The sequence below is a fragment of the Stenotrophomonas sp. 2YAF26 genome (assembly GCF_052114625.1).
Lineage (GTDB): Bacteria > Pseudomonadota > Gammaproteobacteria > Xanthomonadales > Xanthomonadaceae > Stenotrophomonas > Stenotrophomonas indicatrix.
The window spans coordinates 1-56,892 of the sequence record NZ_JBFRFC010000020.1; the positions used below are offsets into that span (position 1 = coordinate 1).

Genomic DNA, 56,892 nt, shown 5'->3' on the forward strand with positions numbered 1-56,892 from the left:
CTTCATGAACCTCCGGACGCACCGCCTGGTTGCCGGCCAGCGGCCGGCACTACCAGATCGACCACGCGTAGGGATACTCGCCAATCTCCCTGGCCAGGCCCGCCCGAATGGGATTGCCCAGGATATACAGAGCCTGGCGATGCAACGATTCCTCTGCCCTGACCGCATGATCGAAGTACCCGGGCTGCCAGACCACCCCACGATGACCGGTCAGCCGATTCAAGGCCAACGCGCTGGATGACTTGAACCGACGGGCGATGCCCGCCAGCTCCGACGCACGCAGTTGCAACATCCAATGCACATGATCCGGCATCACCACCCAGGCAAGCGACTGAACAAGGCCTCGTCGCTCGAGGTCCTGAAACTGGCTGGCTACACAGCCTGCGGTGGCATCACATTCAAAGCGTCGGCGGCGCTGGTACGTTGTTGTGGTCAGCACGTAGACCTGACCGATGATGGAACGCCGCCCATGGCGCAGGAGATCGCTGCTCATGGCCCATCGTGGATCAAGCGGCCATCATTGGCTGTCGGGGAACAGCGCGAGATTCCATGAGGATCCTCCTGCCGATTGGCTGAGGTTGCCGGCCAGCGGCCGGCACTACCCGACAGGAAAATCCCGCGCCGCTAACCCTTGGTAGTGCCGGCCGCTGGCCGGCAACTCATGAACCCCGCCCGGCGGTGTCCCAGACCCCGTCACCCGCGCAGCGTAGCGCCACCGTCCACGTACAGGTCACTCATCGCCACGTGCCCGGCCTGCTCGGACAGCAGGAACATCACCGCCTGCGCGATGTCCTCCGGCGTGGCCAGCTTGCGCAAGGGAATGCCCGCTTTGTAGGTCACGGGATTGCCAGCGATCACCCGTGCCGCGCCCTGCTCGTCTTCCCACATGCCGGTCTGCATCGGGGTCAGCGTGGAGCCCGGCGCAACGATATTGCAGCGGATGCCCAGCGGCGCCAGCTCCAGGCCCAGGCAGCGGGTGAACATCGTCGCCGCCGCCTTCGAGGCAGCATAGGCGGCCATGCCATGCCGTGGCACGCCCGCCGCGTTGGAACTGACGGTCACGATGGCACCTTGCCGTCGCGGCGACATCACCCGTGCCAGTGCGCGGCCGACATGGAACACACCATCGGCATTGACCGCGAACACCCTGCGCCAATCCGCGTCACGGGTGTCCACGACATCGCCGACATGCAGCACGCCCGCCACGCTGGCCGCCAACATGATCGGTCCCACCGTGGCTTCCACCTGGTTTACCAGGGCGTCCACGGCCGCACCGTCGGTGACGTCCAGTGCGAAAGCCCGCACGCGCCCATCGTCGGTCGCCAGCGCAGGTCGCTCGCGATCAGTTGCCACGACCCGGCACCCTGCGTCCAGCAGTTGCCCCACCAATGCCGCGCCGATACCGCCGGCTGCGCCGGTCACCAGCGCCACATTCCCTTCAAAACCCGTCAGCTGCATGTTGCGCTCTCCTGTTGCCTGTCCCACTGCTGCAGCCGCGCCGACAACCACGGTGCCAGCTGCGCCACCGCATCACGCCCGGTCAGTTCGGCGTGCAGGAACGGCAGCTCGATGGCATCCACCTGCAGCGCATGTGCCTTCCATAGCGCGGACTGCAACTGCGGCCGTGCCTGATGATCGCGTCCGGCCCGCACATGCGCCAGCGTTCCTACGAAAGGTCGGTGCTGGTGTTCGCGGATCAGTCGATTGGTTCCGGTCACCGCCCGTACCACGCCGTCGAGCACAACCTCGGGCAGGCTGCCCAGCGCGCTGCCGCCGCGCCGCAGGAAGGCGCGGATGCGCTCGCGATCGTCCAGTTCCGGATGCGCGTCCGGGTCATGCCCGGCGATGGCCAACAGCGCCCGCAGCGCCGCGATCGGGTCGGGCTCCGGTTCGGCACGCCAGCATTCGCTGGGATAGGCATCGAGCAGCACCAGTTCGCCGACCTCGCGACCGATGTCGTGCAGGCGCACGGCCATCGCCTGCGCGAGGATGCCCCCCACCGACCAGCCGAGCAGATGGATCGGCCCCTGTGGCTGCAGCGTGATCACCCGCTGCACATAGTCATTGGCCATGGCCTCGATGCTGCCTGGCAGCGGTTGCGTGGCATCGAGCGCGGGCGACTGAAGCCCGTACACCGCGCGCGTTGGCTGCAGCGCCCGGGCCAGTGCGCGATAGTTCCAGGCAATGCCGCCTGCCGGGTGCAGTACGAACAGGGGGGCTGCGGTTGCCTCGTCGGATGCAGACAGCGCAATCACCGGCCCCAGCGCGTGATCCGCGCGTGCGGGCGGCTCGGCAATGCGTGCCGCCAGCGCGGCTACGGTCGGCTGCGCGAACAGCGCGCCCAGCCCCAGCTCGCAACGCCAGCGCTGCTCGATGGACAGCAGCAGGTGCACGGCCGACAGGGAGTCGCCTCCGATGCTGAAGAAATCCACATCAACCGCCACCGGCAGTTCACGCCCCAGCGCCTGTGCGAACAGCCCGGCCAGTTCCTGCTCCAGCGGCGTACGCGGCGCCTGCCCAGCAACGTCCTGCTGCGGCGGTTTCGGCAGCGCAGACCGGTCCAGCTTGCCATTGGCGGTCACCGGCCACTGATCCACGCCCACGAACGCAGACGGCACCATGTAGTCCGGCACCCGCGCCAGCAGATGGCTGCGCAGCGCCGCTGCATCGAGCAGCGCCGTCGGCACATAGGCGACCAGCCGCGCCTCGCCGGGTAGATCATCGCGCAACAGTACTTCCACCCGGTCCATTCCAGGCAGCTCGCGCAATGCTGCTTCAATCTCGCCAAGTTCGATGCGCAGGCCGCGCAGCTTTACCTGATGGTCGCTGCGCCCCAGGTACTCGACAGCACCGTCGCCCCGCCAGCGTGCCACGTCGCCGGTGCGGTAGATGCGCTCACCCGGCAGGAACGGATCCGCCAGGAAGCGCTCGGCAGTCAGGTCGTCGCGGCCGAGATAGCCGCGCGCCAACTGCACACCGCCGAGGTACAGGTCACCGGCTACGCCCACCGGCACGGGCTGCAGCCGTGCGTCCAGCACATACAGGCGGGTGTTCCAGACCGGGAAACCGATCGGCACCGGGCGCGAGCGGTCATCGGCCGAGGCTGGCCACCAGCTCACATCCACTGCCGCTTCGGTCGGCCCATACAGATTGTGCAGTTCGGCATGTACCCGCGCGTGGAAGCGTTCGCGCAGTGCGGCATCCAGCGCCTCGCCACTGGTGAACACGCGCCGCAACAGCAGGTCCTGTGAGGCCGGTGCCGCCAGGAACGCATCCAGCATCGACGGTACGAAATGTGCGGTGGTGACGCCATGCACGCGGATCAACCGCGCCAGCTCGGTCGGATCGCGGTGTGCGTCCGGCCCCGCCAACACCAGCGTCGCGCCGCACAGCAGTGGCAGGAAGAATTCCCAGACCGATACGTCGAACGTTGCCGGGGTCTTCTGCAGAATCCGGTCGTCGGCACCCATGCCATAGTGCTCGCGCATCCACAGCAGGCGATTGACGATGGCGCGGTGTTCGATCACCACGCCCTTGGGCTCGCCGGTCGAACCGGAGGTATAGATCACATAGGCCGCATCGTCGCCCATCGGGCCCGGCCAGGGTGCGGCAAAGCTCACGTCGGTCCACTGCTCCGGCGGCAGCACCGGCACATCTGAAAGACGGGATTGCACGCGGGCCTCTGCCAATACGCAGACCGGCTGCGCCGACGCCAGAATCCGCGCCAGGCGCTCCGCGGGATGGGCAAGGTCCAGTGGCAGGTACGCGCCGCCTGCACGCAGCACCGCCAGCAACGCAATCACCAGTTCCAGCGAACGCGGCAGCGCTACGGCAACGACCGTGCCCGGGCCCACGCCCAGCGAGCGCAGCTGCGCGGCCAGGGCGAAGCTGCGCGCCTCCAGCGCAGCATGGTCCAGCGTCGTATCGCCGAACACCAGCGCCGCTGCCGACGGATCGCGGTCCATGCCCTGCTGCAGCAGTTCGACCAGGGTCGTGTCAGGCAGCGCATGCGTGGTGGCATTGAAACCATGCACGACCTGCTTCGATTCTTCCGGCGTGGCCAGCGGCACCGTCGCGATGTCTTCGGCCAGCAGCGCGGCCGACACGAAATGCAGCAGCCGCCGGGCATGCGCCTTCATGTCATCCAGCCCATAAAGGGCCGGGTTTGCTTCAACCTCCAGATCCAGCAGGGTCTGTCCATCGCCACGGAAGCCCAGTGTCAGGTCGTCAACCGGGCCGGTGCTCAGCACTTCCAGTGAGGCCTGCACACCCGGCAGCGCCAGCGGCTTGTAGAACGGCTGTACGTTGATCAACGGCCCATGCAGACGGTGCTGTGCACCGACCAGGCCGAGGTCACGACGCAGCTGTTCGCCACGGTAGCGCCCATGCTTGCGGCTCTGGCTGAGCTGGCGCCCGATGCGCCGGCAGAATTCCTCGACGCCGCCCTCGCCGCCCGCTACCCGCAGCGGCAGCACGTTCATCACCATCGCCGGCACCCGCGCCGCCGCATTGCCAAGCCGCGCCATGTACGGCACCCCGAGCACGACTTCCTCGGACGCGCTCATGCGACGCACATACTCGGCGGCCAACGCGGCAAGCACATCCGGCCACGGCTGCAGCCACGATGCCGAGACCTGCAGCAGGCGCTCGCGCAAGGCGGGGTCCACCGGCTGCACCCAGCGCAGTGCATCGTCACTGGCCGCGGCGGTGCCGGCCAGGCCGGTGGAGGCCGGGGCGCCCTGCAGCGCCTGCAACCACCACTGCCGGTCGACGTCGCGGCGCGCATCACTGCGGTAGCTGGCATCATCGGCCAGCACGCCCGCCAACCCTGGCAGCGCACTACCGGTGCGGCCCGCATACAGGGCGCAGACGCGGTCAGTGAACAGCGCCATGCCATAGCCATCGGTGGCCAGGTGATGCACGCGCAGGTACCAGGCCCAGCGCTGGCCACCCAGGTCGAACAGCACCTGCTGGCTCAGCCGGTCGCGGGTCGGGTCGACCGCGCTGCAGCGGTCAGCCAGCATCGCCGTACGCGCCGTCTGCTGCGGATCATCGGCCGCGGCGACATCGCGCAGCTGCAGCAATGGCACCCGCGCGGGCTCGTGCCACTGCACGGGCTGGCCGTCCTCGGCCTCGGCGAAACGCAACGCCAGCGCCTCGGCCTCGACGGCGGCCTGGTTGGCGGCAGCGGTGAACGCCGGCACATCCAGCGAACCCTCGATCCACACCGCGTGCGCGGTATTGAATGCAGGATTCTGCGGTGCCAGCCGCTGGGCAAACCACAGCCCTGCCTGCGCCTCGGTCAGCGGCAGCGGCGATCCGCTCATGCCGTCTGCGCGGCCTGCAGCTGCTGCACCACCGCCCACCACTGGCGCAGCGTGGTGTGCTCAGCCAGCTGCGCGAACTCCAGTGGCAGCCCGGTGTTGCCCCAGGCCAGCACCAGCCCCAGCATGCGCATCGAATCCAGATCCAGATCGATCAGGTTGTCATCATCGCCGATGTCCGCCGCGTGGCAGTCCAGCACGCGGGCGACGTCGGCGCGCATGCGCTCCAGGGTCAAGGTTTCGGTCGTCGCGTTCATCACATTGCCTCCAGCAGCTGGTCGGTGGTCATCGGTACGCCGCACGTGCGGGCGATCCAGTGCAGCGCCTGGTCATGGTCGGCACGCGAGAAATCGGCCACGGCATCGGCAGCGATGAACGTCTCGATGTCACGCTGGAACGCCTCCACCGCCGTCGCGGTGCATCCGATGTGCGCGTAGACGCCGGTGATCAGCAACTGGTCGCGGCCGCGCACGCGCATCAGCGTTTCCAGATTGCTGCGCTGGAACGCGCTGTAGCGGTGCTTGACCAGCACATGCTCGCCCGGCTGCGGCGCGAGTGCGTCGATGATCGGCTCGTGGTCGGCACGCCGGCCCATGCCCGGGCCCCACAGGTCTGCCTGCAGGCCGCGGTCGCGGCGGTCCTGGTCGCCGTGCTGGGCGGTGTAGAACACCGGAATGCCGTGCGTACGGCAATGTCCCAGCAGGCGCGCGATGTTGTCCACCGCCGGCTRCAGCGGCGCGTTGCCGGCGTCGAATGCGGCGAGGAAATAGCGCTGCATGTCGTGTACCAGCAAGGCAACACGATCACGCTGGGGGCGCCAGGCGCCTCGCGCCTGCGGCAGTTCCGCAGCGGTCGGCAGGGAATACGGGGTAATGCGGGGCAGCGCCATCAGCGCGTTCCTCCTGTCTGTTGCAGATGACGCGCGCGCAGCTGCGCGCGCAGTTCGCGGCGACTGATCTTGCCAACCGCCGTGGTGTCGAAACTGTCCACGAAAACAATCTGATCGGGCACCTTGAACGCGGCCAGGCCACGCCCGCGCATCCACGCCTTCAGCGCCGGCGCCTTGATCGCCTCGCCCTGCTGGATCACGAAGGCACAGCTGCGCTCGCCCAGGTAGTCGTCAGGAATGGAGACCACGGCGGCGTCGAATACGCCGGGATGGGCCAGCAGATGGTCTTCGATCTCCTCGGCGGAGATCTTCTCGCCCGCCCGGTTGATGTGGTCGCCGGCACGGCCCTGCACCACCAGATAGCCGCCGGGCAGCTGCTGCACGCGGTCGCCGGTGCGGTAGAAGCCGTCGTCGGTGAACGAGCGCGCGTTGGCCGCCGCGTCATTGTGGTAACTGCGGATAGTGTACGGACCGCGCGTGAGCAGATGCCCGACCTCGCCTTCGGCAACGGGCTGGTCGTGGTCGTCGACCACGCGCACTTCATCGTCCTCGCTGATCGGCCTGCCCTGGCAAGCGACAATCAGCTCCTGCGGGTCATCCAGCCGGGTGTAGTTGACCAGGCCTTCGGCCATGCCGAACACCTGCTGCAACGTGCAACCGAGGCCATCGATGACCCGCCGCGCGGCTTCCGGCACCAGCTTCGCTCCCCCGACCTGCAGCACCCGCAGGCTGGACAGATCGTGCCTGCTGGTCGCCGCCGCCTGCGCCCACAGCAGCGCCAGGGGCGGCACCAGACCACAGCAGGTCACCTTCTCGCGTGCGATCAACGGAAATGCCGCATCCGGGCCGGGGCCTGGGCTGAGCACCACGCGGGCGCCGGCGTACAGCGCACCGAAGAAACCCGGCGAGCTCATCGGGAAGTTGTGTGCTGCCGGCAGCGCAACCAGGTACACGCTGTCGCGGTCGATGCCACAGATTTCGTTGCTGGCGCGGAACGAGTAGATGTAATCGTCGTGCGTGCGCGGAATGAGCTTTGACAGCCCGGTGCTGCCGCCGGAGATCTGCAGGAACGCCACCGACTGCGGATCAGGATCGGCCGGCAGCTGGCTGCGATCGCCCTGCAGCGATTCCAGCGCGACGAACTCGGCCGCATCGCCGTCGATCAGTACGTGGCGTACCGCCGGCACTTCCGCCTGCAGCGCGCGCGCCAGGCCACGATGATCGAAGCCTTCATGGACATCGGTACTGATGTAGGCACTGGCCTCGGCCTCGCGCGCAAAGTGGGCCAGCTCGGTGATGCGATGTGCCGGCAGCGCGTACACAGGCACCAGCCCGGCGCGGAACAGGCCACAGACCGTCGCGATGAAACCGGCCGTATTGCCCAGCTGCACCAGCACGCGCTCGCCGGGCTGCAGGCCCAGCGCCAGCAGCCCGGCGCCGATGCGCCCGGCCTCATGCCAGAGCTGCGCATAGCTCAGGCGCACATCGCCAGCCACCACCGCGATGTCATCGGCATGGCGCTCGGCGCGTTCGCGCAGGAAACCCGGGAAGGTTTCGCCACGCCAATGACCTGCGGCCCGATAGCGCGCGACCAGCGCTTCAGGCCATTGCTGTTGCAGCGGCAGGCGCGAATCAACGGTGGACGGCGTCATGCGGATACCTCGATCAGGGACAGCGGGTCCTGCACGCCCAATGCGTTCAGCAGGGCAGCAAACTTGGCGGCGGTTTCGGCCACTTCGGCCTCGGGTTGCGAGTCGGCGACGATGCCGGCGCCGGCATACAGGCGCAGCTGGGTGCCCTGCAGGCGCGCGCAGCGGATCGCCACATACCAGTCGCCGTCCCCCTGTGCATCGAGCCAGCCCACCGCACCTGCATAGAAGCCGCGCGGCACCGGTTCCAGCGCACGGATGCGCTGCAGTGCCTGCAGCCGCGGGGTACCGCAGACGGCCGGGGTGGGATGCAGCTCGGCCAGCAGGGTCGCCGCCGACGTAGCAGCGTCCTTCAGCGTGGCGTGGATGCGCGTACCCAGATGCCACATGCTGGCGGTGGCGTGCAGCACCGGGCGTGGCTGCGCTTCGATGTGACTGCACCAGGGCGAGAGGCCATCGACAATGGCGTCGACCACATGCCGGTGTTCGTCATGATCCTTCGCCGATGCCAGCAACGCCTGCGCGGCGCGCTCGTCCGCAACCGGATCGGCACTGCGCCTGGCCGAACCGGCCAGCGGATGCGACAGCACCTGCGCACCGCGTTTGCGCAGCAGCAGCTCCGGTGTCGCCCCCACCAGCCATGCCGGCGCCTGGCCAACGTCCACCGGCAGCGGCACGGCGTAGGTCGCCACCGAAGGATCGGTGCCGAGGCGGGCCAGCAGCATTTCCGGTGACAGCGCCTGCTGCGTGTGCGCCAACAGGCTGCGCGCCAGTACCACCTTGTGCAGCTCCGGGTCCGGCGCGCGCATCGCGCTGACCGCGTCGGCCACGGCCGCTGCATACGCCTGCGCCGAGGGCTCGGCAGTCAGCGCTCCGGACAGCGCCGGCGCCGCCTGCGACTGTACGGGCAATGCCGGCAGCAGGCGCTCGGGCTGGTACAACGCATCATCGGCGCGCGGCTCGAACGGCACCGCGCCGACCAGCAGACCCGGCCCACCGCGCTGCTGCGCGAAGAACGTCGCCACGCGCTCGGCCAGCGTGGCCAGCGCACCGGTCGGCAAGGGTGCGCGGCAGCCGCGCGCGTGCATCTGCTGATCGGCCTGCCGCAGCAGGAACAGCGACGCTTCGGCGGTGGGCTCGGACAGCATCGACGCAGCCTCCGGCCACGCGTCCTGAATCAGGGAATCGTTCATGGGGTCTCCTTCATCCGATACGCTGCGGCCAGCACGCACAGCACCAGCAGCAGCACGCCGACCAGCAGGTAAGGCAGGCTGGCACCGCCGCGATACAACAGGGTGCCGAGCATCGGCCCGGCCACCATGCCCAACCCCTGTGCCGCCGCGACGGTGCCGGCCGCCGCACCCTGTTCGTGCGCCTGCACCGCATCGGCGGCCAACGCCTGGAACGAGGGGAACACGAAGCCCATGCCGAACGCTGCAAGCGCGTAGGCTGCCGGCAACTGCCAGGTCTGCTGCACCGCCGCCACCGACGCAAAGCCGATGCCTGCGATCAGTGCGCCGAGGATGATCCAGCGCCGGGGATGCACGTCCAGTTTCATCACCAGCCCCTGCGCGAGGATCAGGCCCACGCCGACTGCAGTCAGTGCGATGCCGGCCATGCGCGCACCTTCGGCTGCATCCAGGCCGAAACGATCAATGGCGAAGAAGCCGACCGTGACCTGGGCGATGGTCACCGACACCATCGCCACGAACGCGGCCATCTGAGGCAGGCGCAGCCGCCGGTCGAGGCGCGACAGCGGTACGCGGTTGCGGCTGTGTGCGGCTGCCACCGGCGGCGTGGCCGGCAGGCGCCAGACCAGCAGGCCCAGCGCGAGCAGCGGCAACAGCGCAGCCACGTACAGCGCCAGCGGCAGGTTCTTGTAGGCAAGCCATCCGGCAGCAGCCGGACCCAGCACCATCCCCAGCGCGTTGGCGCTGCCAAGGCGGGCGAGGAATTTCGTACGTTGGCCGGTGGGTGCCTTGTCGGCGATCAGCGCGGCAGCGGTCGGCGGCACAGCCGCGTAGAACAGGCCGATCAGGCCACGCGCACCGACCAGCACCAGCACCGAGACCAGCACCGGCGGTATCGTCTGCAGCGCGACATCAATGAACACCGCCAGCGCGAGGTAGACCACGGTGTAGGCACTCATCGCCAGCATCAACACGCGCTTGCGGCCGATGCGGTCGCTGAGCTGGCCCCACGGGCGAGCGGCCAGCATCCACAACACGCCTGCAGCAGTCACCGATAGACCGGCATGCCATTCGGACAGGCCCAGCAGGCGGACCACCGGGCCGATGACGGCGACGAAGGACATCATCGCCATGGTGCCGATCAGGGCAGCCAACACCAGCGCCGGCAAGCCGGGAACCACGGGACGTGAATGCATGGAACACCAACCGTAACCAGGGAGGGAACGCCGGGCGCATCCGCACCCCGCGCGACGTCGCCCTGTCAGGCGGCGACGCCATCCTTAAATGATAACGGCTCGCATTTGCATTTGATACCCATTCGCTTAACGGTGGCGCACCTGCGGGTGCATCACCGCCCTGCGCGTACTGACAGCAGGCCGCGACGCTTGAACCACCACTCCAGCGGCAGTGTCACCAGCGGCGGAATCGCAGCCAGCAAGGCCAACCCCGTTGCCCACCATGGCCAGCGCAGGCGCAGCGCCGCAAACAGAGTCACCGCCACGTAGACCAGGAACGCCACGCCATGCAGCGGCCCGAACAGCTTCACCAGCGCGACGTTGGCCTGCGGGCCGTACTTGAGCCACATGCCGGCCAGCAGACCGGCCCAGGTGATGGCCTCGATGAAGGCGACGACGGCGAAAAGGCGCCCGGTTGGGTGCAGCGGGTTACGGTGGGTCACGCAGGGCTCCAGCGCTGGATATCAAATGCGAATGATACGCAGATGCGAACATGCCGGATACCTGCCGTGCGTCCACCAAGGTGGACACCTACCGATGCGTATCGGGCAGGACGTGCTCGCCTATCTCGCCCAGTACGTCATCCACCGGCCGGCCGTTGTCCACCAGGTTGAACATCACATGCGCCACGCCCTGCGCGTGTACGCGTTGCAGGTACCCCCGCAGGCCATCGCGGCCCACCTTAAGGCCCAGCGGCAGCGGCTCCGCCGGCGCAGTTGGATCGGCCTGCAGGTCCAGCAGCATCGACTGCACGAATGGCTTGGGCGCGCCGCCGCTCTGGGCCAGCGCCTGCTGCCACAGACCGATGCGCCCTTCCTGCGCGGTCTCTTCGCGATGATAGGTCGCCCAGCCTTCGGCCTCGCGTGCGATCCACTGCAGGCTCTGCCGCGCAGTACCGACCACCAGCATCGGAATGCGCCTTGCCGGCGCGGGAAGTACGTCGTATCCACCGGTTGCCTGCAACACCGGCGCACGCTCGGACGGTTCTGGCGACAGCGCCGCACGCAGCAGCGACCAGCGTTCGCGGAAGGTACCTGCCCTGCCCTGCAGATCCTCGCCGAATGCTGCGAATTCCTCAGGTCGATCGCCCGACCCAAGGCCCAGCACGAAGCGCCCACCGCTGATCCGGTCCAGGCTCAACGCCGACTTCGCCACCTGCAGCGGTTGCCGCAATGGCAGCACGATGGCCGCAGTGCCGATCACGATGCGTTCGGTCGCCGCGGCCAGCATGCCCAACCACAGGAACGGATCATCCAGCGCACTGGCAGTCGCATCCGGCCCCTGCGGCACCATCAACGGCACATCGCGGGTCCACAGCGCGGCGAAACCGAGATCATCGGCCAGCCGCGCAATGCGTCGCGCCTCATGTGGAGCGGCCAGGCCGTGTGCGGCCACCGGCGTCATCAGGCCAAGGCTGAGGCCCTGCGTTGGAAACAGACGTGCATGGGCGGGATTGAAATCAGTCATGCCGCCAGCTTAGCGTGGGGCATTGATGTCGTCCCGCCACAGGAAGTACAGCGCATGACCAGGATCCGCCCCGCCCACCTCGATGACCTGCCCGCGATCAGCGCGGTGTGCATGACGGCGTTCACTGCAGCCGTTGCGCCCATGCTCACCGCCGAGGGCATCGCCACGTTCGGCACGGTGGCCGCAGCGTCTGCGTTCGCCGAACGCCTGCAGGGCGACAACGACATCCTCGTGGCTGAACAGGAAGGCCGGGTGGTCGGCGTGGTGGAACTGAAGGCCGGCCAGCATCTGGCAATGCTGTTCGTCGCGCCGGAACTGCAGGGGCAAGGCATTGGTCGTGCCCTGCTGCAGGCGGTCCTGCCGCAGGTGCGTGGTCCGCAGATGACCGTGCGCGCCTCGCTCAACGCCGTGCCCGCCTACGAACACTATGGATTCGTGCTGGATGGTGACGTCGGCCAGTTCAACGGCCTGATCTACCAGCCGCTGGTGCTGACCGTGCCCGCTCCGGTGGGTGCGGACCCTGGTCCGCACTGATGCCCAGCCCACATGCCGTGCTGCGCGGGCGACATAAGCAAACTGCATCAGCCAGCACCCTGACCGTTCCTACAATGGCCCCATCACCCTGTCCTTCGAGATGCTGCCGATGCGCGTCGCGCTTTCCATGTTGCTGCTGGCCTCGGCCCTGAGCGCCTGCTCCCCCGCTTCCGCTCCGGTGCCGACGGCGCAGGCGGCAGCCACCGCGCCGGCCTCCGCCATCGCCTGGCGCCAGGGCGACGTGGATGATGCCTTCAACGAAGCCGCCGAGAGTGGCAAGCCGGTGCTGCTGTACTGGGGCGCGGTGTGGTGCCCGCCGTGCAATCAGCTCAAGGCGGGGCTGTTCAAGGATCCGGCCTTCATCGCACTGACCGGCAAATTCGTGCCGGTCTACCTGGACGGCGACGAAGAAGGCGCGCAGGCATGGGGCGAACGCTTCGGCGTGCGCGGCTATCCGACCCTGATCGTGCTCGACCCGCAGCGCAACGAAATCACCCGCGTGGCCGGCGGCAACGACGCGGCCGAACTGACCCGGGCCCTGACCGTCGCCGCCAGCCGCCGCAGCGCTGTCGCCGAAACACTTGCGACCGCGCTGGCGACGCCGGCCACGCTTGGCGCCGAAGACTGGCAGGTGCTGGGCGATTACGGCTGGGAGGTGGATGCCAACCGCCTGGCTGGCAAGCGCAGCGCCCAGGACGTGCTGCAGCAGCTGGCCAAGGCCGCACCGGAGCCTGCGCTGCAGCGTCGCTTCGCGCTGCTCGCGTTGGCTACCGCCGAGAAACCGACGGCAGCGCCCACCCAGGTACGCGAACTGTTGCAGGCGGTGCTGGCACAACCGGCGGAGGTACGTCGCAACCGCGAGCTGCTGGGGTATGCCGGCGCCGGGCTGGTCAAGCAGGCCAGCGCCGGTCCGGCCAGCAGCAATGCCCTCGGCCAGCAGTTGCTGGTCGCGCTGGAACGTGCCGATGCCGCGCGTGGTGATCGCGCAGACGATGCCTTGTCACGTGCGTTGACCGAGTTGGCGCTGGCGCGCCAGCAGCAGCCTGAAGGCGCGCTGCCGGCAGCACTGGTGCAGCGGGTAAAGCAGCGCGTGGCCGCCGCCGATGCCGCCGCCACCGACGCACACGCGCGCCAGGCCACCATCAGCAGCGCCGTCTACGCGCTGCGTCAGGTCGATGACGATGCGGGCGCCGAGGCCTTGCTGCTGGCAGAGCTGAAGCGCAGCGAGCAGCCTTACTACTACATGCCGGAGCTGGCCGAACTGGCCGAGCAGCGTGGTGATACCGCCGGCGCCCTGGAATGGCTGAAGCGTGCCTATGAAGGCGCGCAGGGGCCTGCCACGCGCGTGCAGTGGGGCGTGCTGTACGTGGAAGGCCTGCTGCGGCTGGCGCCGGATGATGCACCGCGTATCGAGCAGGCCACCGAGGCGTTGATCGCCGAGCTGGACAAGCAGCCATCCGGCTACCACCAGCGCACGCGTCAGCGCTTCGAGCGGTTGGCGGGGCAGCTGCATGCGTGGAGCGCGAAGCACAAGGGTGCGGACACGCTGGCACGGTTGCAGCAGCGGATGCAGGCGGCCTGTGGTGATCAGGTTGATAGCGGCTGCAAGGAATGGTTGAGCTGACGCCAGACGCAGGATTCGACGGATACAGGTAGTGCCGGCGAGGGTTCTAAAAGCGGGTTCAGTAGTGSCAGCCCATGGCTGGCAGCTCGAAGTACATGAAGCTGCCAGCCATGGGCTGGCACTACTGAAGCTGCGTTGCCCGCTTGACCTCAACCAATGTTGAGGTGCGATAACAGTCTCCCCACGGCCATACCCCTGGCCTTCCCCACGGAGACTGTCTCGATGCCGTACTTGCTTCCCGCCCTCCCCTATGCCTACGACGCCCTCGAGCCGCACTTCGATGCGCGCACGATGGAAATCCATCACAGCAAGCATCACCAGGCCTACGTCAACAACCTCAATGCCGCGCTGGAACAGGCGAGCCTGCCGGCACAACCGGTAGAAACCCTGATCGCCGACCTCGACGCCCTGCCCGAATCGATCCGCGGTGCAGTGCGCAACAACGGCGGCGGCCACGCCAACCACAGCCTGTTCTGGACCGTGCTCAGCGCCAATGGCGGCACCGCCGATGACGAGCTTGCCGCGGCCATCGATCGCGACCTCGGTGGCTACGACGCCTTCAAGGAGGCGTTCAGCAAAGCGGCGCAGACCCGTTTCGGCAGTGGCTGGGCGTGGCTCACCGTCGATCACCAAGGCCGCCTGCAGGTCGAGAGCACCGCCAACCAGGACAGCCCGCTGATGGGCGCATCGGCTGGCGCCTCCGGCAATACCCCGATCCTTGCCCTGGATGTCTGGGAGCACGCGTACTACCTGCATTACCAGAACCGTCGCCCGGACTACATCGGCGCGTTCTTCAACCTCATCAACTGGGCCGAGGTCGGCCGGCGCTACCGCCAGGCCAGGGCCGCATGAACGCGGACTCCGGTGCATACGCCGGGCCGTGGGCGGGGGTGTTCCCCGCTCCGGCACCGGTGCCATCGGTCAGCCTGCCGCCGCGTGCGCTGCGGCGGTTGCTCGGCCATTTCCCTACCGGCGTGGCGATCGTCTGCGCCCGCGACGCACAGGGAAAACCGCAGGGACTGACCATCAACTCGTTCGTGCCGATTTCGCTGCAGCCGCCACTGGTGCTATGGAACCTCGCCCTGCATGCGCAGAGCCTGTCCACGTTCCAGCGCGCCACCCGGTTCGCGATCAGCGTGCTCGGCGCCGGCCAGGAAGCCCTGGCGCGCCGATTCGCTGATCCGCAGGTGCGCCATCGATTCACCGATGTGCCCTTGCTGGACGACGGCGAAGACGCGCCACCGCGTATCGCCGGCGCCGTGGTCCACCTCACCTGCACCCGCCACGCGCAGTGGCCGGTCGGCGATCACCTGTTGCTGGCCGGGCGCATTGTCGATGTGCAGGAAGCAGGCGGCGCACCGCTGCTGTTCCATCGCGGCCGCTTCCAGGCGGGACCGGTGGAAACCCTGCTGGAGGTGCGCTGATGGACATCGAAACGCTGGAGAGGATGCTTGCCGCCGGCAAGGACAGCGCACTGCTGCGCTTCGGCCTGGGCAAGAGCTGGCTGGATGCCGGCGACTCGGTACGCGCAGCCACCCATCTGGGCCGCTGCGTGGTGCTGGACCCGGACTACTCGGCGGCGTGGAAGCTGCTGGGCAAGGCCTGGCTGGCTGGTGGCCAGCCGCAGGCGGCGCGCGAAGCGTGGCAGCGCGGGCTCAGCGTGGCCGGCAGCAAGGGCGACCAGCAGGCCCGCAAGGAAATGCAGGTGTTCCTGCGCAGGCTGGATCGCGATTCGCCTGCGCTGTTGGCGAAGGCCGGCTGAAGACTCAGCCGGCGTTGGCCGACGCCGGAGCCGGCATGATGTCCGGCATCGGCAGGCGGCGCGGCTTGCTCGGGAACGCGTGGCGCAGGATACGCCAGACCACCTGGGTGAACTGCCGCGGCAGCGAGCCGTTGTTGTAGTGCTGGCCATAGCGCCGGCAGATTTCCTTCACTTCCTTGGCGATGGCCGCATAGCGGTTGGCCGGCAGGTCCGGGTAGAAGTGGTGCTCGATCTGGTGGCTGAGGTTGCCCGACAGCACGTTGATCACGAAACCACCGCTGATGTTGGACGAACCGCGCAGCTGGCGCAGGTACCAGTGGCCACGCGATTCATTGCGCAGGCATTCCTTCGGGAAGGTTTCCGATTCGGCGGTGAAGTGGCCGCAGAAGATGATCACGTAGGTCCAGATGTTGCGCAGGCCGTTGGCCACCATGTTGCCCAGCATCACCGGCAGGAAGAACGGACCGGCCAGCAGCGGGAAGAACACGTAGTCCTTCAGCACCTGGCGGATCATCTTGCGTGCCACCGGACGGGTCTGCAGCCACATCGCACGGCTGCTGATGCGGCCCTTGAACCAGCGCCCCAGGCGCAGGTCCTGCGCCGCCACGCCCCACTGGAACAGCAGCGCGAAGATCGGTGCGATGATCGGCTGCAGCAGGTAGAACGGCTTCCAGCGCTGTTCCGGGAAGATGCGCAGCAGGCCATAGCCGATGTCATCGTCCATGCCACGCACGTTGGTGTAGGTGTGGTGGCGGAAATTATGGGTCTTGCGCCAGTTGTCGGCGGTGGCAACGATGTCCCATTCGTAGGTGTTGCCGTTGAGCTTGGGATCGCCGGTCCAGTCGTACTGGCCGTGCATCACGTTGTGGCCCAGCTCCATGTTTTCCAGGATCTTGGCCAGCGCCAGCAGCAGCGTGCCGGCGATGCAGGCCGGCCACAGCAGCGGCGCCCAGAACAACGGAGAGAACGCGCCCAGGAACAGCAGGCTGCGGCCGAGCACGCCGGACCAGCGCACAGCCGCTGCGACGCGGCGGATGTAACGGGTGTCGGAGGCGCCGAGGCTGCCGATCACACGGTCGCGGATCGCATCGAGTTCCTCACCAAACGTCTGCATCTCGGCAGGGCTCAGGGCACGGTCGGTAGCGCGGGTCATGGCAGCGGAGTCCTCAGAGATCCAGGGTCAGGTCGGTGGTCGGCGCGCTCACGCAGATCCGCACCGGCACGGCCGTTTCGGACTGGGTGTCGCCGGTGCGCAGGTGGCGGGTGGTGCCACTGACGCGTTCACAGGTACAGCTGTTGCAGATGCCCATGCGGCAGCCGTGCTTGGGCGCGATGCCCTGCGCCTCCAGGCTTTCCAGCAGCGAGCGGCCACGCGGCACGATCAGCCGCCGGCCGCTGCGGGCCAGGGTCAATGCGACCTCACCCAGGCTGTCGGCATCACTGAGTGCCGCAGGCGGCGTAAAGGCTTCAGCCTGGAAGCCGGCCACCTGCTGCGCCAGCCGCGTGCGCGCAGCGGCAACGAAGCCATCCGGGCCACAGGCCAGCACATGGCGCTGCGCCAGCGGGGTGTCGTCACCGGCAACGGCCAACGTGTGGCTGTCGATGCGCGCGGCCGGCACCTCGCCTTCGCGGGTGGTCAGCAGATGCACGCGCAGGTTCGGGTTCGCTGCGGCCAGCGCCTGCAACTCATCACGGAACTGGAACGCCGCGGCGCTGCGCTCCCAGTAGAACAGGTCGACCGGCGCCGCCAGCGGGCGCTGGCAGGCGTCGCGCAGCAGGCTGCGCATGGGCGTGATGCCGCTGCCGGCCGCCAGCAGAAGTACCGGCGCTGCGGCGGGCATGTGGAAATCACCGAAGGCCGCATCCAGCCGGAACAGGTCGCCTGGCTTGGCATGCGCTACGAGATGCTGGCTGACCTTGCCGCCTTCCACCGCCTTGACGGTAATGGCCAGCTCACGACGGCCCAGGCGGGTCGGGCTGTAGCTGCGGCGCAATACACGCCCCTCAAGCTCGACGCCCAGGGTGACGTGCTGGCCGGCGCGCATCCCGGCCCAGTGCCGGTTGCAGCGCAGGACCAGGGTGGCGGCGCCCTCGCCGGCCGGCTCGCGCCGCACCAGGCGGGCCATCGGCTCACGCAGGGTCCACAACGGATTCAGCTGGCCCGCCCAGAAGTCGAACAGCGACGGCGACAGCCAGCGGTACGGGGAAAACAGGGAAGGACGGACGACAGCGCTCATGGATGCACTATACGGCCGCACACACAGCTGTGTATACATGTGTATATTGCACCGGATTGGGTATGATTCAGCCTTGCCCCTCCGGAAGTACCATGGCCGCCGCCACCGTTCTGTCTCCGCCTGAAGATGCCAGCAGCCCGGCCCGCCGTACGGTGAGCCGCGAAGATCTGCTGGCCGCCGCGTTGAAACTGATCGGCCCGCATCGCAGCCTCTCCACCCTCAGCCTGCGCGAAGTCGCGCGCGAGGCGGGCATCGCACCCAACAGCTTCTACCGCCAGTTCCGCGACATGGACGAACTGGCCGTCGCCTTGATCGACGTGGCTGGGCGCTCGCTGCGCACCATCATCGGTGAAGCCCGCCAGCGCGCTACGTCCAGCGCCACCAGCGTGGTGCGCGTGTCGGTGGAAACCTTCATGGAACAGCTGCGTGCCGACGACAAGCTGCTGCACGTACTGTTACGCGAAGGCGCGGTCGGCTCGGACGATTTCAAGCACGCGGTCGAACGCGAACTGCACTACTTCGAAGAAGAACTGCAGCATGACCTGGTGCGCCTGGCCGCACTGGATGGCGCGGTGCTGTACAAGCCGGAACTGGTGTCGATGGCGATCACCCGGCTGGTGTTTGCGATGGGCGCTTCGGCCATGGACCAACCCCCTGAGAACGATCCGGAACTGGTCGAACAGATCTCCACGATGATCCGCATGATCATCGTCGGCGCGCGCACTCCCGCCGCCTTCCGCCGCGGCTGACCGCTTCCGGTGCATGACCACCGGCACGCTTGCGCGCGCATTGTGTAATGTTATAACACTTGCGTTCGAGTAAAGGCCACGGTTCACGCACGCGTCGAGACCCTGATATAGCAATTGCTATGTTGATGACCATCTGCTTTCATGTGGGCCAGCCAGGTCGCCCTCGCCGCCCTCCCTCCCCAAGGACGACGCCCTCATGCGCATTGCTGCCTCCCTTCTCCGCCGGCTGCCGCTGGCTGCCGGTATTGCCGCCACCCTGCCGGTGACCGCATTCGCCGCACCGCCTTCGCCTACCGAGCTGGACCGCGTGCAGGTGAAAGTCAGCACGGCCACCCGCAGCGAACGCCTGCTGTCGGACGTGCCGATCCGCACCGAGGTACTGCGCAAGGAAGACATCGCTTTGCGCGCGGCCACCGACTTCTCCCGCGCGGCCGAGCTGATCAACGGCCTGCGGGTGGAGAGCAACTGCCAGAACTGCAACACCAGCGAAGTGCAGCTGCTGGGCCTTCCCGGTGCCTACAACCAGCTGCTGTTCGATGGCATTCCACTGTTGTCCACGCTGGGCAGTGTGTATGGACTGGAACAGATTCCCGCCGGCTTCGTCGACCGCATCGAAGTGGTCAAGGGCGGTGGTTCGTCGCTGTACGGGCCGGGCGCTGTAGCCGGTGTCATCAATCTGGTTCCGCCGCTGCCCGCACGCAGCGGCGGCCATGTGCAGGCGGGCGTGGATGTTCTGAAGGGCACGCCGCAGAAGAACGCCGACGTGCGCCTGGATCTGGTCGCCAGCGAAGCCGACGCGGGACTGTCGGTGATCGCCCAGCGCAACTGGAACAGCGGCATCGACTACAACGGCGACGGCTATACCGAGATCACCCGCAAGAACCTCAAGGTCGGTGGCCTGCAGGCCTGGTATGCGCCCACTCCGGGCACGCGCCTGCGGTTGGACCTGCAGGTGACCGATGAGAGCCGTCGCGGTGGCAACCGCCTGGACCAGCCCGAACACCTGGCCAACATCGCCGAATCGCTGGACACGAACTACCGCCGCGGCAGCCTGTCATGGGACCAGGAGGTAAGCGGCGACGTCGACTTCCGCCTGGCCTATGCCTTCGCCGACATCGACCGCGACAGCTTCTATGGCGGACTCGGCGACGTGGTCACCGATCCGTCCGCACCCGGCTACGATCCTTCGCAACTGGACCCGAACGTACCGGGCAGCGCCGCATCACGCTCATGGCGCCAGTACGGGCGCACCCACAACCCGCTGCACTACATCGACAGCCAGTTGAACTGGCGGCTGGGTGCACACACGCTGGCGTTCGGCGTTCAGTACAAGCATGAGGGCCTGCGTGACGACAATCGCGATGGTGCCGGCCAGCGCCTGGCCGTGCTCGAGGATGCAACCTTCCACAACCTCGGCGCGTTCGTGCAGGACGAATGGAGCGTACGCGAGGACGTCGACCTGGTGCTGGGCGCGCGCGTGGACAAGAGTTCGGAACTGGACAGCGCCGTGTTCTCACCGCGTATCGCCCTGGCCTGGCAGGCGACGCCACGGCTGAAATGGCGAGCGGGCATCGCCACCGGCTTCCGTGCGCCGGAAATCTTCGTCGAGGATGTCCACGTCGATACCCTCGGCGGCGAGCAGGTGCGCGTGCGCAACACCCGTGGCCTGAAGGAGGAGCGCGCGCTGACCACCCTGTTCGGGTTCGACTGGCGCTCCGACCCGGCCGACCCGGTATGGAGCTGGGATGCCACCGCGTCCTACGCACGCATCCGCGATACCTTCGCGCTGGGTGAGATCCAGCGCGGCGATGATGGCCAGCTGACGCAGCTGCGCTACAACGCCTCCGGCTCGAACGTGCTGGGCGTGGAAACCAACCTCGGCTGGCAGCCCTCCCCGCAGTGGCGGCTGACTGCCGGCGCATCGTGGTACCGCTCGCAGTTCCGCGAGCCGCAGCGCATCTTCGACGACACCGCCGACGGCGGCGACACCGTCATCGACAGCCGCGACTATCTGAAAACCCCGCGCTGGACCGGCCTGGCCCAACTCAGCTGGATGCCGGCCGAGCCCTGGGAGGCGTTCCTGGCGCTGCGCCACACCGGATCGATGCCGGTGCTCAACAACCGGCTGGGCGAGCTGCATCGCACCCGCGCCTTCCTGGTCACCGACCTCGGCGCGCGCTGGCATCGCCATCTGGGTGCCCAGGCACAGCAGGAAGTGTCGGTGGCGGCGGGGGTCAAGAACGTGTTCGACCAGCGGCAGAAGGATCTGGAAAGCGGCGCGCTGCGCGACAGCGATTACGTGTACGGTCCTCGCTTCGCCCGCTCGTGGTACGTCAACCTGCGCTATGCGTTCTAGCTGGCTGCCCGCGCTGTTGCTGGCACTGGCATGGCCGGCAGTGGCTGCCGACCTGCATGCGCAGGTCTCCGCCTCGCTGATGCGGCCTGAGCCACGTGCCCTGCGCCCGATGCAGTGGTCGCCACCGCCAACGCTGATCGCGCTGTACTTCGGCGCCGACTGGTGCGCGCCCTGCCACGCTTTCGTGCCGACCCTGCGCGGCGTGCGCGACGCGCTGCGCGAGGCCGGCGCCGATACCGAAGTGGTGTATGTCAGCCTGGATGAAAGCGAGGCGGCGCTGCGGCGCTACATGCAGCTGCAGGACATGCCGTGGCCGGTGCTGGACCCGCGTCGCGCGAAGCGCATGCCGGCACTGCAGGCATTGGCGGGCCCGGCACCCCCCAACCTGGTGCTGATCGATGCGCAGGGCACGGTGCTGGCCAATGGCTGGCAGGGACGGCGCTACGGAGGCCTTCAGCCGGTATTGAAGGAATGGACGAAACGGGCGTGTGCGCAGGAACAGGCGCGCTGCCCGCCTGAACTGTAGAGTCGAGCCATGCTCGACTCATTTCATCACCGCGCGAACAGCAGCCGAGCATGGCTCGGCTCTACAGAAAGCAGATTCCGCGAGTAGATCCACGCCATGCGTGGATGCACTCATTCCATACCGCGCGAACAGCAGTAGAAACCGCGACTCAGCCGCCCTCGGCCTTGCGCACGAATTCGTCGAACAGCGCCAAGGTCTGCTCACTGACATGGTGCTCGATGCCCTCGGCATCACGCCGCGCGGTATCCGGGTCCACGCCCAGCGCCAGCAGGAAGCGCTCCACGGTCTGGTGGCGCTGGCGGCTGGCATGGGCCAACGCCTCGCCCTCCGGGGTCAGGAACACGCCGCGATACGGGCGCTGCACGACCCAGCCGTCACGGGCCAGCCGGCGCAGCATCTTTGCCACGGTCGGCTGGGCCACGCCGAGACGGGTAGCGATGTCGACCTGGCGGGCCTCGCCGCCGTCGGCCAACAGGTCGGAGATCAGCTCGACATAGTCCTCCACCAGTTCCATCCGGTGTGCTTCGCGCACTTGCCGGAAGCTCTCGACCTGGCGCTCGGCCTCGATCAAGGGGGTGATTTTCAGCGATGTCGAATCGTCCGTCTTGCCCACGCGTGTGCCTGTCCTGCAGTTGTCATCGGGTGCGAACCTGAATTCTGGACCAGTGACGCAGTAAAGACGATTGTTTCACATTGCTATGCGATATAGCAATGGCTATATTGACAGCCATGAACACCGTCGCACCCACCGATTCTGCCGCCTCCACTCCGGCCAGCCTGGGTGCGCTCAACGCGTCGATTGCCGTGCCCGACAAAGGCCACTGGTGGTTCCGGCTGCTGGCCTTCCTTGGCCCGGGCTACATGGTGTCGGTCGGTTACATGGACCCGGGCAACTGGGCCACCGATCTGGCAGGCGGCTCGCGCTTCGGCTATCTGCTGCTGTCGGTCATCCTGATCTCCAACCTGATGGCGGTGATCCTGCAGGCGTTGTCGGCACGGCTGGGCATCGCCACCGGCATGGACCTGGCGCAGGCCTGCCGTGCGCGCTACCCCAAGCCGGTGAACCTGGCGCTGTGGGCGCTGTGCGAAGCGGCGATCATCGCCTGCGACCTGGCCGAAGTGATCGGTACGGCCATCGCCTTGAAACTGTTGTTCGACCTGCCACTGCTGTGGGGCGCGGTGATCACCGCGCTGGACACGCTGCTGGTGCTGCTGCTGATGAACCGCGGTTTCCGCGCGCTGGAAGCCTTCGTGATCGCGCTGCTGCTGGTGATCTTCGGCTGCTTCATGGTGCAGATCGCGCTGGCCGCGCCGCCGGTGATGCAGGTACTGGGCGGTTTCATTCCGCGCGCTCAGGTGGTCACTGATCCGCATGCGCTGTACATCGCCATCGGCATCATCGGCGCCACGGTGATGCCGCACAACCTGTACCTGCATTCTTCCATCGTGCAGACCCGTGCCTATCCACGCACCGATGAAGGCCGTCGCAGCGCGCTGCGCTGGGCCGTCACCGACAGCACCGTTGCCTTGACCCTGGCATTGTTCATCAACGCCAGCATCCTGATCCTGGCGGCGTCGGTGTTCCATGCCAACGGCCGCTTCGATGTGGAAGACATCGAGCAGGCGCACCAGCTGCTGGCGCCGATGCTGGGCGTGGGCCTGGCCTCCACATTGTTCGCCGTGGCGCTGCTCGCGTCCGGCCTGAACTCCACGGTGACGGCGACACTGGCCGGGCAGATCGTGATGGAAGGGTTCCTGCGCCTGCGCCTGCCGCCATGGCTGCGGCGCTTGATCACCCGCGCGCTGGCCATCATCCCGGTGGTGGTGGTCATCATGCTGTTCGGCGACCAGGGCGCAGTGAAGCTGCTGGTGCTGAGCCAGGTGGTGCTGTCGATGCAGCTGCCGTTCGCGATCATCCCGCTGGTACGGATCGTGACCGACAAGATGACGATGGGCGCGCTGGTGGCGCCGCGCTGGCTGGGCGGCATCGCCTGGGTGATCGCACTGGTGATCGTGGTGCTGAACGTGAAGCTGCTGGTGGATACGTTCGCTGGCGGTTGATCCGCGCGCCCGGGGTCGGATCCCTTGCCACAGGCAAGGGCTCTGACCCCGATGATCGAAGCCATGCGTCGAAGTGGGGTCAGAGCCCTAGCCTGCGGCGAGGGATCCGACCCTGATCCTGGGCTACAGGAACTCGGCGATCGCCGCTTCGATCTGCTGCGGCGACTGGAAGCCCGGCATGCGCATGCGTTCGTCACCGTCCAGGAACAGCGACAGCGTGGGAGTCTGCCGCAGGCCCATCTCGCGGAAGAATGCTTCACCCACCACTTCCAGCTGCACCCGCAGCAGGGTCGTGCCCTGCCCCCCGGTGCCGCTGGCCACCCGCTGCAACGACATGTCCAGCACCCGGCAACCCGGGCACTGGTCCTTGTGGAAGTCCACCAGCACGCGCGGATGGTCGGCCAGCAACTGCTGGAACTGCTCAGGCGTGGTGGCGTCGATGATCTGCATCGGTGGTGCTCCAGTATTGATCCAGGACCGCATCGGTCCAGGTATCGATGGCCGCGGCATGCCGCCGGCCATGTGGCATCTGTTCGATCTCCAGCGGCGGGTAGCCACTGTCGAAATAGCGGATCAGCCGGTGCACCGCACCGCAGTAGTACTCCTGCCCCCACTGCGTTTCACCGGTGCCGAACACCGCCACCTGCCGCGGCCGCTGGCCGCGCTCGGCGATGCCTGCCACCCAGGCCTTCATCTCCGACGGTGTGCGCCCGGCGTTGTCGGTCCAGCAGCCCAGCAGCACCAGGTCAGCCTCGTCCACCGGCAACGGTGGGGCCTGGCGCAGGTCGTCGGCCTCCTGCCAGTGCACGGCGTGGCCTGCGGCCCGGCAACGCGCGGCGATGTGGCGGCCGAGCTCACGGGTGTTGCCGCTGAGCGACGCCACCACGATCAGGATGCGGAGCGCCAGGCCGCGCTCAGAGGTCGTCGAAGCCGTTGTCGACGTTGGTCTTCTTGTAGCTTGCATTGCGCATCTCGAAGAAGTCGGTCTTGGTCTCGGTGAAGTTGTCGGCGTAGGCCTTGATCCACGGCATCACGTTGTCGGTGGTGTCGCTGTACAGGCGCTCGATGCCGAGCATGCCGGCCATCTTGTTGGCGCGGTACTTCACGTAGCGCACCATCTCGTCCACGTCGATGCCATCGATGCCATCGAGCACCTCCGCCGACCACTGGGTTTCCAGTTCGATGGCGTGTTCGAACGACTGGTGCACGTAGGCGGTCAGCTCGTTGGTCTGCAGTTCCGGGTTCTCGCCGATGATGGCGCGGATCAGCTCGCTGATGAACTTGGTGTGGGCCAGCTCATCACGGTTGATGAAGCTGATGATCTTGCCGGTGCCGTTCATGCGGTTCTGCCGCACCATGTTGTAGAAATACGCGAAGCCGGAATAGAAGTTGATGCCTTCCAGGATCGAGGACTGGATCAACGACTTCAGCAGGGTTTCGGCGGTCTTCTCGCGCATGAAGTCGTCGTAGGCCCCCATGATCGGCGCGTTGCGCTTGATGATGGTGGGATGGGTGCGGGCGATCTCGAAGATGCGGTTCTGGTTGGGCAGGTCGGTGATCGAGGCAAGCACGTAGCTGTAGCTCTCGTTGTGGATCACCTCCTGCTGGCCGATGATCGCCGCGTTGGCGTGCGCGGCCGGATCGGTGATGTACTCGGCGACGTTGTAGATGAAGCGCGTCTGCGGCGAATCCAGCGTGGCCAGCAGGCCGATGATGGAATCGTAGGCGTTCTTCTCGCGCGCGTTGAGCTCGCCGTACTGGCGTGCATCCACCTTCATGTCCACTTCGTCGGGGATCCAGAAGTTGGTCGACAGCTCCTTGTAGGCGCGATAGAACGACGGGTACGGAATGTCGTTCCAGTTCAGGATGCCGCTGGTGCGGCCGTTGATGATGCCGGTGCTGCGGTTGGGGTGGCGCGGTTCGAGGATCTTGATGCGGTCCAGGGGTGTTGCCATGGTCTTCTGCCTTCGTTCTGTTGCTGACGGGTTGCCGACCAGCGGCCGGCACTACCACCGAGGGGTCGGGCTGGTCAGCTCGAGCACCACTCGCATTCGCTGATATCGATGTCGTTGGAGCGCACGTAGTAGGTGGTCTTCAGCCCTTCGCGCCAGGCACTCAGGTGCAGCTCCAGCAGCGTGCTGGCGCGGATCGTGCTGGGCACGTACAGGTTGAAGCTGATCGACTGGTCCACATGGCGCTGGCGGCGTGCGTTCTGCCGCACGCTGGCGAACTGGTCGACCTTGTAGGCACCCTTCTCGTAGTACGGCCAGGTTTCCAGCGACAGGCCAGGCGCGGCCACCGGCCGCCGGAAGTCCTTCTTTTCCTCGTAGTAGAACGCGCTGTAGATCGGATCGATCGACGCGGTGGAGCCGGCGATCTGCGCGGTGCTCATGTTCGGCGCCACCGCCAGCAGCCAGCCATTGCGCAGGCCGTTGGTCGCTACCTCGCGCGCAAGACTGTCCCAGGCCGCGCCACTGTAATCGCGGTCACGGAAATAGTTGCCGTTGTGCCAGTCGCTGCCAGCGAACATCGGGTAGCTGCCTTTCTCCTTGGCCAGCTGCGCGCTGGCCTGGATGGTCAGGAAGTTGATGCGCTCGAACAGGCGATCGGACAGTTCCTCGGCCTCGGGCGATTCCCAATGGATCGCCTGCTGTGCCAGCAGGTGGTGCCAGCCGAACGTGCCCAGGCCGATGGCGCGGTACTTGCGGTTGGTGATGGTGGCCTGCGGCACCGGCAGCGCGTTGAGGTCGATCACGTTGTCGAGCATGCGCACCTGGATCGGAATCAAGCGTTCCAGCACATCCTTGGCCAGCAGATCCTCGGGGGCGGTGATGGCACGGCCGAGGTTGATCGACGACAGGTTGCAGACCACGAAGTCGCCCGCGCGGCGGGTGGTGACGATCTGGTCGCCGCTGACGATCTCCTGGATCATCCGCGTCGGGCTCATGTTCTGCAGGATCTCGGTGCACAGGTTGCTGGAATAGACCATGCCCGCATGCTTGTTCGGGTTCTTCCGGTTCACTTCGTCGCGGTAGAACAGGAACGGGTTGCCGGTTTCCAGCTGGCTGAGCATGATCCGCTTGAACAGGTCGATCGCCTTCACCGTGCGACGGCTGATGCGTTCGTCGGCCACCAGCTCGGCGTAGCGGTCGCGGAAGCTGCCCTGCCCTCGCTTCTCGTCGTAGAAATCCTGCAGGTACCAGCCTTTGGCCTGCTTCACCTCGTGCGGATCGAACAGGTACCAGTCGGCACGGCGCTCGACGGCCTCCATGAACAGGTCCGGCACGCAGATGGCGGTGAACACATCATGCGCACGCAGGCGCTGGTCGCCGTTGTTCAGGCGCAGGTCCATGAACGCCTCGATGTCGCGGTGCCAGATGTCCAGGTACACCGCCACTGCACCCTTGCGCTGGCCGAGCTGGTCGACCGACACCGCCGTGTTGTTGAGCTGCTTGATCCACGGCACCACGCCGCCGGACGAGTTGGGCACGCCGCGGATCGGCGCGCCACTGCTGCGCACGTACCCCAGGTACGCACCCACACCACCACCGTGCTTGGACACACGGGCGATATCGGTGTTGGAGTCATAGATGCCCTGCAGGCTGTCGTCCACCGTGTCGATGAAGCAGCTCGACAGCTGGCCGCCGACCTTGCCTGCATTGGCCAGGGTTGGCGTGGCCACGGTCATGTACAGGTTGGACAACGCCCAGTACGCCTCGCCCACCAGCTGCATGCGGCGCACGCGGCCGCTCTCACCAGCCCCACCCTCGTTCTGCATCAGGTACAGGGCAATGGTCAGCCAACGTTCCTGCGGCAGCTCATACACCTCGCGGCTGCGATCAGTAGCCAGGTAGCGCGTGGCCAGCAGGTACAGCCCGTTATAGGCGAACAGACGATCGCGCTCGGGGTCGATCATCTCGCCGGCCTGCTGCAGCTCTTCCTTCGAATAGCAGCGCAGGATGTCGTTGCTGTAGATGCCGCGGTCGGCCAGGCTTTCCTGCAGGCCCACGAAGGAGCCGTACTTCAGGCTGACATCGTAGAAGCGGTTGCGGCTGGCGCGCTTGTACAGACGGCGCAGGTACAGGCGTGCAGCGAACTGTTCCCACTGCGGCGCGACAAGGTCGACGCGCGATTCCGCTTCGCGGATCAGCAGATCCACCAGATCATCGGCACTGATGCTGGGCTTGCGTTCGACCATCGCCAGCACCACGCGGCGATAGTCGGCCACATCCAGCTGCGGCAGCTCGGCGTGGATGGCATCGATGCTGCGCAGCAGGCGCGCCGCATCGTACGGCAGGCGACGATTGCCGGCTTCCTTGGTGATCCAGGTCGGCACGCGCTCGCCGCTGGCGCGCATGGCGTCGCCGGCGCCGGCCAGGTCGGCCACGCGGAAGGTACTGTCGGTCATGGTGGTGGAACTCCAGGCTCGTGCGCGCGTCGGCGCCCGATGCCATGGCGGCCCTGCACGCGATACCGGCGCACGGGGCGAACGGGTGATGTGCCAAGGGGCGGGAACACAGGTCGTCGGCATCTGCCTGCGCCTGCGGCCGGTATCCGGGCCGTGGGGGCGACCTGCGTCCGCACGATGGCGGCCGCGTCGACACGGCAAGCCTTCAGGGGCGGGCCGCGGGACGTTTGCTGCATGTCCGGCGGCGGCGGCTGACCGGGAGTGACGGCCACAACATAGTGGGGATATTCCGAGCCGTCAACACAAGATGCGGTAATTGCGCACCGTCGCGACCATCGGTCGCAGGATGCCGTGTTGCACGTACGCGGCCTTGTCGACGCCCGGCGCGCCCCCCAGTTCGATACAACATCAACTTTCATTGGAACACCGCCCATGCGCGCTGCCCTGTACTCCTCCTTCGGCGATCCAGCCCAGGTCCTCGCCGTTGCCGATGCCCCCCTGCCCGAACCCGGTCCCGGCGAAGTACGCATCCGCACCGTGCTGGCCTCGATCCACAACCACGATCTGCTGACCGTGCGTGGCCTGTACGGCTACAAGCCGACGCTGCCGGCGATCGGCGGCAGCGAAGCACTGGGCGTGGTCGATGCGCTCGGCGAAGGCGTCGACGGCCTGCAGATCGGTCAGCGTGTTGCCGCCGCCTCGGTGCACGGCACCTGGGCCGAGGCGTTCATCGCACCGGCACGGATGGTGATCCCGATGCCGGACGCGATCGCCGATGAAATGGCCGCACAGCTGATCGCCATGCCGCTGAGCGCGTTGATGCTGCTGGAATTCCTGCACGTCGAGCAGGGCCAGTGGATCGTGCAGAACACCGCCAACGGTGCCGTCGGCAAATCGCTGGCGATGCTCGCAAAGGCGCGCGGCGTGCACGTGGCCAACCTGGTGCGCAATGCCGAGGCCGTGGCGCAACTGCAGGCACTGGGCATCGATCACGTGTTCGATACCTCGGTGGACGGCTGGAAGGACCGTGTGCGCGAAGCCACCGGCGAATCGCAGGCCGCGGCCGCGGTTGACTCCATCGGCGGCGATGCCAGCGGCGACCTGGTCGACCTGCTCGGCCACCACGGCACCCTGGTGTCCTTCGGCGTGATGAGCGGCGAGCCGATGCGCATTCCCGCCGGCGGCCTGATCTACAAGGAAGCCACGGTGAAGGGCTTCTGGGGCAGCAAGGTCAGCCAGGCAATGGCGGTGGAAGACAAGCGGCGGTTGGTGGGTGAACTGCTGAAGCGTGCGGCCGAGGGGGAACTGACCCTGCCGGTGGAGCAGATCTTCGCATTGGACGACATCGCCCAGGCGGCAAAAGCCGGCGCCGGTTCGGGCCGCAATGGCAAGGTGCTGCTGCGCGCGTGATGCCCTTGGGGGTCGGCTCCCTTTCTGAAAGGGAAGGGCTCTGACCGTGCAGGAGCGTGCGGACCAACGGTCCGCACCCACCGGGATGATCTGCCCCATTGAGATGGTCGGCACCCACCRGGATGGTCTGCCCCACCAAGGCCGCCGACTTTCGTTAAGAACCTGTGATGTATAACTGAATGCGCTTTCGTCATTGGAAGGCGCACTCACCCGCGTGCGGTACTGACGACTCCTCCCCCGTTTGGCGTAGTCGCTTCCATGTATCGCACCACCCTGCTTTCCAGCGCGGTCGCGCTGGCCCTCGTCGCTGGCACTGCCGGCGCCGCTGAAATCGCCGACACCGGCAAGGACAGCACCACCCTCGGCACCGTGCTGGTGACCGGCTCGAACATCAAGCGCAGCGACACCGCCGGCCCCAACCCGGTGCAGATCGTCACCCGCGAGCAGATCCTGCAGACCGGCCGCTCCACCCTTACCGACGTGCTGCGCAACCTGTCGGCCAACGCCGGCAACAGCTTCGACGAGCAGTACACCGGCAGCTTCGCTGCAGGCTCGGCGTCGATCGGCCTGCGCGGCCTGTCACCGAAGAACACGCTGGTGCTGGTCAATGGCTACCGCGTGGCCAACTTCGGCTTCGCGCTCAACACCCAGGACACCTTCGTCGACCTCAACGCGCTGCCGATCAGCGCGGTGGAGCGCATCGAAGTGCTGAAGGATGGTGCCTCGGCTGTGTACGGCTCGGACGCCATCGCCGGCGTCATCAACATCATCCTGCGTCGTGATTTCCAAGGCGTGGAGGTCGGCGGTGGCTTCGGCACCGCCACCCAGGGCGGCCTGAACGAGCGCAAGGCCAACCTGCTGGCCGGCTTCGGTGACCTCGAACAGCAGGGCTGGAACGTGCTGTTCGGGCTGGATCTGCTCAAGCGCGACCGCCTCGATGCTGACCAGCGCGCGTACACCCGCGACGGCGATTTCCGCGACAAGCCCGGTGGCCGCCTGGCCGGCTGGTCCACCGCTGGCGGCAACACGCTGGCCAACCCGCGCGCGCCGCAACCGTTCGCGTCCTGCCCCGATGGCAGCGAGCTGCGTCCCTACAGTGACTTCGGCAGCACCCTGCCCGGCCAGGCCTGCGCCTTCAACGCGCAGCCGTTCAAGACCCTGCAGCCCGGCGCCGAGCGCCTGCRGGCGTCGTTGAGCGCGACCTACCGCTTCAACGACAGCGTCGAAGCCTTCGCTGATGTGCTGTACAGCCACAACAAGGCCGACCAGATCTTCAGTGCGCCGCTGACGGTCGGCCCGGGCCTGCGTGCCTACAATCCCGCCACCGGTACGTTGACCGATATCGCCGCGGTGCTGCCGGTCGGCCATCCGAACAATCCGGGTAGCGCGCCGCTGCCGTTCGAATACACCTTCTTCGATCTCGGCCCGCGCCTGAAGGACAACACCCAGGTGTTCTACCGCGCCCTGGCCGGCGTGCGTGGCACCGGCGAACGCTGGGACTGGGAAGTGGCCGCACTGACCTCGCAGAGCGCGCAGCGCGAGTACGTGGACAACTTCGTGGACCGCTACGCCTTCCAGCAGATCCTGCGCGATGGCAGCTACAACTTCCTCGATCCATCCAGCACGCCGGGCGCACTGGACGATCTGCGCCTGCAGACCAAGCGCCCGGGCTGGTACAAGCTGCACTCGCTCAACGTCAAGGCATCGACCTCGTTGTGGGAACTGCCGGCGGGTGCGATCGGCTTCGCCTGGGGCGCGGAATTCCGCAAGGAATCGCTGGACGCGCGCACCAGTGCGCAGGTGCTGTCCGGTACCGAACTGCGCCCGGCGATCAACATCGTCGACGGTGAGCGCCAGGTCAGTGCCGCCTATGCCGAGTTCAGCGTGCCGCTGCATCGCACGCTGGAGCTGCAGGTAGCCGGCCGCGGTGACCACTACGATGACTTCGGCAAGGCATTCTCGCCGAAGTTCGCGCTGCGCTGGCAACCGCTGGACAGCCTGCTGCTGCGTGGCTCGTTCTCGCGTGGTTTCCGTGCACCGTCGCTGCCGGAGATCGCACCGGGGCAGACCATCAGCTACGGCTCGGTGGTCGACCCGTTCGATCCGCTGCAGCCCGGCGGCAGCCGCGGCGTGACCAACCTGCGCACCGGCAATCCGGACCTGAAGGCCGAGCGCTCGCGCAACCTCAACGTCGGCGCCGTGTGGTCACCCGATGCCGATTCCAGCATCGGCCTGGACTGGTACCGCATCGAACAGGACAACCTGGTCAAGCCGGACAGCGCGCAGTTCATCGTCGACAATCCGGGCCTGTTCCCCGGTCGCGTGCAGCGCGATGCGCAGGGCCGCATCCAGATCATCACCAACCAGTACGCCAACCAGGGCGAGCTGACCACCTCGGGCATCGACCTGGAAGCCAACCGTACCTTCCGCACCGACGGCTGGGGCAACTTCACCGTGGCCGGCAGCTGGACCCACCTGCTCAGCTTCAAGCAGCCGCTGGTGGCCGGCCAGGCGCCCTATGACGGCGCCGGCAACAACCGCCATGGCGCGCTGCCACGCACCCGCGGCACCACTTCGTTGAACTGGGCGGTGGGCGACTGGAGCAGCACGCTGAGCCTGCAGTACATGAGCGGCTATGACCAGCGCGTAGCCACGGCCACCAGCAATCCGGGCCTGCGCGATCGGGTCAAGCCGTACCACCAGCTGGACCTGTACGTGGCCTATGAAGGCATTCCGAAGACCACGCTGTCGCTGTCGGTGCTGAACCTGACCGACAAGGACCCGCCGTTCGATCCGGCCGGCGGTTCCAACGGCTTCGACATCAGCCAGTACAACCTGCGCGGGCAGTTCGTTTCGCTGGGCGCGCGTTACCGGTTCTGATGTGCAAAGGGGCGGCGGGCATGCCGCCGCCCCGTTCCCGTTGCCGGCCAGCGGCCGGCACTACAGGAGTGTGCGGACCAATGGTCCGCACCCACCAAAGGCAAGGGCCATGCCCGGCGTGGCTGCATCAACGGCTCAGGTGCAGGAACTGCAGGTGCCGTTCGTACTGGCTGATGATGTCGTTGATGATCTGCTTGCGGCTGTAGCCGACCAGATCGTAGTCCTGGCTACCCTCGTACAGATGCACCTCGGCGCGGTAGTAGCGCTGGTTGCGCAGCTGCTGCGCGGCGAAGGACGGGGTCAGGTAGCCACTGAGGATCACCCGGTACTGGAAGTCCTGCTGCTCGCCGTGGTTGACCGACAGCTCCATGTCGCCCGCTTCGAACCGCGTCTGCACGTCCCAGCCCTGCTCGCGCAGCTGCTCGGCCACCGCCTCCATCGCCGGCTTCACCGTGTCATCCATGAAGCGGTACACCTGGTCGCGTACCGGGAAGTGCATGGCCTGGGTCAGGCGCTGGCGCCAGCCCTGGTGGTGCCGGTCATCGCCGATCAGCGGCGATGGCCTGAACTGCTGCGCGCGCTTGCGGTGCGACTCGTCACTGAAGGCACGGGTCAGGCCCCACATCATCAACAGCAGCACCGCCGAGAACGGCAACGAGGCCAGCACCACTGCTGATTTCAGGGCATCGATGCTGCCGGCCAGCAGCAGGCCAGCGGTCAGCACCGCGATCACCGTGCCCCAGAACACGCGTAGCCAGCGCGGGCCATCGTCCTCCGGCGCACCGCCATGCGAGGACAGCGTGGACAGCACCACCGCCCCGGAATCGGCCGACGTCACGAAGAAGATGAAGCTGACCAGCACGGTCACCCCGATCACCGCCTTGCTCCACGGGTAGCCATCCAGCAACGCATACAGCACCGTCGGTGGGTCATCCACCGCCAGCTGCGCCAACTGCTGCTGGCCATGGTGCAGCACCTGGTCCAGCGCGCTGTTGCCGAAGATCGACAGCCACGCCAGGGTGAAGCCGAGCGGGATCAGCAATACGCCGAACACGAACTCGCGGATGGTGCGGCCGCGCGAGATGCGCGCGATGAACAGGCCGACGAACGGCGCCCAGCCGATCCACCAGGCCCAGTAGAACACCGTCCAGCCGCCCAGCCATTCCGGCCGGCCGCCATAGGCGTATACGTCGAAACTCTTGCCCACCACGCTGCCCAGGTAGTCGCCCAGGTTCTGCATCAGCGTGCTGAGCAGGTACTGGGTGGGACCGGCGCACAGCATGAACAGCACCAGCGCGATCGCCAGCAGCATGTTGATGTTGGCCATCCAGCGCACGCCCTTCTCCACGCCGGACACGGCCACTGCGACCGCCGCGCCCATCATCGCCACCACCAGCAGGATCTGCACCATGTTCGAGTGCGGCACGTTGAACAGGTGCGACAGCCCAGCGTTGAGATGCAGCACGCCGAAGCCCATGTCCGCGCCGATGCCGAACACGGTGGCGACGATGCCCAGGGCGTCGACGGTATAGCCGATGGGGCCGTTGATGCGCTTGCCGATCAGCGGATACAGCGCAGACCGCAATGCCAAAGGCAGGTTGTGCCGGTAGGCGAAATAGGCCATCGCCATCGCCGCCAGCGCGAACACACCCCAGCCATGCAGGCCCCAGTGCAGGAACAGCAGCTGCATGGCCTGGCGCGCACCGGCCTCGCCCGCGGCCGGATCGCCCTGCGGCGGCTGCAGGTAGTGGGTCAGCGGCTCGGAAACGCAGAAGAAGAACAGGGTGATGCTGATGCCTGCTGCGAACAGCATGCCGGCCCAGGAGAGGTAGCTGAACTCCGGTTCGTCATGGTCGGCACCGAGCTTGATGCCGCCGTACTTGGACAGCGCCACGCCGACCACGAACACCAGGTACAGGGTCATCGCCAGCAGGTAGTACCAGCCGACGTTGAGCGCGGCCCAGTCCTGCGCCTTGACCAGCAGGCGACCGGCGCCGATCGGATACAGGCTGACGAACAGTGCGAAGGCAACGACAACGATCGCCGCGAAGGCGAAGACGGGCCGCAGGGTTCGCACCGGCTGATGTTGAGGCTCCAGTGCTTCCATGGGCAGCCATCTCCGGATCGATCAAAGAGTAAGCCGACCGATTCTGGCTGAATCGCAGTGGACACAGGATGAAGTCGTGGCACCGCGCAGGCTTGAACGGCTGGATTTCCGTGCTACGCGCGCGCCTGCAGACCGGCGGGCGTGCCGGGCGGCGTTGTCACTTTGGTCCGATTACGACACGCCGCGTCCGGCACCGACGATTCACCCCATCACATGCACGGCGCACAGCTTGTTGCCGTCGGAATCACGCAGGTAGGCCAGGTACAACTGGCGCCCGGCCTTGTGCCGCACGCCGGCCGGGTCTTCCACCGCGGTACCGCCGTGGGCGACCCCCGCTTCCTGCCAGACATGCACCGCCTGCGGGTCTGCCAGCGCAAAGCCGATGGTGCCGCCGTTGGCATGGCACGCCGCCTCGCCATCGATGGGCGGGATGACCATGAACATCCGTCCATCCTTGATATAGACCAGCTTGCCCTCGTCATCGAACACGCCTGCGCGACCGCCGATGGCAGTGAACAAGGCATCGTAGAAGCGGCGGGAAGCCGCCATGTCGTTGGTTCCGACAGTGACGTGACTGAACATGCGGGCACTCCGTTGCGGGAAAGCCCAAGTGTCGGCCACCTCACTGATCGCCGCAATCAAGCCGGGATCACGCCGTACTGAGCAGCAGCACGGCCGCCGTGACCAGGCCGATGCCGATCCAACCGATCGGGCGCAGGCGGTTGCCGAACAGCAGGCGACCGCAGGTGGCCGTACCGATCACGCCGATCGCGCCCCACATCGCATAGGCGGTCGCCAGGTCCATGTAGCGCACGGCCTGGCCCAGCAGGGCAAAGGCGATCCAGACCAGCACGATGGCGCCGACACCCCAACGCCAGCGACGGAAGCCATCGGACTTGGCCACCATCATGTTCGCGGCCACATCGATCAGCGCCGAGCAGATCACGAAAAACAAGGCCATCAAGTTCATCAGTGCGCCTCCCCGAGGGTGACACAGACGATGCCGACCACCGCCAGCACCAGACCGGCCAGCTGCTGCAGCGACAGGCTCTCACCGAACACGCTGATGCCGACCACGGTCAGCAGGGTCAGGCCCAGGCCTTCCCACACCGCATAGGCCACGCCGACGGCGATGCGGCGCACCGACAGCGCCAGGAAGTAATAGGAAAGCGCCAGCGCGGCGGCCATCACCACATAGCCGGTCCAGCCGCCATCGCGGGCGGCATGGGCCATGAAGGACGTGCCGACCACTTCGGCGACGATCGCCACGGTCAGGCAGGCCCAGGCGACGAAGGCGCCACGGGCGGGAACAGTACGGGACATGTGAAGCTCCTTGCGGGACGGGGACCGCGCCCCGTCATCAGTAGATCCACGCCGTGCGTGGATGATCCGGAACGCCCCCGCAGACAGGGACGACGGCGGCCAGTATCATCGTCTTTTACGGTGGTATCAAAATGGATTCCATCGACAGGAGCGATGGATCAATGCCCTATTCTCCCGAATCCCTGCAGGCCTTCGTCGAGGCTGCCGCGCTGGGCTCGTTCTCGGCGGCCGCCCGCCGGCTACGCAAGACCCAGTCCACGGTCAGCACTGCCATTGCCCATCTGGAAGCGGACCTGGGCATGGTTCTGTTCGACCGCAGCGGCCGCTATCCGCAGTTGACCGACGCCGGCCGGCAGGTGCTGGGCCACGCGCAGGAAATCCTTGCCGCCGACGCGCGCCTGCAGCAACTCAGCGTGCGCCTGGCCGCACCCGTGGAGCCACGCCTGACCGTGGTGTTCTCCGATGTCTACCAGCTCGATCCGGCGCAACGTGTGCTGCAGCGGTTTGCCGAGGCATTTCCCGAGATCGAGCTGGAATGGCTGGATGCCGAGGGGCGCGACGTGCTGGAACTGGTTGATGCTGGCCGCGCCGGGTTGGGACTGCTGCCGCGACAGGCGCAGTACCCCGATGCGTTGGTGGCCCAGCCCCTGGCCCACCACAGCGAACTGGCGGTGTACGTGGCCAGCGACCATCCGCTTGCGCAGGCGGGCGTGCGCGCGGCGGCGCAACTGGCCCGGCATCGGCAGGTGCGGCTGAGTGCGCAGGTCGACCACGCACCGCCGATCAGTGGGCCGGCATGGACCGCGTCGGACTACCTGATGGTGATGGAGATGGCCGAGGACGGCATCGGCTGGGCCGAGCTGCCGCGTGCGCTGGTGCAGCGCTACGACCGGGGCCGCCTGCTGGAACTGCGCGTGCCGGGCTGGCCGAGGCGCATCCACAGCGACCTGGTGTGGCGCCGCGATACGCCACCGGGGCCGGCAGCGTTGTGGTGGGCCGAGGCGTTGGGGTGAGCTAGTGCCGGCCGCTGGCCGGCATCCCCTTGCCCCGTGGTTGCCGGCGTCGCGCGGGGGCTGTCCGGGTAGACCTCGGTGGTGGTGGTGTACTTCGCCCCGGTGATGCCGGCGCACAGGCCCAGCGGCACCAGCGCGTACTCGATCACACCATGCGCGACCACCGGAGAACCGATGATCTCGCCCTTGTCGTCGGCCGGTGCGATATGGGTCACCTTCTCCACTTCGGCGACCACGGCCTGCTGGAAGGCCGGCTGCGGATTCCCGCTGTCGTCCACCAGGTAGAAGCCATCGGGAATCAGGCCCGGTTCGAACGGCTTGCCATCGCGCGCGGCGAGTGCGGGGCGGAACTCGCTCTCGTCGCTATCGGTGGTTTCGTGCAGGTCGATGTGCAGCACGAACTGGCCCTTCAATGGTGCAATAAGTTCGATCAGCGCCGTTGATTCGCGCGCCGGGCCGTCCGCGCGGAAGTTGCGGTTCGGGTCGATCGCATCGAAGTTCCAACGGTTGATGCGCTCGAAGCCCCACGGATTCACGCACGGCGCGACCAGCAGGTTGGACTTGCCGGCATAGGTGTCGGCGTGTTTTTCGAGGAATTCCAGCGCGCCCAGCACGCCACTGGTCTCATAGCCGTGCACACCGCCGGTTACCAGCGCGGCCGGCAATGCCGGGTTCCAGTCGCGGCTGCGCAGGGCGAACAGGGTATAGGTCTCGCCTGCATAGTCGAGCTGGCCGTAAGCCACCTTGTCGAAGCGCCCGGCCAGTGCATCGATGCGCGGCAGCACTTCCTCGTCATAACGGCGCAGGCGCTGCTGGCGCGCACGCCACTGCTCCCGTTCCGCCACGCCCCACGGCTGGCCAGGGGTTCCGACGGGGTAGAAAGCAGCAGTGGACATGGCAGATCTCAGCGGGTCAGGAGGCAATTGATCACTTTACCACCGGGTCAAAGCGCTGAACCGTGTGCCGATTCCAATGGCGAATGGAATCAGCAATAATTCTCATTTACGCCCTTCCGCTGCCCGCAACGATGCCCATCCCTGCCCTGCAACCGGCCCGCCTGCCCCTGGCCGCCGCCCTCGCCCTGTGCCTGATCCCGGCTGCCAGCGCCTTCGCGCAGGACAGCGCCACCACGCTCGACAGCATCCAGGTATCGGGCAGCTGGCTGGGCACCGGCCTGCACGACAGCGTCAAGAGCTTCGCCGGCGCACGTACCGTGGTTGATCGCCAGCGCATCGAGGCCAGCGGTGCCGCCAGCCTGGGCGATGCCATGCGCCGCATTCCCGGCGTGCAGGTCACCGACAACTCCGGCACCGCCGGCAGCTCGGTGTCACTCAACATCGGCGTGCGTGGCCTGACCGGTCGCTACTCGCCGCGCTCGACCGTCCTGCTGGACGGCGTGCCGCTGGCGGTTGCGCCGTACGGCCAGCCGCAGTTGTCGTTCGCCCCGGCCAGCCTGGCCAACATCGAGTCGATCGACGTGGTGCGTGGCGGCGGCGCGGTGCGTTACGGGCCACAGAATGTCGGCGGCATCATCAACTTCAGCACCCGTGCGATTCCGACTGCGGCCGGTCTGCACGGCGAGGCCGGCGTGCGCTACAGCGCTTACGACCACGGCGGCGGCGACAGCACCCAGTACAACGCGTTCCTCGGCGGCACCGCCGACAACGGCATGGGCATGGCCCTGCTGTATTCGGGGCAGGACGGCCGCGGCTGGCGCCAGGGCAGCGATGACCGCTTCGATGATCTGGCGCTGAAGTTCGCCTATGCCATCGACGCACAGCAGGAACTGCGCGCCAAGCTGTCGTACTACGACGTGCGTTCTCTGACTCCGGGCGGCCTGACCCCCGCCCAGTACCAGGCCGATCCGTTCCAGAACACCCGCCCGTCCGACTTCTGGAAGGGCCATCGCACCGGCATCGACCTGGGCTACACCAACACGCTGTCGGAGAACAGCGAGTTCGAGGTGCTGGCGTATTACAACGAAAGCAACCGGGCCAGTTCGCTGATCAACGCGGCCAACACACAGATCACGGTGCAGCCGCGCGACTACCGTGTGCTCGGCATCGAGCCACGCTACACCCAGCGCCTGCACTGGGGCAGCAGCGTGCACGACATCACCGCCGGCTACCGCTTCCTGCGCGAGCGCGGCAACGACCGCAGCTACACCGTTACCCGCCGTACCGGTGCGACCGGCGCGACCACCCGCTTCGACAACGCCACCGACGCGCACTCGTTCTACGTTGATGACCGCATCGCCATCGGTCGGTGGCGGATCACGCCCGGCGTGCGCATGGAGTGGATCGACATGGACCGCCGCCAGGCCGGCGGCGGCGCGACCTTCAGCAGCCGCAACGACAAGGCCCTGCCCTCGCTCAACGTCGCCTACCTGCTGACCCCGCAGCTGACCGTGTTCGGCAACTACACCACCTCGTTCGGGCCGGTGCAGAACATCCAGTTGAACTCGCAGAGCGCGACCAATCCGCTGAACCCGGAAATCGCCAGGACCACGGAGCTGGGCGCGCGTTGGCAGGATGGCGGGCTGCGCGCGGAAGTGACCGTGTTCAAGATGCGCTTCGACAACCAGATCCTGCAGGTGCCGGGCATCACCCCGCCCACCTTCCAGAACATCGGCGCCACCGACCACAAGGGCGTGGAAAGCGCGATCGAGTACCGCTTTGCCGAAAGCAGCGCGCTGGCCGGCCTGGAACTGTACGCGAACTACACCTGGACCAAGGCCATCCAGCAGTCCGGCGACAACCGCGGCCTGGATGTGCCGTTCTACGCGCGCGATACCGACAGCGTAGGTGCCCGTTATGCGCTGGCCGGCTGGACCTTCAACGTGTCCAGCACCCACCAGAGCGGCCAGTTCTCCGATGCCGCCAACACCTGGGAAGAAGCCGCCGACGCGCGCGGAGGCCGTGTACCCGGCGTACGCCTGTGGAACGCGCAGGCCGCCTGGCAGCTGCCCTGGCTGGCCGACAGCGAGGTCGCGGTGGGCGTGAACAACCTGGCCGACAAGCGCTGGTACACCCGCAACGTGGATGGCAACGCCGGGCGCATGGTGGCCGCGCCGCGCACGTTCTACGTGCAGGGCCGCTACCGCTTCTGAGCATGGCAACCGCCTGATGCGGTGACGGTAGCGCTCACGGTGGCGGCGTATCATGCCGCCACCATGTCCTCCACCGCTTCGCCATCGCGCCTGCATCTGGCCTTCCAGGGCCTGCGCCTGCGCCTGCGCGGCAGCGACCTGTGGTTCATCGCCCTGGCGCTGGTGGTCGGGCTGATCGCCGGCGGCCTGACCCTGTTGCAGGCTGGGCTGGCACGCACCCTGCAGACGGCGTTGTATGGGCTGGACGAGGGCATGCGCCTGAGCTCGCTGCCCGCTTTGACCTGGACTGCCCTGCTGGTGCTGCCGCTGGGTGGCCTGGTGGTGGGCCTGGTCAGCCTGGCTGCCACGCGCCTGAAACGCCCCCTGCTGGATGCCGTGGAAGCCAATGCACTGCATGGCGGTCGCATGTCGATGCGCGACAACCTGATCGTGTTGACCCAGACCCTGGTCTCCAATGGCTGTGGTGCTTCGGTCGGACTGGAGGCGTCGTATACGCAGATGGGCGCCGGCAGCGGTTCGCAGCTGGGGCGGGTGATGCGCCTGCGCCGCAACGACGTGCGCATCCTGGTCGGTGCTGGCGCGGCCGGTGCGATCGCCGCGGCCTTCGGTGCACCGCTGGCCGGGGCCTTCTACGCCTTCGAGATCGTCATCGGTGCCTATACGCCGGCGGCACTGGCGCCGGTTGCGGTGGCCGCGCTGGCCGGTGCCTTCGTTGCCGACCAGGCCGGCGTGGACGCCTATCTGCTGCCGGCGGCATCGACCATCGACGTGCGCGCAGCCGACTATGCGATCTACGGCCTGCTCGGCTGCTGCTGTGCGATGGTCGGCATCGTGGTGATGCGCCTGATCGCCTCCATCGAAGGCACGGTCAAGCGCAGCCCGCTGCCGTTGTGGGGGCGCCCGGTGGTGGGCGGCCTGCTGCTGATTCCGCTGGCCCTGGCCAGCCCGCAGGTACTGTCGTCCGGCCACGGAGCGCTGCACCTGGACCTGACCACCCATCTGCCGCTGATCTGGATCGGCGGACTGCTGACGCTGAAATGCCTGGCCTCCGGCATTTCGCTGGGCTTCGGTTTCCGCGGCGGCCTGTTCTTCGCCTCGCTGTTCATGGGCACCCTGGTCGGCACGCTGTTTGCCGGGCTGCTGGCGATGGCCACCGGCGTCCCGGTGGTCGACGCCACGTCGGCAGCGCTGGCAGGCATGGCTGCACTGGCCGCGGCGGTGGTTGGCGCGCCGATGACCATGGCCATGCTGGTGCTGGAAGGCACCCACGACTTCCTGCTGACCAGCGTGGTGATGAGCGCCGTGCTGGTGTCCAGCACCCTGGTGCGGCAGTGGTTCGGCTATTCCTTCTCGACCTGGCGCATGCACCTGCGCGGGGAAACCATCAAGAGCGCGCGTGACATCGRCTGGGTGCACAACCTCAATGCCGGGCGGATGATGCGCAAGGGTGTGGCCACCGCCCCGGCCGACCTCGATGCCGCCGCCTTCCGCCAGCGCTTCCCGCTGGGCTCGGGCAGCCGGGTGATCCTGATCGACAGTGAAGGCCACTACGCTGGCATCGTGCAGATTCCGCGCCTGTTCGGCGACGGCGTGAAGCCCGAGGACGTCGTAGGTACGTTCGCCGAGAACCGCGACGTGGCACTCGCCGCCAGCGCCGACGTGGTGACCGTGATGCAGCGGTTCGACCAGACCCAGGCCGACGAGCTGGCGGTGGTGGCCGACGATGGCCAGGTGCTGGGCGTGGTGTCTGAAGCATTCGTGCGCAAGCGCTATGCGGAGGAACTGGACAAGCGCCAGCGCGAAATGATGGGCGAGCGCGTCGACGAGTAGATCCACGCCATGCGTGGATGATGCCCCCTGCCCCTCCACGCGTGGCGTGGTTCTACTGTCACCTGCGGGAGGTAGACTGCGGCCATGCGCTTCATTGAAACCTTCCAGCCCGGCCCGTTCGCCGACACCGTGGTCAGCCTGCTGGCGGCGTTCGTGCTCGGCACTCTGATCGGCGCCGAACGCCAGTACCGGCAACGCACCGCTGGCCTGCGCACCAACGTGCTGGTGGCTGTCGGCGCTGCCGCCTTCGTTGACCTGGGCATGCGCATCGCCGGCAGCGCCGAGGCCGTGCGGGTCATCTCCTACGTCGTCTCGGGCGTCGGCTTCCTCGGCGCCGGCGTGATCATGAAGGAAGGCATGAACGTGCGCGGCCTGAACACCGCCGCGACGCTGTGGTGCTCGGCTGCCGTGGGCAGCTGCACCGGCGCGGACATGCTGGCCGAAGGCGTGCTGCTGACCGTACTGATCATCGCCGGCAATACCCTGCTGCGGCCACTGGTGAACGCGATCAACCGCATCCCGATCAACGAAGCCGCCAGCGAAGCGACCTACGAAGTGCGCCTGAGCGTGGATGCCGACGCGGTGCCGCGCGTGCGCGAGCGCCTGGTCGATGCGCTGGAAGCCGCGCAGTACCCCGTTGGCGACGTGCAACTGGTGGAGCACGCCGATGCGCCCACTGATGTGATCGCAGTGCTGGTCAGCACCGCAGTCAGCGCCGACGAACTGGACGTGGTGCTGGCGCGGATGGAACAGGTGCCGGGCGTGCTGCATGCCACCTGGGAAGTCAGCACCCGCGATTGAGCGGGTGTCGGCAGTTCATCCGCGCGCTACGCGCTGCTGCGCTCGCAGCAACCTGCGGAACGAGGCGCAGCGCCGAGCATCCTCGGCGTGTGGACAGGCGGCAGCCCGCCGCAGCCGATCCTGCGCCCGCTGCAATCTGCGGATCTGCAGCTGCAGCGCATCGGCCCGGGCCAGCAATGCCGTGCGATCCAGTGCAAGCCCTGCCCCCTGCGGCATCGCTGCGCCGATCTGCTGCAGCGACAGGCCTGCCGATTGCCCCAGGCCGATCAGTGCCAGCCGATCCAGCACCTGTTCGTGGTACTGCCGGCGCAGGCCGCGACGCCCTAGCACCTGCAACAGGCCGAGCTGCTCGTAGTAGCGCAGCGTCGAGGCCGGCACGCCACTGCGGCGGACCACCTCACCGATATCCAGTTCCTGCATCGTGCTTGACCTCAAGTGGGCTTCAAGCGCCACCATGGTCGCACTCCCCGCGCAAGGCAAGCCCATGGACGATTCACTCCCGCTCGATCAGAACACGCTCTGGAACGGCGCCGCCGGCGAGAACTGGGTCGCGCAGCAGACCCTGCTGGACGACCTGTTCCAACCGATGGCCGATGCCCTGCGCGACGAGCTGCCGGTTACCGTCACGGAACTGCTGGACGTGGGCTGCGGCACCGGCGCCAGTACGCTGAGCGCCGCCGCAGCACGCCCTGACGCCCATTGCACGGGCGTGGACATCTCCGCACCGATGCTTGACCTGGCCCGCCAGCGCGCCGCCGCGATCGGGCGCGGGATCGACTTCATCGTTGCCGATGCCCAGCGCCATCCCTTCGCAACGGCGCGCTACGATTGGATCCAGTCGCGCTTCGGGGTGATGTTCTTCGAGGACACGCAGGCCGCCTTCTCCAACCTGCACCGTGCCGCCCGAACGGGCGCGGGCCTGCGCTGCATCGCCTGGCGCAGCGCCCAGGAAAATCCGTTCATGACCACCGCCGAGCGCGCCCTTGCAGACCAGCTGGTGCTGCCGGCGCGGGTACCGGGTGCACCGGGGCAGTTCGCTTTCGCCGATGGCGAACGGGTGCGCCAGCTGCTGCAGCGTGCCGGATGGCAGGACGTGGACATCGCGCCGCTGGACCTGACCTGTTTCCTCAGCCCTGATGCGCTGGCCAGCTACGTCGGCCAGCTCGGACCTGTGGGTTTGGCCCTGCGTGCGTTGCCGGCCGCACGCTCCGAAGCGCTGCTGCAGCAGGCGCTGACCGCGTTCGCACCGTCCATCGACGGTGACCGTGTGCGGGTGGAAACCGCCTGCTGGATGATCCGCGCCCGCGCATAGCAACAGAAAAGGGGACGGAGGGGATCAAGTCGTTCATGCCCCGGTTGTGCGGGAAACGACTTGATCCCCTCCGTCCCCTGTTTCTCTACAAGGCCTCGCCGGCATCGGCCAGCCGCGATTCGATCAGCGCGTACCACTGCTCGAGCATGTCGACCAGCATGTCCAGCTCGGCGTCGGCACGCTGCGCGCGGCCGCTGCGCAGGCACGCCTGTGCTTCCTGCAGCTGGGTGAGGAAGCCGGCAACGGTGTCGGCCTGCAGGATGAGGCCCGGCAGCCGGCGCCCGGGAATGCGCACGACCGCATGGTTGCCGAGCTGGCCGTACACGCTGAGAGTGGCTTCCGTCTTCATGGACAAGGGCAGGAATTGGGCATTCATCAGGTGCACCAGGGAAGAAACCTGCCCACCGGCAGGCGTGGAAAACGGGGGAGACGTTTCCACGTCCTGCCGGCAGAACAGGGGGGACTCGGGATGCCGGGGCACGCCCCGACGCGGGGATTCAGTGCGACCGGGCCACGCCCGCGATCTGCACCCGGCGATTGGGCGCCAGGCAGGCGATCAGCTCGCGCCGGTTGCGCTGGTCGCACTGCACCAGCGGTTCGGCAGCACCCCGCCCTTCAGCGCTGATGCTCGCCGCGGATACGCCGCCCTGTACCAGCGCCGTGCGCACCGCCTCGGCACGTCGCTGCGACAGCGTCTGGTTGTAGGCAGCGCTGCCGATGCGGTCGGTGTAGCCGACCACCTGGATCGACTGCACCTGGCTAGCCTCACGCACCTGCGCCAGTACACCCTGCACGGCCTGCTGGCCGCTGGCACTGAGTACGGCACTGTCGAAGCCGAACAGTGCATCGGCAGCCAGCCGCAGCGGCTGCTCAGGCAAGGGCGCCGGCGGTGGCGGCGGACGCGGCGGGTCGAGGACCGCTGCGCACGATTCAGGCTTCCAGTAGCCGCCCTGGGCGATGCCCTTGTTGTCGAAGCGCACCTGGAACTGGCAGGTGAAGTACTCCGCGCCCTGTGCGGTGCGGAAGTTGAACAGGTAGTTCCACTCGCGCACGCCCCACATGCCTTCGTTGAAGTGCGGGGTGCCGAGCAACGTGTACAGCTGGCGCTTGCTCATGCCCGGTGCGAACCGGCGCAGGTCGGCGATATCCGGATAGATGCCTTCCTTCAGCGATGCCTCGCTGGCCTCCGGGAAGGTGACGGCGGTGCTGTCGGCGGGGCCGTCGGCGGCCGGTGCGTGGCTGCGGCAGGCAACCAGCAGCCCCGCGGCCAGGATCAGGCCCAGCGTGGCGGCGACGCGGCCACTGCGAGCGATGCGATGCGGTTTCATGTCATTCCCCCTGTAGACGTTGCCCGCTGCGCCGGGCCGCGAATGCGACCCGGCGCAGGTGATCACCACTGGATGCCGGCACCGACGGCCACACCGGCCTCGCCGCGGCTGTTGGTGGAACCACTGAACTTGTAGATCCAGCGACCGCCCTCGGAGACACCGGAGATGCCCAGGGCCACGCCGGATTCGCCGTTGTAGCTGCCGGCGGCGATCGAGGCCATGTTGCGGCCTGCCTCGCTGGGCTGCGGCAGCGATGCGGTTGCCATCGCCGAGGCGATACCGGCCGATGCGCGGTTGTCGGTCTTGCGCAGGTCGCGTTCGAAGCCGCCCATGCGCTCATCGGTGTAGGCCTTGGACCAGTCCAGGGTCTGCGCCATGCCCGACTTCAGCTGGTCGACATTGACCGCGTCGGTACCGGCGGTGCCGGCAGCGACGTTGCGCACCGTGGTCGGGCCGCTGCTGGTGCTGCCCAGGGTCACGCTGTTGTAGTTGGTGGTGCCGTTGGTAGTGGTGTCATAGCGGATCGTGCCCTGCTGCGAAGCCTGCAGCTGGCGCACGTTGACCGCATCGGTCGCCTGCGAACCATCGGCCACGTTGACCACCTGGCGTTCGGCACCGGCTGCACCCACCGACACCGTATTGGCGCGGTTGGCGACCGAGCCCGCACCCAGCGCCACCGAGTTGTCGGCCTGCGCCTGCGAGCCGTTGCCCAATGCGGTCGAGTTGGCCCCGGCCGCAGTGGAGCCGGCACCGCCCGCGGCGGAGTTGGCGCCGGTGGCGGCCGGATCGGCCAGGTTGTTGCTGTTGTTGGCGCGGAAGCTGCCGGCAACGTTGGTGATGTTCTGGATCTTCTGGTCGGTGTAGGCCTTGGACTGGTCGATGGCGTAGTTCACGCCGTTCTTCAGTTGGCCGACGTTGGTCGCATCGTGGTCGTCGGAGCCATCGGCCACGTGGGTGATCTTGCGCTCGCTGCCACTGCTGCCCACCGCCACCTCACCGGACGAGTTGCTGGCGCCGGCCTGGCCATAGGCACCGGTATAGCCGGTCTGCGCACCGACGCTGGCCACCGAACCGGCACCCAGCGCAACACTGTTGCCTGCGCTGGCATTGGCACCGTTGCCGACCGCTACGCTGCCCGCACCGGCTGCGCTGGCCTGCGGGCCGACCGCCAGTGCTTCGGCACCGGTGGCCGTGGCTGCGGCAGCCGTGGAGTTGACCGCCAGGTACGGGCTGCCGCCGCCGCTGCTGATGCGCTGGTTGAGCACCCGCAGCGAGCCGTCCACTGCAGAGAACGCAGCGGTGACGTTGCTGTAGTCGTTGCCGGTGATGGTGCCATCGGTGGCGATGGTGGAGATGTTGAAGGTCGGCGCGGTCCACAGCCCGGTGCTGCCGTTGTACACGGTGCTGCCACCGAAGTAGCTGGCCACCGTCTGGTGCGTGCTGAACAGCTGGTCGCCGGTGATGGCATCGCTGCTGCCCGCCAGGATGCTGCCGGCGGCCACGTTGGTGACTTTCACCGGTGCACCGCCGGTACCGCTGAGGGTCACGGTATCGACCACGTTGCCACTCCCGTCCACGTCGTACTTCACGGCGCGCGCGTCTAGGTCATCGGTCTGCTCGGCTACATTGGCCAGCGAATTGCTGACCGCATCGAAGGCCGTGCCGACGTCGTTGTAGCTGCCCTGGCTGACCGTGCCATTGGCGGCGACGTTGTTGAGCGTGTAGGTCGGCGCGGTGACCACGCCATTGGCATCCACTGCAGCGCCGCCGCCGAGGTGGGTGGCCACCGTCTGGTTGGCCGCGAACAACTGCGCACCGTTGATTGCTTCACTGCTGGCCGCGCTGATCTGGCCCGGGCCGAGGTTGCGCAGCGTGGTGGCGGTGCCGGACTGGCCGAGCGTCGCACTTGCGTAGTTGACGCTGCCGTCGCCGTTGAGGTCGTAGCGCAGCGCGCCCTCTTCTGAAGCCTGCAACTGACCCAGGTTGACCGCATCGGTGCTGGCGGTGCCGGCGGCGACGTTGGTGACCTGGCGTTCGGCGCCCGCGGCACCGATCGACACGCTGTTGGCACGGTCGGCCAGGCTGCCGGCACCGACCGCGATGCTGTTGGCGGCGGTTGCGCTGGCACCGGCACCAACGGCGATTGCTTCGGCGCCGCTGGCCACGGCGTCGGCACCGGTCGAGTTCACCCGCAGGTACCGGGTGCCGGTGTTGCGGATGTCATTGATCTGGGTGTTGAGGTTGACCAGCGAACCATCCACCGCATCGAAGGCGTCGGTGACGTTGTCATACAGCCCCGGGGCCACGGCGCCACCGGTGGAGATGGTGCTGATCTCGAACAGCGGTGCGGTGAAAGTGCTGGTGAGCGGATCGAACGCTGCGCGTCCGCCGAAGAACTTTGCCATCGTGTCGTTGCTGGCGAACAGCTGCGCACCATTGACCGCCTCGCTGCTGGTGGCGTTGACCGCGCCGGCGGCCAGGTTGCCGATGGTGGTGGTGCCGGTGCCATTGCCGAGGGTGACACGGCGGTAGTCGGGGTCGCCTGCACCATCCAGGTCATAGGTGACCGCCGCCGCGCCGACCGCGTCGATCTGGCTGATCGCACCCTTCAGCTGGGCCACGTTGACTGCATCGGTGTTGGCGCTGCCGGCCGCCAGGTTGGTGATCTGCCGCTCGCCACCGCCTGCGGTGCCCACCGACACTTCGCCCGCCGACACCTGTGCGGTGGTCAGGCCGTAAGCGCTGTAGCTGGCCTGCGCGCCGCGCAGTGCGGCCGAGCGATAGCCCAGCGCCACCGAGTTGGCCTGGTTGGAGGTGCTCTCTGCGCCGAGCAGGGTCTGCCCGTTGGCAGTGCCGCTGGCACTGTCGCCGACCACCACCGAGTGCCCCATGCGTGCTGCATAGTCGGCGGTGGGAACACCGGTCGGATCGCTCGGATCATTGGCGCCCGCGCCCGGGAAGGCGACGTTGGCATCGACCTTGGGCAGCTCATGGCGGGCGTTGGCACCGATCACCACTTCCTTGGAGCCGTTGGCATAGGCGCCATCGCCCATCAGCACCTGGTAGTCCTGAGCTGCGTTGACCGCCCAGCAGGAGATGTCCGCCAGCGCGATGTCCAGGCACTTGGCCGCCCAGGCCGGCGAGTCCGTCGGCAGCAGCAGGCCGAGCAGGCCACCGGGATTGCCGTTGTTGATGTTGTAGATGTAGCTGTCGGAGGTGACGCCACCGATCAGGGTCAGGTGCGAGCTGCCACCGGTGACCGCGCCACCCAGTCCGTTGAGCGTGGTGCCGACAGGCGTTGCATTGACCACCGGCAGGCCGAGCACGTTGACCGTGGAATAGGTCTGCATGACGTTGGCGGTGCTGAGCTTGAGGTTGCCGTTGGACAGGTAACCGGTGCCGCCGAACAGGCTGGCGGTGGTCGGTCCGAGCAGTTCGGTGACACCGCCCACCAGGCCACCGGTACCGATCACCAGGCCCGCGTTCGGGTCGGCAGCGGCGGGCGCCTTCGGGCTGGTCGGCGGAATGGCCGACGGCGAGGTCAGGCCGAGGCTGCCCAGGGTATTGCCGACCAGGCCACCGACGGCGCCGGTCAGGTTGCCGACGGTGCCGTTGAGGTCACCATTGAGCAGGCTGCCGACCGCGCTGCCAACGCCGTTGAGCGCAGTGCCGACGCCGTTGAGCAGGCCGCCCAGGCCCAGCGCGCTGTTCTGCGCGGCGACGGTTGCGGTGCCGGCCAGCTTGAGATTGCGATCGGCGACGATTTCCTCGCCGTCCTTGCCCTGCACCCGTACCTTGCCTGCCACGCCGGTATCGAACGCTGCAGTGATCGCGCGGTCATCGGTGTCACCCGGCAGCTCTTCCTTGGCAGGCAGCGTGACCGCTGCGGTGGCACCGATCTGGCCTTGGCCTTCGATGTGATTGCCGGCCACGACCAGCTGCGAATCGACCTTGCCATCCACGGCCGCCTTCAAGCCGGACGGCGTTACACCCGCTGCCGCGGCAACCTGGGTGCCGGCGTCAATGCTGGCAACCGGCTTGCCGGCGATGCCGACATCGGCCTTTGCTGCCGCGTTGGCGGCCAGACCCAACGGCGCCTGTGCGGCCGGTGCGACGTTCGCCGCAAGCGCGGCATCGACACGGGTAGCGGCTGCAGTGCCAACACCGATGTTGGCGCGCACGTCGGCGCCCAGCACCGGTGCAGGCACCTGGCGCGGCGCGGCGCCGGCCGCCAGCTTGACCTGCACGGTGGCCGGCAGCACGTCGCGCACGACCGGCAATGACGTTGTGCTCAGCTGCAGGCCGACGCGTGCGTTGGCACTGATCGCCGGGTTCGCCTGTGCCTGTCGTGCAGCCGCGGCCAGCGCCACTTCGGCATCGACCTTCACCGGCATCGGCTGGGTGTACTTGGCCGCCAGCGCCTGCAGGTCGCGCAGCGATTGATTGGCCTCTGTCGCCGCCGCAGGTCCGCTGGCCAGCACGCACAGCAGTGCCATGGCCAGGGTGCTGGGCACCAGAAGGCTGGCACGACGGTCGCGCGGTGCGGTACCGCCGCTATCGCCGGTGGCCAGTTCCGAGGCCACAACCAGAGCATTGAGCTGGCGGTTCCATACACGCCGGTAGATGCGGTTCATGAGCATTTCCCCCGTAGGCGGACAACTTGAATGTCAGTGGACTTGCCGTTAGGCAGGTGACTGACATTTCGCGCCTTTCAGCGAGGGCTGAGCACTTCATTCCGGCAGGGCAATCGCGCATTCCGGCAAATCCACGGCCGGATTCGGCAGCCACATATGCAAATCCGGCAGGGAGGGCTGGCCGGGCTGCCGCCCGGCACCCGCAGAGGCGAAAACCAAAGCCAAAGCCAAAGCAACAGCCGGCTCTGGGTTTTCTGCGGGTTGGCGGGGCGGTGTGGGCTTGCAGGACACGCCGTAAACCCGTCCATGGGGGCTCGATGGCGCCATCCATGGCGCCAACGGTCCTGCAAGCCCACACCGCCCCACCTGTGACAGTTTCCCCACGACGGTTGGATCTGCCGTCGTGCATTCACTGTCGACATGATCGATCTTTGATTTTCAGTGATTATTTCGATCTAAATCGAAATTGATGATCCGACTTTCCCTCGGCCGGGCATGGCCCGGCGCTACATCCAAAGCGCGCGGGAAACTGTCGAAGGCGGGGTGGGTCCGGTTGCGGGGGTGTCCGCGGCATGGATGCCGCGGCCAAGCCCCCATGGACGGGTTTACGGCGTCCCCCGCAACCGGACCCACCCCGCCATTCCACAGGAAACCTGCTTTTGCTTTCGGCAGTTGCCGTTGCCCTTGCCTCTGCGGGTGCCGGGCGGCAGCCCGGCCGATACCCCTCAGGCTGGCTGGCCGAGCTGTGCCGGCGCGCGCATCAACGTGTCACGCGGCAGTTCGCCGAACACTTTCCGGTAGTTGTCGGCAAAGCGGGAAAGATCCCACAGCCCGCAACTGAGGGCGATGGCCTTGACCGAGCGCCGGTTGGAATCGGCCATCGACAGGCTGCGGCAGGCCGCGCACAGCCGCAGCATCGACAGGTAGCGATTGGGCGAGGTGCCGAACAGATCCTCGAACGCATAGCGCAGGCCACGCTCGCTGACGCCGGCGGCGTCGCAGATTTCATTCATGTAGATATTGCGGCGAAGATTGAGGCGCATGAAGTTCTCCGCCCGCTGCGCGATCAGGTAATGCGTGCGGCGGGCGCGGCTGCAACTGGGCCGATCGGCTGGGCCGGCACCGAGCAGCGCCTGGACATGCTCGTGCAGCAGGCGCTCGGTTTCTTCCGGCTGCAGCCCACCACCCTGCCCCAGCTGCGCGTGCAGTTGCTGGTAATGGCGTACCAGCGGCATCGCATCATCGCCAAGGTTGAACAGTGAAAGCGCCTGCCCCGCCGGTGGCGTGCTGCGCAGGCTCAGCTCGGTCAACTTGCGCTGCACGCGCGCGACCGGCACCAGCATCAGCGTCATCTGGGTACCAGGGCTGAGAGTGAATTCACTGATGCCTTCGGGCATCACGGTCAAGGCCATGCCCGGCGTCAGCGGCACGCCATGGCACCAGCTCAATGCATCATCGGTGGTGTGCAGGTAGCCGAGCATTGCCCAGTCCGGCGGCAGCATGAAACGGCCGCGGCAGTGGAAGCCACAGGTGATGCTGCAGAACAGGGCTTCCTCGTGAACGCGCGAAGCAAATGCCGCGCGCGGACCATTGCCATCCAGCAGCAACAGTTCCACATCGCACACGCGGAGCACGCCGCTCAGCGTGGCCAGGTCGATTGACCTGAGATCGCCGTCGTCGTTGTCTTCCACCCCACCATCGACCATGACAGTGTCGTCCCCCGTTTGGCCTGCCGCACGACCCCGCCCCCACTGCCTGACAGGGCGCACGCCGTTTCCAAGAGCATCGTCCGTTGCCGAGATGGACGCTGCGATGCACGCGCGTCCCTCCCTGAAAATGCAAAACCTTGAATGCGAGTATGCCCGATAATCGGCGGTCGTAAACAGGATGTTTCGACGCTGCGGAATTATCAATTGCGTGAAGAAAATGTGCGCGCCGATGGCATGGTTTTCGCATGCGCGCGGATGGGCATCACATTATCTGCACGACCATGAATCGTTTTGCGCAGGAACGGATTTACGTCACAGATTCGCGCCGGAATATTCAGGCATCCAGCGAATCTGCCGAATTTGCATATAGGTTCCGGTTGCAGGGAACCGCCATTCAGGCAAAGTCGAATACACGGTGATCGGGCACGCAGACAGCGGCCACACCCAGGGGGACAGCATGACCATGCACGTACGAGATACCGTTTCGACCACCGGCCTGGAGCTGGGTGGTCGTGGTTGCGCGGCCGCTGCCCTGCCCGGGAATGATCACCCTGCTTGAGCACAGCGGGATTGCCCGCCGTGCCTCCTCCGCCAGGATGGCGGGGGCCTACGGACGGTCCCGGCGGAGCCGGGCCACCGCCCATGCAGGTGTCCTGCAGCAACTGACAGGTAGAGGGAGACAACCGTCATGAACGCATCGATCCGCAAGTTCCTGAAAGAAGAAGATGGCGTGACCGCGCTCGAATACGGGCTGCTGGCCGCCGTGATCGCCGGCATCCTGATCGTGGTGGGCAGAACCCAGATCACCGCGTTCTTCACCACGTTGTTCACCCGCCTGCAGGCCATTGCCACCGACGCCACCACCACCTAGCCAGCGCGCAGGGTGCAGCACCTGCGGTCGCTTCGATGGCGGCCGCGGTGGCCGATGAAGGGTTCTGCAACTGTCCAGTGACGGACAACGAGGGTGTGCGATGACACTGCTGGGATTGCTGGCCATGGGAGTGTGCCTGCGGATTGCGATCAGCGATCTGTACGCCCGCCGCGTGCCCAACACCTGGCTGCTGGCCGCGTGCACGATCGCCGTGCCCCTGATCATCGCCGGCCAGTTCAATGCAACGCGCACGGCCTGGGCGCCACACCTGCTGGGCGCAGTCGTTGGCCTGCTGGCATTGCTGCCGTTCTATGCGGTGCGCTGGATGGGCGCCGGCGATGTGAAGTTCTTCGCCGTGCTCGGCCTGCTGCTGGGCTGGAAGGCATTGCTGCCGGTGTGGGTGCTGGCCAGCCTGGCCGCAGGCGCCCACGCCGTGCTGTTGCTGGCCGGTCGGCAGTTGGCCGGCCACCTGCCGCTGCGCCTGCAGATGCAGGTAAACCGCGCCAGCACGCACTTGAATGGCCACCCTGCCCTGCGCGAACTGCATGCCGCGCGCGAGGGGCGACAGGGCATTCCCTACGCAGCCTACCTGGCCTTCGCGGCGATTGGCTGGGTGTTGGCAACCACCTATGGAGGCGTCGAATGAAAGCGTTCGCGCGCCAACGCCAACGCGGCGTGGCCAGCATCGAATTCGCGTTGATGCTGCTGCTCGGCCTGGTGCCGCTGCTGCTGCTCACCTTTTCCGGCGTGCTGATCATGGCCGCGCAGCAGACGCTGGCGACGGCCTCGGCCGAGGGCGCGCGTGCTTCGCTGCGCTTTGGCAACGCCGGCGAGCGGCGCACCGCCGCCTGCCTGGCGGCCCGCCGCTCCATGCAGTGGCTGTTGCAGTTTTCCGGGCAGAACCCGGACTGCAGCGGCGGCGGCACCGGCGCCATCGTGGTCTCGCCGCAGGCGCCCTGCGCCGGCCTGGCGACGGTGCAATGCATGACCGTGACGGTGAGCTACGACTATGCGTCCCATCCCTTCCTGCCCGGCACCGCCACGCTCTATGGCTGGGTGATGCAGGCCCCCATCCGCAGCGTCGCGGTCGCCCAGCTGGACCTCGGCAGCAACTGACGATCGGTACAGGAGACGATTTTCATGCTCAAGTTGACCCGCATCGCCGCCATCGCGCTGATCGCGCTCGCCGTGCTGCTGGCCGTGGTCGCCTTTGTGATCGGGCGGAAGCCTGCGGCCTCGGCGGACAACCCGAGCACGATCGTGAAGGCCGATGCGCAGACCTTCAGTGTCGTTGAAGCCACCGCGCGGCTACCCGCCGGCGAGCCGATCAGCGCCAATGGCGTGCGGCTGACGCAACGCACCGCAGAAGTGCCGGGGGCCGTTGCCGACCTGGCAGCGGTGGTCGGCAAGGTGCCGGTGCAGGACATCAGCGAAGGCAGCGCGATTGGTGCCAGCCTGCTCGCACAGGGCTTCTCGCTGCAGCTGCGGCCGGGTGAACGGGCATTGGCGGTGCCGGTCGATGAGCTGGTCGCGGCAGGCAACCGCATCCTGCCCGGTGATTTCGTTGACGTCTTCCTCAACCTGCGCAGCGCCGCTACCAGCTACAACGGCCAGCAGGACATCGCACAGACGCGGTTGCTGCTGTCACGCCTGCGCGTGCTCAGCTACGGACAGCAGGACATCGCGGCAGCCCCGACGAGCAGCCAGGGCCAGGCCCCGGCCACGGCAGGCAACGACTCACGTGCAGCCGATATCACCAGCGGTTCCAGCAGCGCCCCCAGCAACGCAAACGGTAGCGATGCCACGCAGCCGGCGCGCACCGCGGTGCTGGCGGTGCCGGTGGCCGACGCCAACCGGCTGCTGCTCGGCGCACAGCAGGGCAAGCTGTTCCTCGCCCTGCGCAATCCCGCCGATACCGGCCTGCCGGATGTGGCGCTGTTCCCACAGGCGCGCGGCGTGCTGGACCCGGTGCGCGGCCTGGACAACGAGCAGCAGCAGGCCCTGCAGCGACCGGAGAACAACGCCTACGCCGGCCTGGATGGCGATGCGCTGGCTGGCCGCGGCAGCAGCGTGCAGCGCAGCGTCCACGAAACGCCGGCGCGTGCACCGGTGCAGCGTCGCTCGACGCCGCGACCGGCGAGCATCGAAATCATCCGCGGCGACACTGCTGCCCCCCGTGGCTCCCTTTGACCCTTGCCGAGAGCGCACATGACTGAACGTCGCCACCGCCTACGCCCCACTGTCCGCCAGCGCTGGCTGGCCCTGCTGCTGGTGCTGCTGGCACCGGGTGCGAGCGTGGCTGCCGACGATCTGCTGCTGCAGACCCGCGAACAGCGGCCATGGACGCTGCCGGCCGACCTGGAACGGGTTGCCATCGCCGACCCCGGCGTAGCTGACATCGTGATGCTGCGCGGCGCACGCCAGGCGCTGCTGGTAGGCAAGGCCCCCGGCACCACCACCCTGCTGCTCTGGCATCGCAAGCAGAGCGAACCGCAGCGCGTGCAGGTGCGGGTGCAGAGTGCCGTGCAGGGCGCCGCCGATGCCGGCTCCAGCGGACTGGTGTTCACCCAGCAGGACCAGCAGGGGCTGCTGCAGGGAAGCAGCGACAGCGTGCTGGCGCACATGCAGGAGCAGAAGACCGCGGTGATGGCGCTCGGCAAGGACGGCAGCCTGGCCGATGCCTCCACCATCAGCAGCGGCGGCGTGGTGCAGGTCGAGGTGAAGGTGGTCGAGTTCAACAAGACCGCGCTGAAGCAGATCGGCATCAACTTCCAGAACCGCAACGGTGGTTTCGCCTATGGATTCGCGCGGCCGGGCGGGCAGCTGCCAGGCAACACCGGCATCCTGCCTGGCATGAAGGAAGGTGAGTCCAGCAACGAAAGCGAGTCCCCGATCTCCTCGGCGTTCAGGCTGGTGTTCGGTTCGACCAAGGGCTTGTGGAACGCCGATGTCGACCTGCTGCAGGCCAACGGCATGGCGCGCGTGCTGGCCGAGCCTACGCTCGTTGCGCTGTCCGGGCAGAGCGCCAGCTTCCTGGCCGGTGGCGAACTGCCGATCCTGGAGCCGCAGGGGCTCGGCACGACAACGGTCACCTACAAGCCCTTCGGCATCGGCCTCACCGTTACTCCCACCGTGCTCTCACCGAACCGCATTGCGTTGAAGGTTGCGCCGGAAGCCAGCGACCTGGACTACACCAATGCGATCGCGCTCAACGGCGTGCAGATCCCTTCGATCACCACCCGCCGCGCCGACACCACCGTCGAGCTTGGCGATGGTGAGAGTTTCGTCATCGGCGGCCTGGTCAGTTCCACCGTGGCCTCGACGGTCAACAAGATTCCGCTGCTCGGCGATCTGCCGATCATCGGTACGTTCTTCCGCAACTTCGACTACAAGCGCCAGGACAAGGAACTGGTGATCATCGTCACCCCGCGGTTGGTACAGCCGATTGCCCGCAATACCGAACTGCCGCTGCCCGGCGATCGCGAAGCCAAGCCGAACATGCCCGAATGGGGCGCGTGGCTGCTTGGCCCGATCAGCCGCGATCCGGTTCCCGGTTTCTCGCGCTGACCTGCATGACGTCTCCGGTACTACGCCCATGCCCTACGCCACTGCCCTGCCGCTGCACCCGCAAGGACCACCGATGAACCTGGTCCTGTACGGGATCGACCGTGAACTGCTGCCACGCCTGGCTGCCAAGCTGCCGCCTGCCACGGCACTGCACTGGCAGGACAGCAGCGAGCCGACCTCGGCCCAGGACCTGCAGCGTGGCCCGCAGAACCTTGTACTGTTGGACTTCCGCCGGGAGCATGCCTCGGCATCGACGGTACTGGCGCAGCAGCTGCAGCAGACCCAACCCGAATTGACCCTGGTGGCCGTGGGCGCCACCAGCGCCGGCGAGGTGGAAGGCGTGGTGATGGCGCTGCGCGCCGGCCTGCGCGATGTACTGGACCTGGACAGTGACAACACCGGCATCGAAGCCGCCCTGCGTCGCGCTTTGTCACCGCGCCCCGCCGCAAGCGCACAGCAGGCGCACAAGGCGCGCCTGATCGTGCTGCTGGGCGTGCGCGCCGGCGTCGGCACCAGCACGTTGGCCGCACACCTGTCGGTGCTCGCACAGCAGACCCGCACCCTGGCCCAGGGCGATGCCGCCGTGCAGGACGGGCTGCTGATGGAGCTGGCGCAGCCGGCCGGCGACCTCGCCCTGTACCTCAACCTGGACAGCCGCTTCCACTACGAAGATGCGCTGCGCAATGCCAGCCGCATCGATGCCACCCTGGCCCGCACGGCGATGGCCCGGCACACCAGCGGACTGGTCCTGCTCGACCGTGCCAGTGGCAGCGACGCACTGCCGCCGTCCGATCCTGGTGCGCTGCTGCAACGACTGCGCGGCGTGTTTTCCAGCGTACTGTGCGATGCCGGTGGCTGCCCGCTGCGGCAGCTGCCGCCGCTGCTGCTGGACCAGGCCGATGAAATCTGGCTGGTGGCCGACGCATCGATCGCCACCCTGGTGTCGCTGGACCACGCCCTGAAGCACCTTTCCGGCCAGCGCGACCG

Annotated in this window: 48 protein-coding genes and 1 pseudogene (1 of these 49 only partly in view); 22 read left to right on the forward strand and 27 right to left on the reverse strand. The window is 67.3% G+C overall.

All coding sequences use genetic code 11. The annotated features are described in order from the left end of the window. Window positions 1-49: 49 nt before the first annotated feature. From AB4Y98_RS17735 to AB4Y98_RS17780, 10 genes are all read right to left on the reverse strand, one after another. Window positions 50-493, reverse strand: coding sequence for an REP-associated tyrosine transposase (locus tag AB4Y98_RS17735; RefSeq protein WP_312787382.1), 444 nt, complete (start codon window positions 491-493; stop codon window positions 50-52). A 200-nt stretch (window positions 494-693) separates the two neighbouring features. After that, window positions 694-1,458, reverse strand: a complete 765-nt coding sequence (locus AB4Y98_RS17740; RefSeq protein ID WP_442244810.1) for a 2,3-dihydro-2,3-dihydroxybenzoate dehydrogenase — start codon at window positions 1,456-1,458, stop codon at window positions 694-696. Beyond that, window positions 1,449-5,327, reverse strand: coding sequence for an amino acid adenylation domain-containing protein (locus AB4Y98_RS17745; protein WP_442244811.1), 3,879 nt, complete (start codon window positions 5,325-5,327; stop codon window positions 1,449-1,451). The genes AB4Y98_RS17740 and AB4Y98_RS17745 overlap by 10 nt, the downstream gene beginning before the upstream one ends. After that, a complete protein-coding gene (locus AB4Y98_RS17750) occupies window positions 5,324-5,581 on the reverse strand; it encodes a phosphopantetheine-binding protein (RefSeq protein WP_088100136.1) in 258 nt (85 codons plus the stop codon). The genes AB4Y98_RS17745 and AB4Y98_RS17750 overlap by 4 nt, the downstream gene beginning before the upstream one ends. After that, the gene (locus tag AB4Y98_RS17755; RefSeq protein WP_442244812.1) at window positions 5,581-6,213 is read right to left on the reverse strand and encodes an isochorismatase family protein; all 633 of its coding nucleotides are present in this window, start codon (window positions 6,211-6,213) and stop codon (window positions 5,581-5,583) included. Before AB4Y98_RS17755 ends, AB4Y98_RS17750 begins: the two co-directional genes overlap by 1 nt. After that, window positions 6,213-7,865, reverse strand: a complete 1,653-nt coding sequence (locus tag AB4Y98_RS17760; RefSeq protein ID WP_442244813.1) for a (2,3-dihydroxybenzoyl)adenylate synthase — start codon at window positions 7,863-7,865, stop codon at window positions 6,213-6,215. Before AB4Y98_RS17760 ends, AB4Y98_RS17755 begins: the two co-directional genes overlap by 1 nt. Beyond that, complete coding sequence (locus AB4Y98_RS17765; RefSeq protein ID WP_442244814.1) at window positions 7,862-9,055, reverse strand: isochorismate synthase; 1,194 nt, start codon at window positions 9,053-9,055, stop codon at window positions 7,862-7,864. Before AB4Y98_RS17765 ends, AB4Y98_RS17760 begins: the two co-directional genes overlap by 4 nt. Beyond that, entirely contained in the window at window positions 9,052-10,248 is a 1,197-nt protein-coding gene (locus AB4Y98_RS17770; RefSeq protein WP_442244815.1) for an MFS transporter, read from the reverse strand. Before AB4Y98_RS17770 ends, AB4Y98_RS17765 begins: the two co-directional genes overlap by 4 nt. Before the next feature lie 152 nt (window positions 10,249-10,400). Then, window positions 10,401-10,730, reverse strand: a complete 330-nt coding sequence (locus AB4Y98_RS17775; protein ID WP_223495305.1) for a DUF3817 domain-containing protein — start codon at window positions 10,728-10,730, stop codon at window positions 10,401-10,403. Window positions 10,731-10,818: 88 nt separating this feature from the next. Continuing rightward, the gene (locus tag AB4Y98_RS17780; RefSeq protein WP_442244816.1) at window positions 10,819-11,754 is read right to left on the reverse strand and encodes a TIGR03571 family LLM class oxidoreductase; all 936 of its coding nucleotides are present in this window, start codon (window positions 11,752-11,754) and stop codon (window positions 10,819-10,821) included. 54 nt (window positions 11,755-11,808) lie between these two features. On the opposite strand from AB4Y98_RS17780, the gene AB4Y98_RS17785 reads away from it, so the two are divergent. From AB4Y98_RS17785 to AB4Y98_RS17805, 5 genes are all read left to right on the forward strand, one after another. After that, on the forward strand, window positions 11,809-12,288 hold the full coding sequence (locus AB4Y98_RS17785) for a GNAT family N-acetyltransferase (protein WP_312787963.1): 480 nt from the start codon (window positions 11,809-11,811) through the stop codon (window positions 12,286-12,288). A 100-nt stretch (window positions 12,289-12,388) separates the two neighbouring features. After that, on the forward strand, window positions 12,389-13,912 hold the full coding sequence (locus tag AB4Y98_RS17790) for a thioredoxin family protein (RefSeq protein WP_442244817.1): 1,524 nt from the start codon (window positions 12,389-12,391) through the stop codon (window positions 13,910-13,912). Between the two features lie 222 nt (window positions 13,913-14,134). Then, window positions 14,135-14,764, forward strand: coding sequence for a superoxide dismutase (locus AB4Y98_RS17795; protein WP_442244818.1), 630 nt, complete (start codon window positions 14,135-14,137; stop codon window positions 14,762-14,764). Beyond that, the gene (locus AB4Y98_RS17800; protein WP_032975319.1) at window positions 14,761-15,336 is read left to right on the forward strand and encodes a flavin reductase family protein; all 576 of its coding nucleotides are present in this window, start codon (window positions 14,761-14,763) and stop codon (window positions 15,334-15,336) included. Before AB4Y98_RS17795 ends, AB4Y98_RS17800 begins: the two co-directional genes overlap by 4 nt. Continuing rightward, window positions 15,336-15,674: a tetratricopeptide repeat protein gene (locus AB4Y98_RS17805; RefSeq protein ID WP_442244819.1), complete on the forward strand. Its 339-nt coding sequence runs from the start codon at window positions 15,336-15,338 to the stop codon at window positions 15,672-15,674. The genes AB4Y98_RS17800 and AB4Y98_RS17805 overlap by 1 nt, the downstream gene beginning before the upstream one ends. A gap of 4 nt (window positions 15,675-15,678) precedes the next feature. On the opposite strand, the gene AB4Y98_RS17810 is transcribed toward AB4Y98_RS17805, so the two are convergent. Both AB4Y98_RS17810 and AB4Y98_RS17815 read right to left on the reverse strand, forming a co-directional pair. Then, window positions 15,679-16,827, reverse strand: coding sequence for a fatty acid desaturase family protein (locus AB4Y98_RS17810; RefSeq protein WP_025878576.1), 1,149 nt, complete (start codon window positions 16,825-16,827; stop codon window positions 15,679-15,681). Window positions 16,828-16,840: 13 nt separating this feature from the next. Then, complete coding sequence (locus AB4Y98_RS17815; RefSeq protein WP_051584920.1) at window positions 16,841-17,911, reverse strand: ferredoxin reductase; 1,071 nt, start codon at window positions 17,909-17,911, stop codon at window positions 16,841-16,843. 92 nt (window positions 17,912-18,003) lie between these two features. On the opposite strand from AB4Y98_RS17815, the gene fabR reads away from it, so the two are divergent. The 3 genes from fabR (at window position 18,004) to AB4Y98_RS17830 (ending at window position 21,542) form a co-directional block, all read left to right on the forward strand. After that, on the forward strand, window positions 18,004-18,660 hold the full coding sequence (gene fabR / locus AB4Y98_RS17820; RefSeq protein WP_025878574.1) for an HTH-type transcriptional repressor FabR: 657 nt from the start codon (window positions 18,004-18,006) through the stop codon (window positions 18,658-18,660). Between the two features lie 196 nt (window positions 18,661-18,856). Beyond that, complete coding sequence (locus AB4Y98_RS17825; RefSeq protein ID WP_442244820.1) at window positions 18,857-21,016, forward strand: TonB-dependent receptor plug domain-containing protein; 2,160 nt, start codon at window positions 18,857-18,859, stop codon at window positions 21,014-21,016. After that, complete coding sequence (locus AB4Y98_RS17830; RefSeq protein ID WP_442244821.1) at window positions 21,006-21,542, forward strand: thioredoxin-like domain-containing protein; 537 nt, start codon at window positions 21,006-21,008, stop codon at window positions 21,540-21,542. Before AB4Y98_RS17825 ends, AB4Y98_RS17830 begins: the two co-directional genes overlap by 11 nt. A 148-nt stretch (window positions 21,543-21,690) precedes the next feature. Here AB4Y98_RS17830 and mntR read toward each other — a convergent pair whose 3' ends face one another. Next, on the reverse strand, window positions 21,691-22,155 hold the full coding sequence (mntR, locus tag AB4Y98_RS17835) for a manganese-binding transcriptional regulator MntR (protein ID WP_442244822.1): 465 nt from the start codon (window positions 22,153-22,155) through the stop codon (window positions 21,691-21,693). Between the two features lie 116 nt (window positions 22,156-22,271). Between mntR and AB4Y98_RS17840 the strand changes: the two genes are divergently transcribed. Beyond that, window positions 22,272-23,603, forward strand: coding sequence for an Nramp family divalent metal transporter (locus AB4Y98_RS17840; RefSeq protein ID WP_428704961.1), 1,332 nt, complete (start codon window positions 22,272-22,274; stop codon window positions 23,601-23,603). Between the two features lie 123 nt (window positions 23,604-23,726). Here AB4Y98_RS17840 and AB4Y98_RS17845 read toward each other — a convergent pair whose 3' ends face one another. From AB4Y98_RS17845 to AB4Y98_RS17860, 4 genes are all read right to left on the reverse strand, one after another. Then, on the reverse strand, window positions 23,727-24,053 hold the full coding sequence (locus tag AB4Y98_RS17845; protein WP_442244823.1) for a thioredoxin family protein: 327 nt from the start codon (window positions 24,051-24,053) through the stop codon (window positions 23,727-23,729). Further along, a complete protein-coding gene (locus tag AB4Y98_RS17850) occupies window positions 24,025-24,492 on the reverse strand; it encodes a flavodoxin (protein WP_442244846.1) in 468 nt (155 codons plus the stop codon). The genes AB4Y98_RS17845 and AB4Y98_RS17850 overlap by 29 nt, the downstream gene beginning before the upstream one ends. Window positions 24,493-24,517: 25 nt before the next feature. Continuing rightward, window positions 24,518-25,558 (reverse strand): ribonucleotide-diphosphate reductase subunit beta, encoded by a 1,041-nt coding sequence (locus tag AB4Y98_RS17855; protein WP_025878567.1) that lies wholly within the window; start codon window positions 25,556-25,558, stop codon window positions 24,518-24,520. 74 nt (window positions 25,559-25,632) lie between these two features. Then, on the reverse strand, window positions 25,633-27,960 hold the full coding sequence (locus AB4Y98_RS17860) for a ribonucleoside-diphosphate reductase subunit alpha (RefSeq protein WP_442244847.1): 2,328 nt from the start codon (window positions 27,958-27,960) through the stop codon (window positions 25,633-25,635). Window positions 27,961-28,443: 483 nt separating this feature from the next. Here AB4Y98_RS17860 and AB4Y98_RS17865 point away from each other — a divergent pair, with 483 nt between their 5' ends. After that, on the forward strand, window positions 28,444-29,421 hold the full coding sequence (locus AB4Y98_RS17865) for a zinc-binding dehydrogenase (RefSeq protein WP_442244824.1): 978 nt from the start codon (window positions 28,444-28,446) through the stop codon (window positions 29,419-29,421). Window positions 29,422-29,679: 258 nt separating this feature from the next. Then, window positions 29,680-32,301, forward strand: coding sequence for a TonB-dependent receptor (locus tag AB4Y98_RS17870; protein WP_442244825.1), 2,622 nt, complete (start codon window positions 29,680-29,682; stop codon window positions 32,299-32,301). 127 nt (window positions 32,302-32,428) lie between these two features. Here AB4Y98_RS17870 and betT read toward each other — a convergent pair whose 3' ends face one another. The 4 genes from betT to AB4Y98_RS17890 all read right to left on the reverse strand — a co-directional run bounded on the left by betT (window position 32,429) and on the right by AB4Y98_RS17890 (window position 35,731). Further along, on the reverse strand, window positions 32,429-34,408 hold the full coding sequence (gene betT, locus AB4Y98_RS17875) for a choline BCCT transporter BetT (protein ID WP_025878562.1): 1,980 nt from the start codon (window positions 34,406-34,408) through the stop codon (window positions 32,429-32,431). Window positions 34,409-34,609: 201 nt separating this feature from the next. Beyond that, the gene (locus AB4Y98_RS17880) at window positions 34,610-34,957 is read right to left on the reverse strand and encodes a VOC family protein (RefSeq protein WP_442244826.1); all 348 of its coding nucleotides are present in this window, start codon (window positions 34,955-34,957) and stop codon (window positions 34,610-34,612) included. Between the two features lie 100 nt (window positions 34,958-35,057). Next, window positions 35,058-35,378, reverse strand: coding sequence for a DMT family transporter (locus tag AB4Y98_RS17885; protein ID WP_032975307.1), 321 nt, complete (start codon window positions 35,376-35,378; stop codon window positions 35,058-35,060). Further along, window positions 35,378-35,731: an SMR family transporter gene (locus tag AB4Y98_RS17890; RefSeq protein ID WP_059064403.1), complete on the reverse strand. Its 354-nt coding sequence runs from the start codon at window positions 35,729-35,731 to the stop codon at window positions 35,378-35,380. The genes AB4Y98_RS17885 and AB4Y98_RS17890 overlap by 1 nt, the downstream gene beginning before the upstream one ends. A 161-nt stretch (window positions 35,732-35,892) precedes the next feature. Between AB4Y98_RS17890 and AB4Y98_RS17895 the strand changes: the two genes are divergently transcribed. Beyond that, window positions 35,893-36,744 carry a LysR family transcriptional regulator gene (locus tag AB4Y98_RS17895; protein WP_033831329.1) on the forward strand — a complete coding sequence of 284 codons (852 nt, stop codon included), beginning with the start codon at window positions 35,893-35,895 and terminating at the stop codon, window positions 36,742-36,744. Window positions 36,745-36,788: 44 nt separating this feature from the next. On the opposite strand, the pseudogene AB4Y98_RS17900 reads toward AB4Y98_RS17895, so the two are convergent. Beyond that, a pseudogene (locus AB4Y98_RS17900) lies at window positions 36,789-37,640 on the reverse strand (M14 family metallopeptidase); the annotation flags it as partial. 131 nt (window positions 37,641-37,771) lie between these two features. Here AB4Y98_RS17900 and AB4Y98_RS17905 point away from each other — a divergent pair. The 3 genes from AB4Y98_RS17905 to AB4Y98_RS17915 all read left to right on the forward strand — a co-directional run bounded on the left by AB4Y98_RS17905 (window position 37,772) and on the right by AB4Y98_RS17915 (window position 42,484). Continuing rightward, entirely contained in the window at window positions 37,772-39,853 is a 2,082-nt protein-coding gene (locus tag AB4Y98_RS17905) for a TonB-dependent receptor family protein (RefSeq protein WP_442244827.1), read from the forward strand. A gap of 63 nt (window positions 39,854-39,916) precedes the next feature. Further along, complete coding sequence (locus tag AB4Y98_RS17910; protein WP_442244828.1) at window positions 39,917-41,683, forward strand: chloride channel protein; 1,767 nt, start codon at window positions 39,917-39,919, stop codon at window positions 41,681-41,683. Between the two features lie 84 nt (window positions 41,684-41,767). Continuing rightward, complete coding sequence (locus AB4Y98_RS17915; RefSeq protein WP_025878554.1) at window positions 41,768-42,484, forward strand: MgtC/SapB family protein; 717 nt, start codon at window positions 41,768-41,770, stop codon at window positions 42,482-42,484. Window positions 42,485-42,499: 15 nt separating this feature from the next. On the opposite strand, the gene AB4Y98_RS17920 is transcribed toward AB4Y98_RS17915, so the two are convergent. Next, on the reverse strand, window positions 42,500-42,904 hold the full coding sequence (locus tag AB4Y98_RS17920) for a MerR family transcriptional regulator (RefSeq protein WP_312787580.1): 405 nt from the start codon (window positions 42,902-42,904) through the stop codon (window positions 42,500-42,502). Between the two features lie 64 nt (window positions 42,905-42,968). On the opposite strand from AB4Y98_RS17920, the gene AB4Y98_RS17925 reads away from it, so the two are divergent. Continuing rightward, window positions 42,969-43,796 (forward strand): class I SAM-dependent methyltransferase, encoded by an 828-nt coding sequence (locus tag AB4Y98_RS17925; RefSeq protein ID WP_442244829.1) that lies wholly within the window; start codon window positions 42,969-42,971, stop codon window positions 43,794-43,796. Between the two features lie 85 nt (window positions 43,797-43,881). On the opposite strand, the gene AB4Y98_RS17930 is transcribed toward AB4Y98_RS17925, so the two are convergent. The 4 genes from AB4Y98_RS17930 to AB4Y98_RS17945 form a co-directional block, all read right to left on the reverse strand. After that, the gene (locus AB4Y98_RS17930; protein ID WP_170929478.1) at window positions 43,882-44,172 is read right to left on the reverse strand and encodes a DUF6959 family protein; all 291 of its coding nucleotides are present in this window, start codon (window positions 44,170-44,172) and stop codon (window positions 43,882-43,884) included. 121 nt (window positions 44,173-44,293) lie between these two features. Next, on the reverse strand, window positions 44,294-45,124 hold the full coding sequence (locus AB4Y98_RS17935; protein WP_442244830.1) for an OmpA family protein: 831 nt from the start codon (window positions 45,122-45,124) through the stop codon (window positions 44,294-44,296). Window positions 45,125-45,186: 62 nt separating this feature from the next. Continuing rightward, a complete protein-coding gene (locus AB4Y98_RS17940) occupies window positions 45,187-49,758 on the reverse strand; it encodes a YadA-like family protein (RefSeq protein ID WP_442244831.1) in 4,572 nt (1,523 codons plus the stop codon). 725 nt (window positions 49,759-50,483) lie between these two features. Further along, on the reverse strand, window positions 50,484-51,464 hold the full coding sequence (locus AB4Y98_RS17945; protein ID WP_025878548.1) for an AraC family transcriptional regulator: 981 nt from the start codon (window positions 51,462-51,464) through the stop codon (window positions 50,484-50,486). Between the two features lie 691 nt (window positions 51,465-52,155). On the opposite strand from AB4Y98_RS17945, the gene AB4Y98_RS17950 reads away from it, so the two are divergent. The 6 genes from AB4Y98_RS17950 to AB4Y98_RS17975 form a co-directional block, all read left to right on the forward strand. Next, entirely contained in the window at window positions 52,156-52,338 is a 183-nt protein-coding gene (locus AB4Y98_RS17950) for a Flp family type IVb pilin (RefSeq protein ID WP_025878547.1), read from the forward strand. Window positions 52,339-52,438: 100 nt separating this feature from the next. After that, window positions 52,439-52,984: an A24 family peptidase gene (locus AB4Y98_RS17955; RefSeq protein WP_442244832.1), complete on the forward strand. Its 546-nt coding sequence runs from the start codon at window positions 52,439-52,441 to the stop codon at window positions 52,982-52,984. Beyond that, window positions 52,981-53,454, forward strand: coding sequence for a TadE/TadG family type IV pilus assembly protein (locus AB4Y98_RS17960; protein WP_025878545.1), 474 nt, complete (start codon window positions 52,981-52,983; stop codon window positions 53,452-53,454). The genes AB4Y98_RS17955 and AB4Y98_RS17960 overlap by 4 nt, the downstream gene beginning before the upstream one ends. A gap of 24 nt (window positions 53,455-53,478) precedes the next feature. Further along, window positions 53,479-54,528: a Flp pilus assembly protein CpaB gene (gene cpaB / locus AB4Y98_RS17965; RefSeq protein WP_442244833.1), complete on the forward strand. Its 1,050-nt coding sequence runs from the start codon at window positions 53,479-53,481 to the stop codon at window positions 54,526-54,528. 18 nt (window positions 54,529-54,546) lie between these two features. Further along, window positions 54,547-55,905 carry a type II and III secretion system protein family protein gene (locus tag AB4Y98_RS17970; RefSeq protein ID WP_025878543.1) on the forward strand — a complete coding sequence of 453 codons (1,359 nt, stop codon included), beginning with the start codon at window positions 54,547-54,549 and terminating at the stop codon, window positions 55,903-55,905. Between the two features lie 28 nt (window positions 55,906-55,933). Continuing rightward, on the forward strand, window positions 55,934-56,892 hold the 5' portion of the coding sequence (locus AB4Y98_RS17975) for an AAA family ATPase (RefSeq protein ID WP_442244834.1). 298 nt of this gene lie beyond the right edge of the window; the window shows 959 of its 1,257 coding nt (coding positions 1-959); the start codon lies at window positions 55,934-55,936; its stop codon lies beyond the right edge, outside the window.

Excerpts from the sequence above, each read along its gene's own strand:
- AB4Y98_RS17735 (WP_312787382.1), bottom strand. The coding sequence starts at position 493 with ATGAGCAGCGATCTCCTGCGCCATGGGCGGCGTTCCATCATCGGTCAG.
- AB4Y98_RS17740 (WP_442244810.1), bottom strand. The coding sequence starts at position 1,458 with ATGCAGCTGACGGGTTTTGAAGGGAATGTGGCGCTGGTGACCGGCGCA.
- AB4Y98_RS17745 (WP_442244811.1), bottom strand. The coding sequence starts at position 5,327 with ATGAGCGGATCGCCGCTGCCGCTGACCGAGGCGCAGGCAGGGCTGTGG.
- AB4Y98_RS17750 (WP_088100136.1), bottom strand. The coding sequence starts at position 5,581 with ATGAACGCGACGACCGAAACCTTGACCCTGGAGCGCATGCGCGCCGAC.
- AB4Y98_RS17760 (WP_442244813.1), bottom strand. The coding sequence starts at position 7,865 with ATGACGCCGTCCACCGTTGATTCGCGCCTGCCGCTGCAACAGCAATGG.
- AB4Y98_RS17765 (WP_442244814.1), bottom strand. The coding sequence starts at position 9,055 with ATGAACGATTCCCTGATTCAGGACGCGTGGCCGGAGGCTGCGTCGATG.
- AB4Y98_RS17770 (WP_442244815.1), bottom strand. The coding sequence starts at position 10,248 with ATGCATTCACGTCCCGTGGTTCCCGGCTTGCCGGCGCTGGTGTTGGCT.
- AB4Y98_RS17780 (WP_442244816.1), bottom strand. The coding sequence starts at position 11,754 with ATGACTGATTTCAATCCCGCCCATGCACGTCTGTTTCCAACGCAGGGC.
- AB4Y98_RS17785 (WP_312787963.1), top strand. The coding sequence starts at position 11,809 with ATGACCAGGATCCGCCCCGCCCACCTCGATGACCTGCCCGCGATCAGC.
- AB4Y98_RS17790 (WP_442244817.1), top strand. The coding sequence starts at position 12,389 with ATGCTGCCGATGCGCGTCGCGCTTTCCATGTTGCTGCTGGCCTCGGCC.
- AB4Y98_RS17795 (WP_442244818.1), top strand. The coding sequence starts at position 14,135 with ATGCCGTACTTGCTTCCCGCCCTCCCCTATGCCTACGACGCCCTCGAG.
- AB4Y98_RS17800 (WP_032975319.1), top strand. The coding sequence starts at position 14,761 with ATGAACGCGGACTCCGGTGCATACGCCGGGCCGTGGGCGGGGGTGTTC.
- AB4Y98_RS17805 (WP_442244819.1), top strand. The coding sequence starts at position 15,336 with ATGGACATCGAAACGCTGGAGAGGATGCTTGCCGCCGGCAAGGACAGC.
- AB4Y98_RS17810 (WP_025878576.1), bottom strand. The coding sequence starts at position 16,827 with ATGACCCGCGCTACCGACCGTGCCCTGAGCCCTGCCGAGATGCAGACG.
- AB4Y98_RS17815 (WP_051584920.1), bottom strand. The coding sequence starts at position 17,911 with ATGAGCGCTGTCGTCCGTCCTTCCCTGTTTTCCCCGTACCGCTGGCTG.
- fabR (WP_025878574.1), top strand. The coding sequence starts at position 18,004 with ATGGCCGCCGCCACCGTTCTGTCTCCGCCTGAAGATGCCAGCAGCCCG.
- AB4Y98_RS17825 (WP_442244820.1), top strand. The coding sequence starts at position 18,857 with ATGCGCATTGCTGCCTCCCTTCTCCGCCGGCTGCCGCTGGCTGCCGGT.
- AB4Y98_RS17830 (WP_442244821.1), top strand. The coding sequence starts at position 21,006 with ATGCGTTCTAGCTGGCTGCCCGCGCTGTTGCTGGCACTGGCATGGCCG.
- AB4Y98_RS17840 (WP_428704961.1), top strand. The coding sequence starts at position 22,272 with ATGAACACCGTCGCACCCACCGATTCTGCCGCCTCCACTCCGGCCAGC.
- AB4Y98_RS17845 (WP_442244823.1), bottom strand. The coding sequence starts at position 24,053 with ATGCAGATCATCGACGCCACCACGCCTGAGCAGTTCCAGCAGTTGCTG.
- AB4Y98_RS17855 (WP_025878567.1), bottom strand. The coding sequence starts at position 25,558 with ATGGCAACACCCCTGGACCGCATCAAGATCCTCGAACCGCGCCACCCC.
- AB4Y98_RS17860 (WP_442244847.1), bottom strand. The coding sequence starts at position 27,960 with ATGCGCGCCAGCGGCGAGCGCGTGCCGACCTGGATCACCAAGGAAGCC.
- AB4Y98_RS17865 (WP_442244824.1), top strand. The coding sequence starts at position 28,444 with ATGCGCGCTGCCCTGTACTCCTCCTTCGGCGATCCAGCCCAGGTCCTC.
- betT (WP_025878562.1), bottom strand. The coding sequence starts at position 34,408 with ATGGAAGCACTGGAGCCTCAACATCAGCCGGTGCGAACCCTGCGGCCC.
- AB4Y98_RS17880 (WP_442244826.1), bottom strand. The coding sequence starts at position 34,957 with ATGGCGGCTTCCCGCCGCTTCTACGATGCCTTGTTCACTGCCATCGGC.
- AB4Y98_RS17885 (WP_032975307.1), bottom strand. The coding sequence starts at position 35,378 with ATGAACTTGATGGCCTTGTTTTTCGTGATCTGCTCGGCGCTGATCGAT.
- AB4Y98_RS17890 (WP_059064403.1), bottom strand. The coding sequence starts at position 35,731 with ATGTCCCGTACTGTTCCCGCCCGTGGCGCCTTCGTCGCCTGGGCCTGC.
- AB4Y98_RS17895 (WP_033831329.1), top strand. The coding sequence starts at position 35,893 with ATGCCCTATTCTCCCGAATCCCTGCAGGCCTTCGTCGAGGCTGCCGCG.
- AB4Y98_RS17905 (WP_442244827.1), top strand. The coding sequence starts at position 37,772 with ATGCCCATCCCTGCCCTGCAACCGGCCCGCCTGCCCCTGGCCGCCGCC.
- AB4Y98_RS17915 (WP_025878554.1), top strand. The coding sequence starts at position 41,768 with ATGCGCTTCATTGAAACCTTCCAGCCCGGCCCGTTCGCCGACACCGTG.
- AB4Y98_RS17920 (WP_312787580.1), bottom strand. The coding sequence starts at position 42,904 with ATGCAGGAACTGGATATCGGTGAGGTGGTCCGCCGCAGTGGCGTGCCG.
- AB4Y98_RS17925 (WP_442244829.1), top strand. The coding sequence starts at position 42,969 with ATGGACGATTCACTCCCGCTCGATCAGAACACGCTCTGGAACGGCGCC.
- AB4Y98_RS17930 (WP_170929478.1), bottom strand. The coding sequence starts at position 44,172 with ATGAATGCCCAATTCCTGCCCTTGTCCATGAAGACGGAAGCCACTCTC.
- AB4Y98_RS17935 (WP_442244830.1), bottom strand. The coding sequence starts at position 45,124 with ATGAAACCGCATCGCATCGCTCGCAGTGGCCGCGTCGCCGCCACGCTG.
- AB4Y98_RS17940 (WP_442244831.1), bottom strand. The coding sequence starts at position 49,758 with ATGAACCGCATCTACCGGCGTGTATGGAACCGCCAGCTCAATGCTCTG.
- AB4Y98_RS17945 (WP_025878548.1), bottom strand. The coding sequence starts at position 51,464 with ATGGTCGATGGTGGGGTGGAAGACAACGACGACGGCGATCTCAGGTCA.
- AB4Y98_RS17950 (WP_025878547.1), top strand. The coding sequence starts at position 52,156 with ATGAACGCATCGATCCGCAAGTTCCTGAAAGAAGAAGATGGCGTGACC.
- AB4Y98_RS17955 (WP_442244832.1), top strand. The coding sequence starts at position 52,439 with ATGACACTGCTGGGATTGCTGGCCATGGGAGTGTGCCTGCGGATTGCG.
- AB4Y98_RS17960 (WP_025878545.1), top strand. The coding sequence starts at position 52,981 with ATGAAAGCGTTCGCGCGCCAACGCCAACGCGGCGTGGCCAGCATCGAA.
- cpaB (WP_442244833.1), top strand. The coding sequence starts at position 53,479 with ATGCTCAAGTTGACCCGCATCGCCGCCATCGCGCTGATCGCGCTCGCC.
- AB4Y98_RS17970 (WP_025878543.1), top strand. The coding sequence starts at position 54,547 with ATGACTGAACGTCGCCACCGCCTACGCCCCACTGTCCGCCAGCGCTGG.